This is a genomic window from Saccharopolyspora endophytica (assembly GCF_018070075.1).
GTDB classification, from domain to species: Bacteria; Actinomycetota; Actinomycetes; order Mycobacteriales; family Pseudonocardiaceae; genus Saccharopolyspora; species Saccharopolyspora endophytica.
In genome coordinates, this window is sequence record NZ_JAGPXE010000004.1 from 571067 (window position 1) to 626931 (window position 55865).

At 68.7% G+C, this 55865-nt stretch carries 57 protein-coding genes and 1 tRNA gene (1 of these 58 cut by a window edge); 36 read left to right on the plus strand and 22 right to left on the minus strand.

Features of this window, described 5'->3' with window-relative positions:
* The 15 genes from KBO27_RS13240 to KBO27_RS33655 form a co-directional block, all read left to right on the plus strand.
* Positions 1 to 159: the end of a PucR family transcriptional regulator gene (locus KBO27_RS13240; RefSeq protein ID WP_210970254.1), read on the plus strand. It extends 1359 nt beyond the left edge of the window; the window shows 159 of its 1518 coding nt (coding positions 1360–1518); the start codon falls outside the window, past its left edge; its stop codon occupies positions 157 to 159.
* Between the two features lie 100 nt (positions 160 to 259).
* On the plus strand, positions 260 to 1504 hold the full coding sequence (locus KBO27_RS13245; RefSeq protein WP_210970255.1) for an NAD(P)/FAD-dependent oxidoreductase: 1245 nt from the start codon (positions 260 to 262) through the stop codon (positions 1502 to 1504).
* Positions 1501 to 1662 carry a hypothetical protein gene (locus KBO27_RS13250; RefSeq protein ID WP_210970256.1) on the plus strand — a complete coding sequence of 54 codons (162 nt, stop codon included), beginning with the start codon at positions 1501 to 1503 and terminating at the stop codon, positions 1660 to 1662. Before KBO27_RS13245 ends, KBO27_RS13250 begins: the two co-directional genes overlap by 4 nt.
* Positions 1663 to 1684: 22 nt before the next feature.
* Complete coding sequence (locus KBO27_RS34235; protein ID WP_281420738.1) at positions 1685 to 1819, plus strand: hypothetical protein; 135 nt, start codon at positions 1685 to 1687, stop codon at positions 1817 to 1819.
* 210 nt (positions 1820 to 2029) lie between these two features.
* Positions 2030 to 2845: a flavin-containing monooxygenase gene (locus KBO27_RS33645; protein ID WP_246536935.1), complete on the plus strand. Its 816-nt coding sequence runs from the start codon at positions 2030 to 2032 to the stop codon at positions 2843 to 2845.
* 18 nt (positions 2846 to 2863) lie between these two features.
* A complete protein-coding gene (locus KBO27_RS33650; RefSeq protein WP_246536937.1) occupies positions 2864 to 3832 on the plus strand; it encodes an NAD(P)/FAD-dependent oxidoreductase in 969 nt (322 codons plus the stop codon).
* A gap of 297 nt (positions 3833 to 4129) precedes the next feature.
* The gene (locus KBO27_RS13260; protein WP_132686096.1) at positions 4130 to 4609 is read left to right on the plus strand and encodes an Lrp/AsnC family transcriptional regulator; all 480 of its coding nucleotides are present in this window, start codon (positions 4130 to 4132) and stop codon (positions 4607 to 4609) included.
* Positions 4610 to 4928: 319 nt separating this feature from the next.
* Complete coding sequence (locus KBO27_RS13265) at positions 4929 to 8372, plus strand: indolepyruvate ferredoxin oxidoreductase family protein (protein ID WP_246536939.1); 3444 nt, start codon at positions 4929 to 4931, stop codon at positions 8370 to 8372.
* Positions 8373 to 8471: 99 nt separating this feature from the next.
* A complete protein-coding gene (locus KBO27_RS13270; RefSeq protein ID WP_210970257.1) occupies positions 8472 to 9128 on the plus strand; it encodes an SDR family NAD(P)-dependent oxidoreductase in 657 nt (218 codons plus the stop codon).
* Positions 9129 to 9206: 78 nt separating this feature from the next.
* Positions 9207 to 9581 (plus strand): cupin domain-containing protein, encoded by a 375-nt coding sequence (locus KBO27_RS13275; protein ID WP_235876522.1) that lies wholly within the window; start codon positions 9207 to 9209, stop codon positions 9579 to 9581.
* A 171-nt stretch (positions 9582 to 9752) separates the two neighbouring features.
* Complete coding sequence (locus tag KBO27_RS13280) at positions 9753 to 10784, plus strand: aldo/keto reductase (protein WP_210970258.1); 1032 nt, start codon at positions 9753 to 9755, stop codon at positions 10782 to 10784.
* A gap of 440 nt (positions 10785 to 11224) precedes the next feature.
* Complete coding sequence (locus KBO27_RS13285) at positions 11225 to 12223, plus strand: zinc-dependent alcohol dehydrogenase family protein (protein ID WP_210970259.1); 999 nt, start codon at positions 11225 to 11227, stop codon at positions 12221 to 12223.
* Between the two features lie 262 nt (positions 12224 to 12485).
* Positions 12486 to 13895 carry a sugar porter family MFS transporter gene (locus KBO27_RS13290; protein WP_210970260.1) on the plus strand — a complete coding sequence of 470 codons (1410 nt, stop codon included), beginning with the start codon at positions 12486 to 12488 and terminating at the stop codon, positions 13893 to 13895.
* 68 nt (positions 13896 to 13963) lie between these two features.
* The gene (locus tag KBO27_RS13295) at positions 13964 to 14629 is read left to right on the plus strand and encodes a LysE family translocator (RefSeq protein ID WP_307870390.1); all 666 of its coding nucleotides are present in this window, start codon (positions 13964 to 13966) and stop codon (positions 14627 to 14629) included.
* A 306-nt stretch (positions 14630 to 14935) separates the two neighbouring features.
* Positions 14936 to 15178, plus strand: coding sequence for a tannase/feruloyl esterase family alpha/beta hydrolase (locus KBO27_RS33655; protein WP_503454123.1), 243 nt, complete (start codon positions 14936 to 14938; stop codon positions 15176 to 15178).
* On the opposite strand, the gene KBO27_RS13305 is transcribed toward KBO27_RS33655, so the two are convergent.
* The 3 genes from KBO27_RS13305 to KBO27_RS13315 form a co-directional block, all read right to left on the minus strand.
* Positions 15160 to 16185, minus strand: a complete 1026-nt coding sequence (locus KBO27_RS13305; protein WP_210970261.1) for an esterase/lipase family protein — start codon at positions 16183 to 16185, stop codon at positions 15160 to 15162. The genes KBO27_RS33655 and KBO27_RS13305 overlap by 19 nt on opposite strands.
* Positions 16186 to 16263: 78 nt before the next feature.
* Complete coding sequence (locus KBO27_RS13310; protein WP_307870391.1) at positions 16264 to 17109, minus strand: SAM-dependent methyltransferase; 846 nt, start codon at positions 17107 to 17109, stop codon at positions 16264 to 16266.
* Between the two features lie 150 nt (positions 17110 to 17259).
* Positions 17260 to 17901: a hypothetical protein gene (locus KBO27_RS13315; RefSeq protein WP_210970262.1), complete on the minus strand. Its 642-nt coding sequence runs from the start codon at positions 17899 to 17901 to the stop codon at positions 17260 to 17262.
* Here KBO27_RS13315 and KBO27_RS13320 point away from each other — a divergent pair.
* Together KBO27_RS13320 and KBO27_RS13325 are read left to right on the plus strand one after the other, a co-directional pair.
* Positions 17890 to 18255 carry a hypothetical protein gene (locus tag KBO27_RS13320; RefSeq protein WP_210970263.1) on the plus strand — a complete coding sequence of 122 codons (366 nt, stop codon included), beginning with the start codon at positions 17890 to 17892 and terminating at the stop codon, positions 18253 to 18255. The genes KBO27_RS13315 and KBO27_RS13320 overlap by 12 nt on opposite strands.
* A 103-nt stretch (positions 18256 to 18358) precedes the next feature.
* A tRNA-Pro gene (locus KBO27_RS13325) sits at positions 18359 to 18432 on the plus strand.
* 506 nt (positions 18433 to 18938) lie between these two features.
* Here the strand turns inward: KBO27_RS13325 and KBO27_RS13330 are convergent.
* The 4 genes from KBO27_RS13330 to KBO27_RS13345 all read right to left on the minus strand — a co-directional run bounded on the left by KBO27_RS13330 (position 18939) and on the right by KBO27_RS13345 (position 23661).
* Positions 18939 to 19985, minus strand: coding sequence for an Acg family FMN-binding oxidoreductase (locus tag KBO27_RS13330; RefSeq protein ID WP_307870392.1), 1047 nt, complete (start codon positions 19983 to 19985; stop codon positions 18939 to 18941).
* A gap of 290 nt (positions 19986 to 20275) precedes the next feature.
* Complete coding sequence (locus tag KBO27_RS13335) at positions 20276 to 20737, minus strand: universal stress protein (protein ID WP_210970264.1); 462 nt, start codon at positions 20735 to 20737, stop codon at positions 20276 to 20278.
* Positions 20738 to 20800: 63 nt separating this feature from the next.
* Positions 20801 to 23224: a glycoside hydrolase family 65 protein gene (locus KBO27_RS13340; RefSeq protein ID WP_210970265.1), complete on the minus strand. Its 2424-nt coding sequence runs from the start codon at positions 23222 to 23224 to the stop codon at positions 20801 to 20803.
* A complete protein-coding gene (locus KBO27_RS13345; protein ID WP_210970266.1) occupies positions 23221 to 23661 on the minus strand; it encodes a universal stress protein in 441 nt (146 codons plus the stop codon). Before KBO27_RS13345 ends, KBO27_RS13340 begins: the two co-directional genes overlap by 4 nt.
* A gap of 334 nt (positions 23662 to 23995) precedes the next feature.
* Here KBO27_RS13345 and KBO27_RS13350 point away from each other — a divergent pair, with 334 nt between their 5' ends.
* Positions 23996 to 24550, plus strand: a complete 555-nt coding sequence (locus tag KBO27_RS13350; protein WP_443706183.1) for an Rv1733c family protein — start codon at positions 23996 to 23998, stop codon at positions 24548 to 24550.
* 111 nt (positions 24551 to 24661) lie between these two features.
* Positions 24662 to 25654 (plus strand): Acg family FMN-binding oxidoreductase, encoded by a 993-nt coding sequence (locus KBO27_RS13355; RefSeq protein WP_210970268.1) that lies wholly within the window; start codon positions 24662 to 24664, stop codon positions 25652 to 25654.
* Positions 25655 to 25666: 12 nt separating this feature from the next.
* On the opposite strand, the gene KBO27_RS13360 is transcribed toward KBO27_RS13355, so the two are convergent.
* Positions 25667 to 26479, minus strand: coding sequence for a universal stress protein (locus tag KBO27_RS13360; RefSeq protein ID WP_210970269.1), 813 nt, complete (start codon positions 26477 to 26479; stop codon positions 25667 to 25669).
* A gap of 137 nt (positions 26480 to 26616) precedes the next feature.
* Positions 26617 to 27492 carry a universal stress protein gene (locus KBO27_RS13365; RefSeq protein ID WP_210970270.1) on the minus strand — a complete coding sequence of 292 codons (876 nt, stop codon included), beginning with the start codon at positions 27490 to 27492 and terminating at the stop codon, positions 26617 to 26619.
* Between the two features lie 330 nt (positions 27493 to 27822).
* On the opposite strand from KBO27_RS13365, the gene KBO27_RS13370 reads away from it, so the two are divergent.
* From KBO27_RS13370 to KBO27_RS13375, 3 genes are all read left to right on the plus strand, one after another.
* Entirely contained in the window at positions 27823 to 28266 is a 444-nt protein-coding gene (locus KBO27_RS13370; protein WP_210970376.1) for an FHA domain-containing protein, read from the plus strand.
* A 185-nt stretch (positions 28267 to 28451) separates the two neighbouring features.
* The gene (locus KBO27_RS34240; RefSeq protein ID WP_281420742.1) at positions 28452 to 28577 is read left to right on the plus strand and encodes a hypothetical protein; all 126 of its coding nucleotides are present in this window, start codon (positions 28452 to 28454) and stop codon (positions 28575 to 28577) included.
* Positions 28578 to 28810: 233 nt separating this feature from the next.
* Positions 28811 to 29314, plus strand: coding sequence for a universal stress protein (locus KBO27_RS13375; protein ID WP_307870393.1), 504 nt, complete (start codon positions 28811 to 28813; stop codon positions 29312 to 29314).
* 111 nt (positions 29315 to 29425) lie between these two features.
* On the opposite strand, the gene otsB is transcribed toward KBO27_RS13375, so the two are convergent.
* Positions 29426 to 31006, minus strand: coding sequence for a trehalose-phosphatase (otsB, locus tag KBO27_RS13380; RefSeq protein WP_210970272.1), 1581 nt, complete (start codon positions 31004 to 31006; stop codon positions 29426 to 29428).
* Positions 31007 to 31387: 381 nt separating this feature from the next.
* On the opposite strand from otsB, the gene KBO27_RS13385 reads away from it, so the two are divergent.
* Positions 31388 to 31828, plus strand: a complete 441-nt coding sequence (locus tag KBO27_RS13385) for a universal stress protein (protein WP_210970273.1) — start codon at positions 31388 to 31390, stop codon at positions 31826 to 31828.
* 115 nt (positions 31829 to 31943) lie between these two features.
* On the opposite strand, the gene KBO27_RS13390 is transcribed toward KBO27_RS13385, so the two are convergent.
* Complete coding sequence (locus tag KBO27_RS13390; RefSeq protein WP_210970274.1) at positions 31944 to 32843, minus strand: universal stress protein; 900 nt, start codon at positions 32841 to 32843, stop codon at positions 31944 to 31946.
* A 766-nt stretch (positions 32844 to 33609) separates the two neighbouring features.
* On the opposite strand from KBO27_RS13390, the gene KBO27_RS13395 reads away from it, so the two are divergent.
* The 6 genes from KBO27_RS13395 (at position 33610) to KBO27_RS13420 (ending at position 39120) form a co-directional block, all read left to right on the plus strand.
* The gene (locus KBO27_RS13395; RefSeq protein ID WP_210970275.1) at positions 33610 to 34488 is read left to right on the plus strand and encodes a universal stress protein; all 879 of its coding nucleotides are present in this window, start codon (positions 33610 to 33612) and stop codon (positions 34486 to 34488) included.
* 108 nt (positions 34489 to 34596) lie between these two features.
* Positions 34597 to 36048: a bifunctional aminoglycoside phosphotransferase/ATP-binding protein gene (locus KBO27_RS13400; protein WP_307870394.1), complete on the plus strand. Its 1452-nt coding sequence runs from the start codon at positions 34597 to 34599 to the stop codon at positions 36046 to 36048.
* Between the two features lie 208 nt (positions 36049 to 36256).
* Positions 36257 to 36724 carry a DUF7144 family membrane protein gene (locus tag KBO27_RS13405; RefSeq protein WP_210970276.1) on the plus strand — a complete coding sequence of 156 codons (468 nt, stop codon included), beginning with the start codon at positions 36257 to 36259 and terminating at the stop codon, positions 36722 to 36724.
* A gap of 123 nt (positions 36725 to 36847) precedes the next feature.
* Positions 36848 to 37750: an AI-2E family transporter gene (locus KBO27_RS13410; RefSeq protein ID WP_210970277.1), complete on the plus strand. Its 903-nt coding sequence runs from the start codon at positions 36848 to 36850 to the stop codon at positions 37748 to 37750.
* Entirely contained in the window at positions 37695 to 38075 is a 381-nt protein-coding gene (locus KBO27_RS13415) for a potassium channel family protein (RefSeq protein ID WP_210970278.1), read from the plus strand. Before KBO27_RS13410 ends, KBO27_RS13415 begins: the two co-directional genes overlap by 56 nt.
* A gap of 196 nt (positions 38076 to 38271) precedes the next feature.
* Positions 38272 to 39120, plus strand: coding sequence for a universal stress protein (locus tag KBO27_RS13420; protein WP_210970279.1), 849 nt, complete (start codon positions 38272 to 38274; stop codon positions 39118 to 39120).
* Between the two features lie 44 nt (positions 39121 to 39164).
* Here the strand turns inward: KBO27_RS13420 and KBO27_RS13425 are convergent, their stop codons facing one another.
* Entirely contained in the window at positions 39165 to 39443 is a 279-nt protein-coding gene (locus tag KBO27_RS13425; RefSeq protein WP_210970280.1) for a DUF3040 domain-containing protein, read from the minus strand.
* Positions 39444 to 39831: 388 nt separating this feature from the next.
* Between KBO27_RS13425 and KBO27_RS13430 the strand changes: the two genes are divergently transcribed.
* A complete protein-coding gene (locus tag KBO27_RS13430; RefSeq protein WP_210970281.1) occupies positions 39832 to 40824 on the plus strand; it encodes a magnesium transporter in 993 nt (330 codons plus the stop codon).
* A gap of 109 nt (positions 40825 to 40933) precedes the next feature.
* Positions 40934 to 41911 carry an Acg family FMN-binding oxidoreductase gene (locus KBO27_RS13435; protein WP_210970282.1) on the plus strand — a complete coding sequence of 326 codons (978 nt, stop codon included), beginning with the start codon at positions 40934 to 40936 and terminating at the stop codon, positions 41909 to 41911.
* A 96-nt stretch (positions 41912 to 42007) separates the two neighbouring features.
* Here KBO27_RS13435 and KBO27_RS13440 read toward each other — a convergent pair whose 3' ends face one another.
* The 3 genes from KBO27_RS13440 to KBO27_RS13450 form a co-directional block, all read right to left on the minus strand.
* A complete protein-coding gene (locus KBO27_RS13440; RefSeq protein ID WP_210970283.1) occupies positions 42008 to 43279 on the minus strand; it encodes an MgtC/SapB family protein in 1272 nt (423 codons plus the stop codon).
* 203 nt (positions 43280 to 43482) lie between these two features.
* Complete coding sequence (locus tag KBO27_RS13445; protein WP_210970284.1) at positions 43483 to 43734, minus strand: DUF1918 domain-containing protein; 252 nt, start codon at positions 43732 to 43734, stop codon at positions 43483 to 43485.
* A 121-nt stretch (positions 43735 to 43855) separates the two neighbouring features.
* The gene (locus tag KBO27_RS13450) at positions 43856 to 44260 is read right to left on the minus strand and encodes an Hsp20/alpha crystallin family protein (RefSeq protein ID WP_125092428.1); all 405 of its coding nucleotides are present in this window, start codon (positions 44258 to 44260) and stop codon (positions 43856 to 43858) included.
* 317 nt (positions 44261 to 44577) lie between these two features.
* Between KBO27_RS13450 and KBO27_RS13455 the strand changes: the two genes are divergently transcribed.
* Both KBO27_RS13455 and ppk2 read left to right on the plus strand, forming a co-directional pair.
* Positions 44578 to 45015 (plus strand): universal stress protein, encoded by a 438-nt coding sequence (locus tag KBO27_RS13455; protein ID WP_210970285.1) that lies wholly within the window; start codon positions 44578 to 44580, stop codon positions 45013 to 45015.
* A 42-nt stretch (positions 45016 to 45057) separates the two neighbouring features.
* A complete protein-coding gene (gene ppk2 / locus KBO27_RS13460) occupies positions 45058 to 45894 on the plus strand; it encodes a polyphosphate kinase 2 (protein WP_307870395.1) in 837 nt (278 codons plus the stop codon).
* A gap of 235 nt (positions 45895 to 46129) precedes the next feature.
* On the opposite strand, the gene KBO27_RS13465 is transcribed toward ppk2, so the two are convergent.
* From KBO27_RS13465 to KBO27_RS13495, 7 genes are all read right to left on the minus strand, one after another.
* A complete protein-coding gene (locus KBO27_RS13465) occupies positions 46130 to 46912 on the minus strand; it encodes a sulfite exporter TauE/SafE family protein (RefSeq protein WP_210970286.1) in 783 nt (260 codons plus the stop codon).
* A gap of 85 nt (positions 46913 to 46997) precedes the next feature.
* Positions 46998 to 47594 carry a rhodanese-like domain-containing protein gene (locus KBO27_RS13470; protein WP_210970287.1) on the minus strand — a complete coding sequence of 199 codons (597 nt, stop codon included), beginning with the start codon at positions 47592 to 47594 and terminating at the stop codon, positions 46998 to 47000.
* Between the two features lie 40 nt (positions 47595 to 47634).
* Entirely contained in the window at positions 47635 to 49053 is a 1419-nt protein-coding gene (locus KBO27_RS13475; protein WP_210970378.1) for an MBL fold metallo-hydrolase, read from the minus strand.
* Positions 49054 to 49058: 5 nt separating this feature from the next.
* A complete protein-coding gene (locus KBO27_RS13480) occupies positions 49059 to 49382 on the minus strand; it encodes a rhodanese-like domain-containing protein (protein ID WP_210970288.1) in 324 nt (107 codons plus the stop codon).
* A gap of 77 nt (positions 49383 to 49459) precedes the next feature.
* Entirely contained in the window at positions 49460 to 49729 is a 270-nt protein-coding gene (locus tag KBO27_RS13485) for a metal-sensitive transcriptional regulator (RefSeq protein ID WP_443706184.1), read from the minus strand.
* Positions 49730 to 49925: 196 nt separating this feature from the next.
* The gene (locus KBO27_RS13490) at positions 49926 to 51209 is read right to left on the minus strand and encodes an MFS transporter (RefSeq protein WP_210970289.1); all 1284 of its coding nucleotides are present in this window, start codon (positions 51207 to 51209) and stop codon (positions 49926 to 49928) included.
* Positions 51206 to 52567, minus strand: coding sequence for an MBL fold metallo-hydrolase (locus tag KBO27_RS13495; protein WP_210970290.1), 1362 nt, complete (start codon positions 52565 to 52567; stop codon positions 51206 to 51208). Before KBO27_RS13495 ends, KBO27_RS13490 begins: the two co-directional genes overlap by 4 nt.
* A gap of 76 nt (positions 52568 to 52643) precedes the next feature.
* Here KBO27_RS13495 and KBO27_RS13500 point away from each other — a divergent pair, with 76 nt between their 5' ends.
* The 3 genes from KBO27_RS13500 to KBO27_RS13510 all read left to right on the plus strand — a co-directional run bounded on the left by KBO27_RS13500 (position 52644) and on the right by KBO27_RS13510 (position 55344).
* On the plus strand, positions 52644 to 53303 hold the full coding sequence (locus KBO27_RS13500; protein ID WP_210970291.1) for an ArsR/SmtB family transcription factor: 660 nt from the start codon (positions 52644 to 52646) through the stop codon (positions 53301 to 53303).
* Between the two features lie 54 nt (positions 53304 to 53357).
* On the plus strand, positions 53358 to 54014 hold the full coding sequence (locus KBO27_RS13505; protein ID WP_210970292.1) for a class I SAM-dependent methyltransferase: 657 nt from the start codon (positions 53358 to 53360) through the stop codon (positions 54012 to 54014).
* Between the two features lie 124 nt (positions 54015 to 54138).
* Positions 54139 to 55344: an MFS transporter gene (locus tag KBO27_RS13510; RefSeq protein ID WP_210970380.1), complete on the plus strand. Its 1206-nt coding sequence runs from the start codon at positions 54139 to 54141 to the stop codon at positions 55342 to 55344.
* The last annotated feature ends 521 nt before the right edge of the window (positions 55345 to 55865 follow it).

A 55865-nucleotide genomic window follows, 5' to 3' on the forward strand; every position in this document is an offset into this window, starting at 1 on the left:
GAGGTGCAGGGCGACCTCGGCGCCGCGGCCGCTCGCCTGGAGATCCACCCGAACACGGTGCGCAACCGGATGCGCAAGGTGACGCAGGTGGGAGCCCTCGACCTGGAGGACCCGGACACCCGGCTCGCGTTGGTCATCGCTCTCGCCGCCGAGCAGTAGTGGAACCCGCACAACGGGTTGCTGATTGGTTGTGCGGAATCCACAGTGCCCTCCTCGTCGTGGTCGAGCATGCTTCGTGGCGACGAGAAGGAGTGTGGTCATGGGGTCTGCAGTGGGCGGCGCGCCGAGCACGGCCGTCGTCGTGGGCGCCGGTGTGGTCGGGCTGTCGACCGCGTGGTTCCTGCAGGAGCACGGCGTCGAGGTGACGGTCGTGGATCGCAGCGGAGTCGCCGCTGGAGCGTCGTGGGGCAACGCGGGCTACGTCGCCCCCGCGTTCAGCGTTCCGCTGCCCGAACCCGCCGTGCTGCGCTACGGCCTGCGCTCGCTGTTCGACCCCAACGCCCCGCTGTACGTGCCCCGGGCCGTGGACCCGGGCCTGTGGGCGTTCCTGGCGGACTTCGCGCGCCACTGCACCCACCGGACCTGGCAGCGGTCCATGCGCTCGCTGGCGGGCCTCAACGAGGACTGCCTCGACGCCTTCGACGAGCTCGCCAAGGGCGGGGTCGGCGCGCCCGCCAAGACCGCCCCGGTCATGGCCGCGTTCGAAAAGCCCGAGCAGGCGCGAGAACTGCGCGAGGAGTTCGAGCGGGCTCGCCTCAGCGGCCAGGAGACCTGGTTCGCCGACGCGGCCGCGTCCGAGGTTCCGCAGCTGTCGTCGCGGGTGAGCACGGTGCTGCGGATCGAGGACCAGCGCTACATCGACCCGGGCGAGTTCACCCGGGCGCTCGCCGAGGCCGTCGAGGGCCGGGGAGGGCGGATCCACACCGGCTTCACCGTGCGCGACGTCGTCCGCGACGGCGGCAGGCTGCTCGTGAAGTCCACGCAGAACGACTACGTCTCAGCGGATTCGGTCGTGCTGGCCACGGGTTCGTGGCTGCCGGAGCTCGCCGTGAAGACCGGCGTCAAGCGGCAAGTGCGCGCCGGGCGCGGGTATTCGTTCACCCTGCCCGTCGAAGAACCCGTGCCCGGCCCGATCTACCTGCCCGCGGTGCGGGTCGCCTGCACGCCGTACCAGGGCGGTCTGCGCGTGGCGGGCACCATGGAGTTCCGCTCGCCCGACGCGGCGCTCGACGGTCGCCGCATCGAGGCGATCGTGCAGTCCGCCCGGCCGTTCTTGAGCGGCGTGGACTGGGACGGCCGCCACGACGAGTGGGTCGGCCCCCGGCCGGTCACCGCCGACGGCCTGCCGCTGATCGGCGCGTCGAAGATGCCCGGCGTCCACATCGCCGGAGGGCACGGCATGTGGGGGCTCACGCTCGGACCGATCACCGGGCGCCTGCTGTCCGATCAGATCGTGACCGGCGAACGTCCGGCCGCGCTGCGGCCTTTCGACCCGTTGCGATGACGACCGGCGAGTTGTCCGCGACCGAACGTCGCGAGCTCGAATGGCTGCGCAAGGAGAACAGGCTCCTGCGCACGGAGAAGGAGATGCTGCTCCGGATCGCCACCGAGTACGCACTGGAACACCGCAACCCCGGACCGCCGCGCGGGAACGACGGCTGACCGGACGCTCATGGAGGTCACCTTGCCGGAGTGGACTCAATTCGGCCTCGCCCTGCTCGCCTTCTTCCTGCTGGCCCTGAACCACTGGTTGACCCGGCGCGCCCACGGCCTGCGCGAGCGCAGGTCGGAGAGTGAAGCTGCCCCGCCGATGCGCTGATCCCGCATCCGCCGACGGCGGCCGTCGAGCATCCCACGGGGTGCTCCGGCCGCCGCCGGTGTCTTTTCGCCGCCTGGGCCGCGGGGCCGGGTGCGTCGGCTCTGCTTCGAATCGCCGAGGCGTGACGTGCTAGCTTGGGAATAAGTCACCTGACTTAAACCCAAGGTCGTCGCGCCCCGTGGACGCAGGCGCGCAGCGAGAAAGGCCGCGATGTCGACGCTCCCTCCCTCGATCCCCGAGTTCTCCGACGCCGAGGTCGACGCGCTGCGTCAGCGGTACCGCGCGGAGCGTGAACGCCGGGTGCGACCCGACGGCAGCGCGCAGTACGCGCGGGCCGAGGGCGGCTTCGGCTACTACGCCGAGGACCCGCACGCCGAGGAGCTCGACAGGGAGCCGCTGCACGACCGGGTCGACGCGATCGTGCTCGGCGGCGGGTTCGGCGGCCTCTGCGCGGGTGCGCGACTGCGCCAGGCCGGGCTGGAGCGCATCCGGATCATCGAGAAGGGCGGCGACTTCGGCGGGACCTGGTACTGGAACCGCTACCCGGGCATCCACTGCGACATCGAGTCCTACGTCTACCTCCCGCTGCTGGAGGAGGTGGGGTTCGTGCCGAAGTGGAAGTACTCGCCGGGGGAGGAGATCCGGCAGCACGCGATGGCCATCGGCCGCACCTTCGACCTCTACCGCGACGCGTGCTTCCAGACCGGTGTCATCGAGCTCCGCTGGGACGACGGCGAGTGGCTCGTGCGCACCGACCGGGGCGACGAGATGCGGGCCACCTACGTGGTCGTCTCCAACGGCACGCTCGACCACCCGAAGCTGCCGGGCATCCCGGGCATCGAGTCCTTCCGCGGGCACACCTTCCACACCAGCCGCTGGGACTACGGCTACACCGGAGGTGGTCCGGACGGCGGGCTGGACGGGCTGGCCGACAAGCGGGTCGCGATCATCGGCACCGGGGCGACCGCGATCCAGGTCGTGCCGCACGTCGCCCGGGACGCGGCGCAGCTCCACGTCTTCCAGTGAACCCCGTCCTCCGTGGACGTGCGCGACAACCGCCCGACCGATCCGGAGTGGGCGGCCTCGCTGGAACCCGGTTGGCACGCGCGGCGGCGGGAGAACTTCCAGGCCGTCGTGACCGGGCAGCCGGCGGAGGTGGACCTCGTCGACGACGCCTGGACGGCGAGCGCGAACGTGCTCGGCAAGATCATCTCCACCGATGCGCGCGCGGACTGGGACGCCGACGAGTGGGAGCGGGTCGAGGAATTGCTCGACTTCGAGAAGATGAACCGGCTGCGCGCGAGGGTGGAGGAGGTCGTGGACGACCCGGCCACGGCCGAGCTGCTCAAGCCCTGGTACCGGTACGGCTGCAAGCGGCCCACCTTCAGCGACGAGTACCTCGCGGCGTTCAACCGCCCCAACGTCGCGCTGGTCGACACCGCCGACCACGGCGGGGTGGAGCGGTTCACCGAGAACTCCGTGGTCGTCGGCGGTCAGGAGTACGAAGTGGACTGCGTGATCTTCGCGACCGGCTTCGAGGTCGGCAAGTCCGACGTCATGACCGGCCGCCTCGCGGTCCACGGCAGGGACGGCACGCGGCTGCTGGACGCCTGGCGCGAGACCGGCGTCCGGACGCTGCACGGCTTCTGCAGCAACGGCTTTCCGAACCTGTTCCACCTGGGAGCGCTGCAGAACGCCCCCTCAGTGAACTTCGTCCACGTGCTCGACGAGCAGGCGATCCACGTCGCGGAGGTCATCGCCGCGGCCCGCGAGCGCGGGGTGAAGTGCGTCGAACCCGCGGTGGAGGCCGAGATCGACTGGGTCGCCACGATCGAGGCCACCTCGCCCGAGCGGGCCTGGTTCGACGCCGAGTGCACGCCGGGGTACTACAACAACGAGGGCTCGGCCCGCCCGCGCCGCACCTTCGGCCCCGGCCCGGCGGTGTTCCAGCGGTTGCTCCGGGACTGGCGCAGCGGCGACGGCATCGACGAAGTCCTCGGCGACGCGAACTGACGCGCTCGCGCGGAAAGACGCCACCCCGGACGGGGAACCGGGGTGGCGTCCAGGTGAGGTGCTAGCAGTTCGGCTCGGCCGGCTTGCCCTCGAGGCCAGGAACCGCCCGGCATCGGCGTTGCCCGCGAAGATCCCCGAGAGGTGGTCGGAGACGTAGGTCTTCCAGGTCACCGGGATGTCGTGGCCGGTGACTTCCGGGTCAGTCCACGACCTCATGGGTGAACATCTGGTACAACGGATCGACCGTGCTGGATACCGGCGTTCGGTGGCCGGACCACTCGCCCAGGAGGAGCCCGCATGTCCCCCTTCGAGCCGCTGGACATGGCCGTGCTCCGGCTGATCGCCGACGAGCCCCGGGCCGGTGTGCGCGAGTACGCCCGCCGGCTCGGCGTGGCCAGGGCGACGGTGCAGTCCAGAGTGGACAAGTTGCAGCGGCTCGGCGTCCTGATCAGCTGGCAACCGCAGTTCGACCCCGCCGCGATGGGCTACCAGGGACTGGCCTACGTCCGGCTCAACCTCGCCCAGGGCAAGCTGGACCACGCGCTCGACGGCCTCAGCCGGATCCCCGAGGTCGTCGAGGCGAACGCGGTCGCCGGTGACGCCGACCTGCTGTGCCGGGTGGTCGCCAAGGACAACGCGGGGCTGGAGGAGGTCCTGCAGCAGATCATCGCCGTGGACGGCGTCGAGCGGATCTCCACCGAAGTGGTCTTGAGCCGTCGCATCAAACCGAGGATCTCGCCGCTCATCCGCAAGTTGCACGACGAGCTCGGTCGCTGAGCAGCAGCACCGCGACGACTGGCGCGAACGAGCGCCCCGTTGTCCCATGCGCACGTGCCGAAGGCCATCTCTGGACCAGTGGTCCACTCCGATCACGTTTCGGCGCGCTACGGCGTACCAGCTGATCAGTGCATCGCGACTCGACGTCCGGTTGTGCACCAGAAGTTCATCTGGGGCGACCGTTGGCACAGGTCTGGGATGGCGCGGTACCGCAGAATCTGGCCGTTGGCCTAGAAAGTGCCGGATCAGTTGAACAACCGGGTTTACCAGGCTTAACGTGACCCGCGTCTCGTCTCGACGCGCTGGAAGAGGTGCCGGCTTGAGCACGACCATCGACACGCCGACCCGCGGTTCGTTCTCGCTCGACGCCCGCTACCTGGCCGAGGACGGTGCGGTGTACCTGACCGGTGTCCAGGCGCTCGTGCGAGTCCTGCTCGACCGGAGCCGGCACGACCGGCGGGAGGGGCACCGAGGTTCGTTGTACGTCACCGGCTACGAGGGGTCGCCGCTGGCCGGTTACGACCTGGAGATCCAGCGCCGCGCCCGGCTGATGGCCGACCACGGCGTGGTGCACGCGCCCGCGCTCAACGAGGAGCTCGCCGCGACCGCGCTGGTCGGCACCCAGATCGCCGGGCAGGTCGCCGAGCTGACCACCGACGGGGTCACCGGCTTCTGGTACGGCAAGGCCCCGGGACTGGACCGGGCCACCGACGCGATCCGGCACGCCGCCCTGATCGGCACGTCCCCGAAGGGCGGCGTCGTCGCGCTCGTCGGCGACGACCCGAGCGCGAAGTCCTCCAGCGTGCCCTGCTCGTCCGAACCCGCTCTCGCGGACCTGCAGATGCCGACCTTCTACCCGGCGGATTCCCAGGAGGTCATCGACCTCGGTTTGCACGCGGTCGAGCTGTCCCGCGCCAGCGGGATGTGGACGGCGATGAAGGTCGCCACCAACATCGCCGACGGCGCCACCACCGCCCACGTCGATCCGCGGTGGACCGCGCCCGACATGGACGGGCTTCCCGGCGGCCTGCGCGCCTACTCGCACGTGCCGCACGCGCGACTGCTCGGCCCCGACCTCGCGGAGCTGGAGCGCAGCCTGCACCAGGTCAGGATGCCGATCGCGCTGGAGTACCTGCGGCGCAGCGGCGTCAACCGGATCCTGGGCGCGACCGGCCCGGCCCGGATCGGGATCGTCGCGGCCGGCAAGACCTACCTCGACGTGCGGCAGGCGCTGGACGAGCTCGGGCTCGACGAACCCGCCTGCGAGAACCTGGGAGTGCGGCTCCTGAAGCTGGGTGCGGTGGTCCCGGTCGAACCGGAGATCGTGCGCGAGTTCGCCCGCGGGCTCGACGAGGTCGTGGTGGTGGAGGACAAGCGGGCCTTCCTGGAGGTCGCGGTCAAGGAGATCCTCTACGGGACTCCGGGTGCTCCGCGCGTGACAGGGAAGCGGGACCCGCACGGCGCCCGGTTGTTCAGCGACGTCGGCGAGCTCGACCCGAGCGCAGCCGCAGCCGGGCTGCGACGACGCCTGCGCGACAACGGGTTCCCCGTCCAGTCCACGCAGGACGCGAAGCGGCCCGAGCGGATCATGCTGCCGCTGGCCGCCCGCACCCCCTACTTCTGCTCCGGCTGCCCGCACAACTCCTCGACGAAACCGCCGGAAGGAGCGCTGGTCGGCGGTGGCATCGGCTGCCACGCGATGGTCCTGCTGATGCCGGAGGAGCAGGTCGGCACCGTCACCGGGCTCACGCAGATGGGCGGGGAAGGCGCGCACTGGATCGGCATGGCGCCGTTCGTCAGCACCACCCACTACCTGCAGAACCTCGGCGACGGGACCTTCGCCCACTCGGGCAGCCTCGCCATCCGGGCGGCGGTGGCCGCCGGGTCGCCGATGACGTTCAAGATCCTGTTCAACTCGACGGTCGCCATGACCGGCGGGCAGGACGCGGTCGGCGCTCGCGGTGGCCTGCCGCAGCTGGTGGAAACCGTGCTGGCAGAAGGGGTGTCCCGCATCGTCGTGACCGGCGACGGTCCGGAACGCGTGCGGAAGGCGTTGCGCCGAGCAGGGGTGCTCCGCGACCGGGTGAGCGTGCGTCACCGGGACGAGCTCGTCGAGGTCCAGACCGAGCTGTCCGGCGAGCCGGGCGTGACGGTCCTCGTGCACGACCAGGAGTGCGCGGCCGAGAAGCGGCGCAAGCGCAAGCGCGGGTCGCAGCCGACCCCGGTGACCAAGGTCGTGATCAACGAGCGGGTGTGCGAGGGGTGCGGCGACTGCGGGCAGAAGTCGAACTGCCTGTCGGTCCGCCCGGTCGACACCGAGTTCGGCCGCAAGACGCAGATCCACCAGTCCTCCTGCAACCTCGACTACTCGTGCCTGGACGGCGACTGCCCGTCGTTCGTCACCGTCGTCCCCGACGCCGGGAAGCGGTCCGCGACACCGGTCGTGCCGCCGGTGGGGCCCTTGCCCGAGGCGGAGCCGCAGGTCCCGGTCGACGACTTCACCCTGCGCATCACCGGAGTCGGCGGCACCGGTGTGGTGACCGTGGCCCAGGTGCTGGCCACCGCCGCGGCCATCGACGGCAGGCACGTCCGCGCCCTCGACCAGACCGGTCTGGCGCAGAAGGGCGGCGCGGTCGTCTCCGACGTCAAGATCAGCACCACCCCGATCGCACGGGCCGCCAAGATCACCGACGGCGAGTGCGACCTCTACCTGGGGTGCGACTCCCTCGTGGCCACCGACCCCGGCCAGCTCAAGGCCACCAGCCAGGACCGGACGATAGCGGTCGTGTCCACCGCGGAGGTCCCCACCGGACGCATGGTCGTGGACCCCAGCGCGACCTTCCCCGACCAGGGCAGCATCCGCTCGGCCGTCGACGAGCACGTGGCGCGGGCGCACCACCTCGCCGCCGACCGGCTCTCGCTGGAGCTGTTCGGCGACGAGCAGTTCGCCAACATGCTGCTGGTCGGGGCGGCGTTCCAGGCCGGTGCGCTCCCGCTGCCGGCCGAGGCGGTCGAACAGGCGATCCGCCTCAACGGGGTGCGCGTCGAGGAGAACCTGCTGGCCTTCGGCCACGGCCGCCGCGCCCTCGTGGGCAACGCCGCGCCCGAGCCCGAGCCGATGACCCTCGACGAGCTGATCGCGCACCGCACCGACGAGCTCACCGACTACCAGCACGCCCGCTACGCCGCCGACTACCGGCGCTTCGTAGACCACGTCCGCGCCCGCGAGACCGAGGCGGTCCCGGGCAGCGCCGCGCTGACCGAGGCGGTGGCCCGCCACCTGTTCAAGCTCATGGCCTACAAGGACGAGTACGAGGTCGCCCGGCTCTCGCTCGACCCGGCGCTGGACGAGGACGTGCGCGCCCAGTGGGGACCGGGCGCCAAGGTGAGCTACCGGCTGCACCCGCCCGTGCTCCGGGCCCTGGGCATGCGGCGCAAGATCGCGCTGGGCCCGTGGTTCCGCCCCGCGTTCCGCGTGCTGCGCGGACTCCGGCGGGTGCGCGGCAGCGCCCTCGACCCGTTCGGCCACGCCCACGTCCGCAAGGTCGAACGCGCCTTGATCGCCGAATACCGCACGGCCGTCGAGGAAGCGCTGCCCGCCCTCAGCGCCACCACCCTGCCCGCGGCGGTGGAACTCGCCGAACTGCCCGACATGATCCGCGGCTACGAGCAGATCAAGCTCGATGCGGTCGCCGAGTACCGCGAGCGGATGGCCGCGATCCGCGAGACCCTGGCCGAACTCTCGACGGAGGTACTTGCCTGACGGCCTCGCCGGAGCGGCCTCGGAGGTGTTGTATGGAGGCCCGGCGCACCCGAGGAGCAGGCACGACGTGCCGGACGTTCTTCCGATGAAAGGGGAGCCATGACCACCATCGCGATCATCGGTGCCGGTCCGGGATTGGGCGCCGCCGCGGCGCGCAGGTTCGGGCGGGAGGGCTTCTCCGCAGCCTTGATCTCGCGCACCCAGGACAACGTCGACCGCCTCGCCGCCGAACTCGGCGACGGCGGGGTCCGCGCTCGCGGGTACGCCGCCGACGTGCAGGACCGGGAACGCGTGGTGGAGGCGCTGAAATCCGCCGCCGACGATCTCGGACCCATCGAGGTGCTGCAGTACAGCCCGGCACCGCGCCGGGAGTTCCTGCGACCCGTGCTCGACACCGGCGTCGACGACTTCGCCGCCGCCGTCGAGTTCTCGCTGCACGGATCGGTCACCGCCGTGCAGCAGGTGCTGCCCGGGATGACCGAGCTGGGCAAGGGCACGATCCTGCTGGTCAACGGCGGTAGCGCGGCGACGCCCAACGGCAACGTCGCGGGCACCTCCGTCGCGTTCGCCGGGGAGTCCGCCTACGGCACGATGCTGCACGACGCCCTCGCACCCCGGATCCACGTCGGGCAGCTCGTCGTTCCCGGGACCATCGGCGGGGGAGACCCGATGTTCGCCCCGGACGCGCTGGCCGAGAAGCTCTGGACGATGCACGTGCAGCGCGGCAACTTCCGCGTCACCGTCGGGCCGGCGTGAGGAGCGGGGCAGAAAGCCCCTGGCTCCCGGTTCGCGGCGGGCTCACGCTGGTCGGGTAGCGCTCGGAAGGAGCGGATCATGACCATGCACAGCACGCAAGCGGTCGAATGCCGCGGCTTCGACCGGCCTGATGACGTGCGCGAGTTCGAGCACGGCCGCGCAGAGGTGCTCGAGATGGCGGGCGGCACGATCGGTCGTCTCGTGCTGCACCCCGGGTGGCAGTGGAGCAAGGACGTCAAACCCATCGCCGGCACCGACTGGTGCGAGGCACCCCACTTCCAGTACCACGTGTCGGGGACGCTGCACGTGAAGATGTCCGACGGCAACGAGTTCGACGTCGGCCCGGGCTGGGTCAGCTCCCTGCCGCAGGGCCACGACGCCTGGGTGGTGGGCGACGAGGACGTCGTCCTCGTCGACTGGTACGGCGCCAGCGAGTACGCGAAGCGGAGCTGAGCACCGGCGGCCGGCGGGTTCGGGGCGAACCCGCCGGCCGCGTCCTGCCCTGTGAGACCCGAGACGATCGAGCTGCTCCCGGGCGTCCGAAGTGGTTGCATGACGGGTCGTGACCTGGACCGAGCGCGGTCCGGGGGAAGTTGAACCCGACAGACCGGAGGAAGACGACCGATGGGCCACGGGGCTTACGAGAAGACCTACGCGGCGAGCGAGGACCGCTACGAGAAGATGGAGTACCGGCGCGCCGGGGCGTCCGGATTGGACCTGCCCGCGTTCTCCTTCGGCCTGTGGCAGAAGTTCGGCACCGACTACCCGTACGAGACGCAGCGCGAGATCGTGCTGCACGCCTTCGACCTGGGCATCACGCACTTCGACAACGCCGACCGGTACGGCCCGCCGCACCGCGCCGCGCAGAAGTTCTTCGGGAAGGTGCTGGCCAAGGACCTCGCGCCCCACCGCGACGAGCTGATCCTGTCGACCAAGGCGGGCAACCCCATCGGGCCCGGCCCGTACCAGAAGGGCGGCTCCCGGAAGTCGCTGCTGTCCTCGCTGGAGCACAGCCTGCGCGATCTGGGCACCGACCACGTCGACATCTTCTACAGCCACAGCCCGGACGAGAGCACCCCGCTGGAGGAGACGGTGGGTGCGCTGGTCAGCGCGGTGCAGCAGGGCAAGGCGCTCTACGTCGCCCTCTCCAACTACCAGCCGGACCGCGCCCACCGCGCCGCCGAGCTGCTGCGCGAGGCGGGCGTGCCGCTGCTGGTCCACCAGCCGCGCTACTCGATCTTCGACCGCACGCCGGAGAACAACGGCCTGCTGGATCTCGCCGCCGACGACGGTTTCGGCCTCGTCGTGTACTCGCCGCTGGCGCAGGGCCTGCTCACCGACAAGTACCTCACGGGCGTCCCCTCCGGGGCGCGCGCGGAGAACAGCGCGTTCCTGTCGCCCGACGTCATCGACGAGACCTACCGCGAGCGCGCGGCGGCGCTCAACGAGCTCGCCCAGCAGCGCGGCCAGTCGCTGGCCCAGCTCGCGTTGCAGTGGGTCCTGCGGCGGCCGGAGGTGACCTCCGCGCTCATCGGTGCCAGCTCGGTCTGGCAGCTCGACCACAACGTCCAGGCCCTGGAGTTCCCGCCGCTGACGGAGGAGGAGCTCGCCGTCGTCGAGAAGCACGGAATCCACGGCACCGGACTCAAGCAGTAACCCCGTTCGGCACGAGCCGTTGCCAGGGGGCGGTTCTGGTCCGAACCGTCCACGGATGACGTCCGAAATGCCCGGACAATTCCGGCCAGAACTGCCCCCGTCCATTCCTCGCAGCGCGCGAGTCGCGAATCTCCATCTGACCTGGACCCGTTGTCGCTCGGTCCTTTTCAGCTTCTCCGGCGCGCTCGCCGGGTGTCGTCGAGTCGCGGTGGCGCCGACTCCGACGCGCGCCCGAAATCTCCGATCTCCGCCTCGTGAAGATCCCTCGTTCCCGGTTTCGGGCTGGGAATTTAACATGGAGTTAAGCGCTTGCCTAAGCGCTTAACTCGAAGCTAGCTTGTGCGGCACATCGCGATGGAGCGGTCGGATTCCGCGGCCCTCCGGTCGGGTGTGCACCAGCGTGCGTGCGCCGAGGGCACGCGGAATCGGAATGAGTGATCTTGCAAGCCGTAGTGATCGAAGGACCAGGTCAGGCCGTCGTCAAGGACGTCGCGGACCCAACACCGGCCGGCGGGCAGGTGGTCGTGCGGGTGCACGCCTGCGGACTGTGCGGAACCGATCTGCACCTGGTCGACGGCGTTCTGCCCACCGACTACCCGCTGACTCCCGGGCACGAGTTCGCCGGCGAGGTCGTCGCACTCGGCGAGGGCGTGACCGGCCTCGCGGTCGGCGACCGCGTCGCGGTCGACCCGAACCTGCCGTGCGGCACGTGCCGCTGGTGCCGGGCGGGGCGCGGAAACCTCTGCCAGGTCTGGGACGCCATCGGCGTGAGCCGGTCGGGCGCGGCGGCGGAACTGGTCGCCGTTCCCGCCGACATCTGCTTCGCGCTGCCCTCGACGGTCTCCTACACGGCCGCGGCGATGGTCGAGCCGCTGTCCTGCGCGGTCCACGGGGTGAGCCGGTTGCCGAGGCTGCCCGGCTCGCACTACCTGATCTACGGCGCGGGCACGATGGGCCTGCTCATGGCGGCGTTGGTGCGCCGGTCCGGGGCCGCGTCGGTGTCGATGGTCGACCTCAACGCCTCGCGTCTCGACTTCGCGCAGTCCTTCGCCGCCCACCGCGCGGCCACCTCCGCCGACGAGTGGGAGCAGCCCGACGGCTACGACGTGGTCATCGACGCCACCGGCGCGGTGGCCGCGATCGAGGACGGTCTCGGCAGGGTCCGCAAGGGCGGCACCTTCCTGCAGTTCGGCGTCTCGGACCCGAACGCGACCGCGAGCTTCTCGCCGTTCCGCGTCTACCACGAGGAGATCGACATCCTCGGTTCGATGGCCGTGCACAACGGTTTTCAGCCGGCGATCGAGCTGATCGCCTCCGGAGCGATCGACGTCGAGCAGCTGGTGTCCGCGACGTTGCCGCTGGCGGACTACGCCGAGGCGATCACGAAGTTCCGCGCCGGAGAGGGCCACAAGATCCACGTTTCCCCGACCGCGCTCTAGAAGCTGTTGAGGAATTGCTTTGCGTGGCGGTGCGGGTAGCGGAACCTGAGCGCCTCCGTGGTCTCCGTGCGCCACTCCTGATGTATGCCAAACACGGCGTCGCGGCGTACTCGCCACGAAGGCACTCAGAACCCGCGGCGGTGCGGGCTGAGTCCCACACCTGGAACACCGGCTCCGCCGCATTCCTCAACAGCTCCTAGACGCCTCCGCCGCGGCGCGCGGCGAGACGTCCTCCTGTGAATTCGACGAAGGGTTTCGTGCAATGACGCCAACCACCCCCGCACCGGCGCGTTCGCGCACGCGCAACGCGCTGATCTGGATATTCGGGGCGCTGGGCGGGATCTTGTGGGGTTATGACACGGGAGTGATCTCCGGTGCCATGCTGTTCATCAAGCAGGACATCCCGTTGACCCCGTTCCAGCAGGGACTCGTGGTCAGCGGGTTGCTGGTCGGTGCGATGGCTGGTGCCGGTGCGTCCGGGCGCCTCGCCGACGTGTGGGGCCGGCGCCGGCTGATCCTGTGGGCCGCAGTGGTGTTCACCGCCGGAACGGTGGGCGCGATGCTCGCCACCACGGCGTGGATGCTGGTCGCCTTCCGGTTCGTCATCGGCATCGGTGTCGGCATCGCCTCGGTGGTGGTGCCGCTGTACCTGACCGAGCTCGCGCCGAAGCAGTCGCGCGGCGGGCTCACGTCGCTGATGCAGCTGCTGGTCACCGTCGGCATCCTCGTGGCCTACGTGACCGACTACGCGCTGGCCGACACCGGTTCGTGGCGCTGGATGCTCGGTCTCGGCGCGGTCCCGGCGGTCCTGCTGGGAATCGGCATCTACTTCCAGCCGGAGAGCCCGCGCTGGCTGGTCAAGCACGGTCGAGCCGACCAGGCCCGCGCGGTGCTGACGAGCCTGCGCGGCTCCAACGCCGAGGAGGTCGAGCAGGAGCTCGACGAGATCCAGGCCGCTGATCGCGAGAAGGAAGCCGAGAACGCCGTCGGCGTCCGGGAACTGCTCACCCCGAGGCTGCGCCGGGTCGTGCTCCTGGGCCTGGGACTGGTGTTCTTCCAGAACTTCATCGGGATCAACACCATCATCTACTACGCCCCGACGCTGCTGACGACACTGGGCTTCGGCACGTCCGGGGCGATCCTGGCCAACGTCGGCATCGGCGTGGTCAACGTGCTGATGACGCTGCCCGCACTGCGGATGATCGACCGAGTCGGCCGCAAGTCGCTGCTGGCGGTGGGCAGCATCGGCATGCTCGTGTCGATGCTGGTCCTCGGCGTGGCCAACGTCGTCGGCGTCTCCTACGGTCCGCTGCTGGTGGCGATCACGCTGGGCAGCATCCTGGTCTACATCGCCTCGTTCGCGGTGTCGTGGGGGCCGGTGCAGTGGGTGATGCTCCCCGAGCTGTTCCCGCTGCGCATGCGCGGTTCCGCCGTGGGCATCTGCCTGGTGTTCAACTGGTTGTTCAACATGGCCGTCGCCCTGGTCTTCCCGGTCCTGCTGGACATCACCGGCCCGGGCGCGATGTTCCTGTTCTTCGCGCTGATGGCGGTGCTGTCCTTCTGGTTCGTCCAACGTGGACTGATCGAGACCAAGGGCAAGAGCCTGGAGGCCATCGAGCACGAGGTCCTGGGAACCCCGGATCCGGAACCGGCGGTCAAGCAACCGGCCTGACCGGCCCCGCGAGTGCGGCCCCGCCTGCCCGAGGCGAGGCCGCACTCGTCGTTGCTAGGCTGCCGTCCGTGACCGGGGGAGTGATTCCTGATCAGCTGCTTCCGTTCCTCGTCCTGGTGGTCGTGCTGACCGTGGTCCCCGGGCCGGACACGGCACTGGGACTGCGCAACAGCCTGCGCGGCGGCAGCAGCGCCATGTGGTGGACGGGCTTGGGCGTGTGCAGCGGGATGTTCGTGCACGCCGCGGCCTCGGTGGTGGGCCTGTCCGCGGTGCTGGCGGCATCGGCGGAGGCGTACGCGGTGGTCAAGCTCGCCGGAGCGGCCTACCTGCTGTGGCTCGGCGCCAGCACGCTGTGGAAGACCTGGCGCGACCGCCACCAGCCCGCGAGCGCCCTCGGCGCAGGCTCGGGCGATGAAGTCGGCATCGACCGCAGGACGGCGTTCCGGCAGGGCTTCGTCAGCGACCTGCTCAACCCCAAGATCGCGCTGCTGTTCCTGACCCTTCTGCCGCAGTTCATCGGCCCGGCCGAACCGAGAGCGCTCACCTCGGCGGTGCTGACCCTGGTCTTCGTCGCAGTGGCCCTGCTCTGGTGGCGCGTCACGTCCTGGCTGGTCGGCGCGATCCGCACCGCCCTGGCCCGGGACACCGTCCGCCGCACCCTCGAAACCACCACCGGCGCAGCGATGCTCCTCCTCGGAACCCGAACAGCCCTGGAAACCACCCCCAATCCCTGACCCCAACACCCTCCGAAACCCCCAGCCACTCACCGAACACCCACCCCCAACCCGGCCCGACCACCGCCAGAGTCCGCACACGGAATACCGCAGTAATCAGGACACGGATTACGGCCGCAATCAGGACGCGGACCACGGCCAGACCCGTCGACGCCGAAGAGCCGCTGGTCCTGTCCAGAGCGCCGGATCACGGCGGCGATCACGTCCCCGATCACAGGGGCAGTCGGCGGGTCCGACGGGACCGTCCAGACGCGTGGTGGTCACCCCGCTTCCCGATCTCAGTGGAAATCCGGTTTCCGATTTCCACTGAGATCCGACAGATACGCCAACGCGGGCGCGCCGGCGTTGGCGGCCGCGTGGGATTCGCTGACCGCATTGGAGCAGTGGGTCGAGGCCGGCCGACCGCCGGTGAACCCGACGGTGGCCGACCTCAACCACGCCCGCACCAGACCGCTCTGCGAGCACCCCTCCCGGCCCAGGTACGTCGCCGGAAACCCCGATGACGCGGCCAGTGTCACCTGCGCGTCGGCTCAGCAGCCCGCCGCGTAGACGTAGCAGCGGAGCTGCGGTTCCCGGTCGACCGAGGGCGCGCCCACCAGGTTCACCCCCGGCAGAGCGGTGCTGAGCAGACCCGGGATCGCCGACAGCGGGCGCAGGTAGGTGTCCACCGACGCGGGGTCGATGTGCGGCATCAGCGGCTGGCCGCAGACCGAGGCGTCGACCCGAGCCGGATCGGCCGGGCCCGGGTGGTCCAGCGCGTCGACGACCAGCGCGTACGTCACCGGATCGATCGTGCCGACCAGCAGGTGGGTGGAGGTGTTCGCCGCGCACAGGTCCTGCGTAGTGACGTTCGTGATCACGCCCTCGCCGGTGTTGAGCTCGGAGGACTCCGGCGGGGTCACGACCTCGTCGTGGCGGGTGTAGACGACGGTGTAGCTGATGCCCTCGAAGGTCTCGGCGCGGCTGTTGAGCGCCCGCATGAACTCCGAACCGGCCAGCTGCTGCCACACCGCCGGCTCGCACGAGGTCGCACCAGGTCCGCAGCCCTTGAGCGCCTCGGTGCCGTGGTTGGACGGCGCCATGCCGATGATGTCGTCGACCACGGGACGCACATCAGGCCAGAACCGCAGCGCCCAGCGCATGCTCATGCCGCCCTGGGAGTGACCGAGGACCGCGATGCGCTTGCCGGTCAGCCGGTGCATCTCGCGGATCGAGTGCACCAGGTGCTCCCCGGCGACCTGGATGTCGCCCATCGTGTGGTCGGGCATCGTCACCGCGCACCAGAAGCGGTCCTGCTCGGTGAAGGCCTTGGCGTAGGTCCAGGAGTAGTTCTCCTCCGGAGTGACGCTCGTGGCCGGGCTGAGCAGGACCGGCTGCTGCTCGCTGCCCGGATCGCCATGACATGACAAGGCCGCCTTCAGCTGGTCCTGCGGAACGCTCAGCGCAGGTCCCGGCCGGTCGACGGGAGCGAATCCCGAGTCGGCCTGCGCGGGAACCGGCGCGATGACGAGCACCAGAGCGGCGAGCACGGCGCTGTGCACCCAACGACTGATCATGTCGCTCTCAACGACGTACGACGCCGAAGGATGCGCCGATCAGCGGATCACGTGTTCACGCCACGACGAGGGAGGCGGTCAGGCCTTCTCGCTGATGCCGAACCACGCGTAGGGGCGCATCGCCTCGGCTTCCGCGGCGGCCTTCGGGTCGGTGATCAGGTCCGGACGCCAGTCCGGCAGCTGAGCGACGCCCGGGGGCAGCACGCTCCACCGGTCGCCGAGCCCTTCGAGCCACTCGGTGATGGTGACCCGGTCGCGCAGCCACAGCGGGTTGGGCGTGACGTCGCACTCGGTCCGGAACCGCTCCATCGAGGCGCGCGCGTCGTGATCGGGGACGTCGGAGGCGAAGTGCGTGACGGCCACCCGGGAACCGGCCGCGAGCTTCCCGGCGTAGCGCCGCAGCACCTCCGGGATGTCGCCGTCCGGGCCGATGAACTGCAGAACGGACACCGCCAGCAGGCACACCGGCTGGTTCAGGTCGAGCAGGCGCTTGGTGACGTCGTCGGCGAAGATCTCGCGCCAGTTCAGCAGGTCCGCCTGGACGACCCCGGCCCAGTCCGTTTCCTGCAGGTTGACCCGGGTGTGAGCGGTCGCGACCGGCTCGCAGTCGACGTAGACCACGCGAACCGGCTCGTCGGTGTGCTCCTGCAGGATCTCGTGCACGTTGCCCATGGTCGGGATGCCTGATCCCAGGTCGAGGAACTGGCGGATCCCGGAGTCGAAGGCGTCCACGACGGCGCGCTGCATGAACGAGCGGTTCTGCCGCGCCACGCCCGCGATCTGCGGCCACATGCCGAGCAGCCGCTCGCCGAAGACGCGATCGATCGCCCAGTTGGCGTTCCCACCGAGGAACCAGTCGTAGATCCGTCCCGGGTTGGGGCGCGAGACGTCCAGGTCCGCAGCATCGCGGGACTGCTCGACCACAGGCGTCCTCCTCAGTTCGAAAGCGTTGGGCACATGATCGCATCTCGATCGCAGAAGTCAGAGGTGGGACAGGCCATGAGAAAGAATTGACCACAATTGGACGGACATCTGGACGGGCGCGATCCAGTTCAGGCCCATTGGTGCGCCGGGTCACACTCGACCGGGTGATTGGTCTGTTCGCGGGTATCGATTCCGCTCTCGACCGGCACGCGTTCGCGCCTCGCTCATCTTCACCGCGGCGGTACCGCGGGCGAACCCGGAGGTGGCATCGGTGGCGAGGCGTCGCGTGGTTGCGGGCAGGCGCAGTGCGGGACGATCCGCCACGCCCGGGGGTGTGCGCGGCCGGAAGGGGCCGCTGCCGAAGCTGTGGCTCGGCCTCGGTGGAACGGCGGGGCTCCTGGCGATCATCGTCGTGGTCGTCGCCGTCTTCGCTCGCCCCATCGAAAGCTCCTGGGACGACGCGAAGCTGAGCGGACCAGCGCTGCTGGTCGAGACGTCAGGCGCGTCGCCGCCAACGGACCCGACGGCTGGGTCTGGTAGTTCCCGCAGCGGCTGTCCGACGAGCAGGTGAAGGCCCTGGCCGCCGAGGTCCGCGCGCGGCAGCGTGCTGAACTCCAACGGGCTCAACCGAACCGATCCGGTCCGCATCAACGACATGCGGGTGAAGGTGGTCGAGCGCAAACCACCGCCGACCGACGGCACCCTGATCTCGATCCTGAGCCAGGTCGCGGAGGGGTCACCGTCGAGGTCGTCGCCGGCCTCGACGGCCAGGACAACCGGGTGTGCACGCACACGCCCACCACCGGCGAACCGGAGAAGGACTCGCCGTTCCTCGACGAGCACAGCCGCTACGCCGTGACCGGCGAACCCCTGCCGTTCGAGGTCGCGGCGACCACGACCAGCTGCTGGTGCACCTGGGAGATCGAAGTCGACGTCACCTCCGGCGACCAGAAGGAGACGATGCGGATCAGCGAGGACGCCTCCGGAGCCCCGCTGCAGACGATCTACTCAGGAGCGGACCTGCACTACGACTCGGAGTACCAGATCAGTCTCGTCAACGGCGAGTTCATCAACTGCGCGCTGGTGGCAGCGGGCGACCCCGCCGAGATCGCCCGCGCCGCCGGCGGCGTCTACTGCAAGTCCTGATCAGACTCGCATGCGCCGTGACCTGCGACAACGCCCTCAAGGAGGGGGTCATGATCGCCGCGAGAACCGTGGGGTAAGCTATGTGCACACCCCACGGGGTGGCCGGGACGTAGCGCAGCTTGGTAGCGCACTTGACTGGGGGTCAAGGGGTCGTGGGTTCGAATCCCGCCGTCCCGACGGCCGAAACAGCCCGCTGGCTATGCGCGTAAGCGCAGGTCAGCGGGCTGTTTTGCATTCGGGTGTGGATCTTGCGGTGATCAGCTTCGCAAGATCGTTTCGGCCGATCTGGAGCGAAACTGGAGCGAGCTGGCTCCTACTTTGACTGATCATGCAAATGGAGTCGCGTTGCCTGGTCGCCCTATGTAGTGATCTTTCAATGTTCGTCAACGGTCGCCAACTGTGTCGGAGTCCTGCCAACGGCCTTGCTTCCGTTCGGTGACGGTTGCTGGGTATTCGACACGTCTGATGCGTGTTGCGGGCGGTTTGTGGTCACGAGGTGATCTTGGTGTCTGCACGACACGGTTAGTTACCGGTCGCGGCGCGAGGAATTCAACGGGACACGGTGCGGGTCGGTTGTGTGACGAGGGACGAAGTACTGAGTACTGCTGTGTTGACTGACGGTTCCCGCAATTCGTCTTGTCGCCTGTGATGCGAATGCGTCGGCAGAGTCAGGTGGTTGTTTCCTACTCGAGGATCAGATCGTCGATGGCTCGGCGCGGAGCGGGAACGGTGGGGCCTCCGTAGCCGATCCGCAACAATGCCTGGGGTTGCAGCGTCCCGCCCAGCAGGTGGCATAGTTCGTCGCGGGTGTCCGGTACCTCGATGACCTCCGAGATCATCGAGGCGGCCAGGCCGTGGGCGGTCGCCGTCAACCAGACGTTCTGAACAGCCTGCCCGGCTTGTAGTTCGGCATATGGGCTCTCCTGGTGCGTGCACAGCACGACCAGCAACGGGTGGGTCTCGTATTCGACTCCTTCTGGGCGTGGTGATACCCCTGCCGAGAAGTCCCGGTGCACCCACTGGTCTTGCGGCCCTGGTCGGGGGCCTGCGGCAGAGGTGGGCACTCCTTCCAACGCGTCACCGGGCCGGCCCGTCCACGCTGCTAGCTCGGTGCGGAACCGCGAATCGGCCTCCTGCATCCGGTGCGCCCGGTGGACCAAGCCCTCCAGCGTCCCGAGCTCTCCCGGTGTGACGAGGTGCAGCCAGCACTGCTCGGCTTGCGCGGCGTGGAGCATGTCGTTTCGCTCCGTGGTCGGCACCGGTACGTTGCGGAACGGGGCGCGGTGGCTGTGCCGCTGAGGAATCGCGGCGTGCAGGCGTAGCGTATCCGGTCGAGGGTCGGTGTGGCCGCCGCTGCGGATCTCCGCGAGCGCGGTGGGCCCGGCCAAGTGCGGGAGCAAGGTGACGTTCGGTCGGATTCCGGCGCTTTCCAGCGCGAGCCGCAGGTTGAACAACGCGGCGCCGCAGGCCAGGCGGAGCTCGCGTCCTGCCGGGTCTGCGACCGGCAGGCGGCGTGCCGGGTCGTAGTGCAGTTCGATCTTCTGCGGCAGGATTCGGAACCGCCACGGCTGCGTGTTGTGCAGCGACGGAGCCAGTCCCGCTCGCCTGATGACCTGCTCGATCTCGGCAGGCGTCAGATCGAGTGCGTTGGAGATCCTGTGCACGGCCACCTCCTGGTCGGGCGTGCAGTTCGATGGGATGTTGTGACCGTGGCGGAGCTCGATCTGCACCGCCAGGGTCCAACGTCCGTAACGTCGGTGGCTCGCCGTGGGGACTTGGCACGAGTCGTGACGGCGTTCGGAGCCGACTCGGTCCACCGTCCGGCACAGCGGTTGTCGAGCAACTGGTCTCAGGTCAAGACGGCCTCGGTCGGTGAAGCCTTCGAGGTTCCCCGCAGGCGGAGACCGGTGCGGGGAGAGGCCCTCGGAGATTCGGGGCGTCGCAGCTGGTTGTTCGCGTCGGCCGGCCGACCGCGGACGAGAAGCCTCGGAAGAGTGCACGCCGGGAGGTCGACGAGGTGCTATCCCGGGAGAGTTGAGTGCGTCGAACCTGTTTGGGGATCGCGCACGACGACGACGGGGCAGGTGGCGTGGTCGACGCAGTATCGGGCGGTGGAGCCGAGAAGTGCTTGGGTGAACGTGCCTGTGCCGCGGTGGCCGACGACGAGCAGCTCGGCTGCCCGGGCGTGGTCGAGGAGCACCTCGGCAGGATGGCCGCCGGCGGCGCGCAGGTGGATGCGCGGGAGTTCGTCTTCGGGCACCGCGGCTCGGACGATGTCGTGAAGCCAGTTCCTGGTCGCGAGGTCGAGTTGTGCGGCCGTGGGCATCGGCCAGTCGTAGAGCTCGGGCACCGTCCAGGCCATCACGGCGGTGACGGTGGCTTCGGTTCTTCTCGCTTGGTCGAGGGCCCAGCGCAGCGCCTGCAGAGAAGCGGGTGAGCCGTCGACTCCCACGACGATCGGGCGTTGAGGCGGGGTGTTCATGTCCTCTCCGCGAGGTCTCAGGGCGCGGGACGCGCGCCGTTGGGTGTGGGCAGGCTGGCCGGATCACAGCGGTTCACCGGCGGAGTCCGTCGCGGGGGTGGCGTCCATCGAGAAGCGGGCGGTTTCGCCTGGCCTGAGGTGGGTGCGCTGCGGTCCGCAGACGCAGGTGATGGTCGGTGCTGGTGGTCCTGGGGCTGTGCGCACGGCGACCGCGCGTCCGGTGACGCGGATGGTCAGTGGTAGGCCGTGGTAGCGCACTGTCAGTTCCAGGGGACCGAGGTCGGTCGGCCACTGGGGGTTGAGGTGCAGGCCGTCGGGGCGGATCTCGATTCCGGTGAAGCAGCGTTGCACCAGATCGAGCGTTCCGGTCATAGCTGCCAGGTGGATGCCTTCGGCCATGGTGCCGTGCTGGGTGTCGTGCAGGTCGCTGAACAGTGCCTTGTCGAAGAACTCCAGCGCGCGGGGCCGGTCGCCGCGCGCGAGCACCCACGCGTGGACGACGGCGCTGAGCGTTGAGCCGTGGCTGGTGCGCGCGAGGTAGTGCTCGACGTTGCCCGGGATGTCGACCATGGGATAGCCGAGGCGGCCGAGGAGCTCCTCGAGTTCTTCGGCGGAGAGCAGGTAGAACAGCATGAGCACGTCGGCCTGCTTGCTGACCTGATATCGGTTGGGGTCGTCGCCTTCGGCTTCGAGGATGCGATCCAGGCGTTGGATGTCGCCGTAGCGTCGGCGGTAGGCATCCCAGTCGAGCTCGGCGAGCCGGTGGTATCCCTCGAACTGGCTGAGCAAGCCCTGGTCGTGGAAGGGGACGAACATGCGGTGCGCGAGCCGGTCCCACCGGTCCATCTCATGGCGCCGCAGGTCGATCTGGTCGATGAGTTCACGTCGTCGCTGGTCGGGAAGTTCCCGCAGGACTTGGGTCGCCGTCGCGCACAGCCAGGCGGCCATGATGTTGGTGTAGGCGTTGTTGTTGATCCCGGGCTCGTCGTTGCCCGGGTAGGCCGTGTGGTACTCGTCGGGACCGACGACGCCGCGGATCACGTACCGGTCCCTGCTGCGGTCGTAGGTGGCCAGCGCGGAGAAGAAGCGCGCGATCTCGCATATGAGTTCGGCGCCCTCGCTGCTGAGGTAGTCGTCGTCTCCGGTGGCGAGGTGGTGGTGGCGTGCGCTGTGGGCGATGGCGAGACCGACGTGGCGCTGCAGGTGGGTGTGGTCGGGCAGCCAGTGGCCCGAGCGCGGGTTGAGGTGCCAGGAGGGGCTCTCCTCGCGGCCGTTGCTGCCGCTCTGCCACGGGAACATGGCTCCGGTCAGCCCGGCTTGTCGGGCGGCTCGGCGTGCGCGGGGAAGTCGCCGGTATCGGTAGCGCAGCAGCGCGCGCGACAGGCGTGGTAGCCGCAGGTCGAGCACGGGCAGTACGAACAGCTCGTCCCAGAAGACGTGTCCCCGGTATGCCTCGCCGTGTAACCCGCGTGCGGGTAGGCCGACGTCGAGGTCGGTGATGGTGGGTGAGGCGGTTTGCAAAAGGTGGAACCTGTGCAGTAGCAGCGTTCTTCGAGCTGGTTCGCTCAGCGAGGTGGTGGTGGAGAACTGGTGGTGGAGCCGGGACCACGCGATGGCCTGGGTGCGGCACAGCTCGTCGAATCCGGGTGCGTCACGAGCGCTGTCGATGGCTTCGGACACGGGTTCGGTGCTCGCCGGGTCGCGTGAGGTGTGCAGGGAGACGACCTTCTCCAGCTGGATCTGCATGTCAGGGGTGGCCTCGGCGGCGAATTCGTGGTCTACCCGCCCCTCACCGAGGTCCGTGACTCGCGTCGGCTGAAGGGAATCATCGGCGAGGAGCCGATTGCGTTGGGCCAGGGCGAGGCGCACGTGAGATTGGGAGGTCAGCGCGTCCAGCACCGCCAGCTCCGGGCTTGCCTCGGTGATGTGGTGGTCGATGAGGTGGTGCGCGGCGAGGTCGCGGTAGCGGGCCACGCCGGAGTTGGCGACGGTGCCATCGAGGCCGCTGCGGACCGTGACGGTTCCCGACCAATCCTCGGGCTGCAGGGTGGTGTGCAGTCCGGCGAGGTGCGGGTGAGCGAGGTGCACCAGGCGGTGCTGCACCAGGCGGGTGGTGCGCCGCCGGTGATCGCGGAATCGGAGTCTTCGGATCAGAATCCCGCGCTGGAGATCCAGTTCCTGCTCGGCTTCGACGATCTCGGCGCGTTCCAGTGTGAACCAGGGGTCGTGGTCGATGCGGAAGGTCACAGGGAGCCAGTTGGGTGCGTTGACGATCGATTCATCTTCGAGCCGGTGGCCAGCGAGGTCGGTGGTGAGCCGGTTGAAGCATCCGGCGACGTAGGTGCCGGGGTAGTGCACTCCGTCGGCGACGGACTCGGGCGCAGCACCCCGGGTCGCGAAGTACCCGTTTCCCAGGGTGCACAACGCTTCCCGGCGCCCCTCGTCGTCGGGATCGAAGCCCTGGAACACCATTCGCCACACGGTCATCGGGAGTCGTCGCGCACCACGACCACCGGGCAGCGCGCATGGTGCACGACGTGCTGACTCACCGAACCCAGGAGGGCTTCGGTGAACCCGCCGTGCCCTCGGTTGCCGACCGCGATCAGGTCGGCGTCCAGCTCCTCGGCCAGGTCCAGCAGAGCACGTGCCGGGTGACCGTTGGCGACGTTCTTGCCGACCGCGAGGTCGGAGTCCGGGTCGAGGACTTCGGCGATGGTCTCGTCCAGGCTGGCAGCGGTGCGCCGGGCGATGTCGTCGCTGTCGGGGACCTCCCAGTTGTAGATCAGCGGGACGTCCCAGGTCATGAGAGTGGCGAGAGTGCCGCCGAGCTGTTCGGCATGCCAAGCCGCCCAGCGCAGCGCCGACTTCGACGCGGGCGAGCCGTCCACGCCGACCACGATCGTGTACTGGTGACGTTGCTCCATCGCAGCCTCCCAGGTGTGTCGGATACCCGGCCCGTGTGTCGACGAACCGCAGTTCGACCCGACGTGCCGGTCTGGGGCCGATACAGGCGCGCCTGGGTTTGCTCGCACGGCGGCCCCACTGTGATGGTGGGGCTTCGCGGACTACGTGGCATGGTCGAAAGTAATCAATTTCCAGTATGTTTCGTGATCACGGTAGCGAAAGGGCAGAAATGCCCTGTTGGTGATCGACGCGAGTGCGCACGGTGAGTCCGGGTCGGAGTTCGTCGTGGGGAGCGGGTGAATGAAGCAGCGTTGCCGATCTGCGGGTATCAGCTGGCTCGTCCGGGCCTTGGGGATGAGGCCCAACCCGGTGCGACGTCCGGTCGACCGCGGGGTGGCCGTGGCGGTGCTCGGACTGCTCGTCGTCGCTCTGACCGTCGTGCCAGCGCTGGCCTTGTCGACCGGGAAGGCCGAGTACCTTGCCCAACGACGCGAAGCCGCCGCCGCGCTGAGCAGTCACCACGTGGTCGACGCCGTCGTGCTCACCACCCCTGAGATGGTCGGCTCCGAACCGGGCGGAGGCGCGAGCGTACGCGCTGATGTCGGGTGGACGGGTCATGACGGTCACCCGCGCGCTGAACGCGCGGAGGTGCCCTCCAGCAGCCGCGCCGGTAATCGCGTGCCGGTGTGGGTCGACGCTGCCGACCGCGTGACACCGCCCCCACCGACTGAGGTCGTCAGCCGTGCGTCGGCGACGGGCACCGCGGTCGGTGTGCTCGCATTGGGTCTCCTCGGCTGTGGCGCGCTCACGAAGACCGTTCGCGCGGTGGCCGACGGTTGGGCCCGACGCCGCTGGGAGTGGGAGTGGGCGCGCGTCGAGCCGGAGTGGTCCCGGCAGGGGCCCGGATGACATCTCCAGGGGCAGCACCGAAACCGGGGCTGTGGTGCGGGCCCCTCGACCGGGTACTCCAAGGCCTCGGGTCATGGGAGACGTCGAGCGGGAAGGATGTGAGCGAGCGACATGGACGAAAATGAGGGCACCGACGACCGACCGTGGTCGCCGGAAGAAGCCGCGACCATCGCCCGCGCTGTGAACCGCGCACCGTCGGTGCACAACACGCAACCGTGGTCGCTGTCGATGCGCGATCGGGTGGTTGAGTTGCACGAGCAGCACGACGCCGCACCGTCCCGGCACGACCCGCAGGGCAGGGACCGAGTGATCTCATGCGGAGCTGCGCTGACCAACCTCGTCCTCGCGGTGCGCAACCTGGGGTGGCGAGCGGAACTCGCGTTCGGCGGCGACGTCGGACCGCTGGTCTCGGTCACGGGCAGCAGCCGGCTGCCGCCCACCGATGCCGAGCTCCGCCGGTACGAGGCGATCGCACACCGCGCCAGTCATCGTCGGCCTTTCGACCCGCACCCGATATCCGAAGCTGACGAGCGAGCACTGCTGAACGCTGCGAACAGCGTTCCCTCGGTGCGAGCCCAGTGGATCAGCGGAAGCGAGGAAGCGCTGCACGTCGCGCGGTTGCTGACCTACGCAGCCCGCGTCCAGCACGCTGACGCGTCCTATCAACGGGAATTGGCGAGCTGGATCGTTCAACACAATGAATCGGAGCGCAGGGGAGTTCCCTCCGAGGCGCTGGGCGCGCAGGGACTCGGTGCGGTCGGATTGGTCAGCGGAGCGACCCACCTGCCGGACGAAACCTGGCTGGCAGCGCGTGTCGAGGCGGAATCGGTGCTGGTACTGAGCACGCCCGATGACGGAGTCCGTGCCCAGCTCAACGCAGGTGCCGGCTTGGAGAGCGCATGGCTGGAGGGCACCCATCGCGCGCTGGGGGCCTCAGTGATGACGCAATGCCTGCAGCTCAGCGAGATCCGAGAAGGGCTCGCGCAGCGTGGACACGGGGCCGACGCGGTTCAGGCGCTGATGCGCTTCGGGCATCCGGTCGCGAGCGTGCCGCGCAGCGCGCGGCGTCCATTGGAGGGAATCTTCCACGACGACCCGCGGTGAGGTCCGCGTCACCTAGTGGACCACGACCACTGGGCACGGGGCATGGTGCAGGATCCCGGATGCAACGGAACCCAGGAAGAGGCCATCGAACCCGCCGCCACCTCGATGCCCTACGACGACCAGACGGGCTTCGCGCGCGGCATCGACCAGTCCAGCCACCGGGTGACCTCGGTGGACGACCTCCTGGATGCGGACTTCCGGGTGTTCCTCCCGCAGCGGCTTCGTCTGCGTCGTGAGCGAGCGTTCGACTTCGTGCTGCACCCGCTCACGGTCGGGTGGGGTGAGCGGCAGGGCCAGCAGCCCCTCTTCGTGCCACGCGCGCAGCACCACCAGATCCGCACCCGCGCGGGACGCTGTCGCGAGGGCGAAGCGAACGGCGTCCTGCCCGCACTGGGAGTCATCGGAACCGACCACCACCGGGCCGGAGTCAGGAATGCTGTTGCGCACGACGGCGACCGGGCACCGGGCGTGGACGGCCACACTCGAACTCACGCCACCCAGCAAGGCGTCGGTGAAGACACCGTGCCCGCGCGCTCCCAGGACCAGGAGCTGAGCCGTCTCGCTCCGGCGCAGCAGCTCCTGGACGGGATGGCCGGCCGCGGTCTCCGAGGTCACCGCTATCCCCGGGGTGCGTGCACGGCACTGCTCGGCGATCTCGTGCACGGCTCGCTCGCCCTGTGCTGCGCGTGCCGGATCGTCGTTGACGAAGACCAGGTGAAGCGCGGCGCCTCGGCGACCAGCCTCCGCGGACGCCCAATGAGCGGCCCTGACGGACCCCTCCGAACCGTCCACTCCGACCGTCACCGGCTGGTTCGGTACCGTCATGTCGATCTCCTCGACCCTTGCAAGGACACGCCTGTGCTGAGGATTTCTTCGCTCGGGTCTTCCCGAGACGAACGATCACCAAACACACCCGCAACCAACTGGGTTCAACTTCACGCCGGCGTGCGGAAGACAGTCGTTTACGCGGTGCGGTGGCGGGTACGCACGACGAGGACCGGGCTCCTGGCGTGGTGCAGGAGCGCCTGGCTCGTCGAGCCGAGCAGCATGCCGCGGAATCCGCCTCTCCCGCGGGTTCCCACCACGACGAGCTGAGCGCGGTCGCTCCAGTCGAGTAGGACGCTCGGTGGACGGCCCTCGACCGCGACGCGCTCGACGTCGACATCGGGGTGGTTCTCCGCACGGCCCGCGAGGCTTTCGGCCAAGACTCGCTCCCCATCGCCGCGTTGCTCGTGCGCTTTGCCGATACCGACCTCCCGGATCGAAGGGGCCTCGCTTACGTGCACGGTCACCAGGCGTGCCTTCCGCCACGATGCCTCGTCGAAGGCAGCGTCGAGCGCGGCCGTGCTGGTCTCGCTGCCATCGACGCCAACGACCACCGGGCCGTCAGCGATGTTGGGAGTGCGCACGACGGCCACCGGGCTGGAGGCGTGCGCGGCGACGGAGTGGGCCGTCGAGCCCAGCAGCATCCCGCTGAAACCACCGCGTCCGGAGGCGCCGAGGGCGATCATGCGAGCGGTCTTCGACATCTCCAGCATGTACGAGATCGGTGGTTCGCGTACGAATTCGGTGTGCACGGAGACCTGGGGGTCGATGGTGCCGACGCGGTGCAGTCCATCGCGCAGTTGCGCTTGGGCGAGCTGGTCGATCTCCTCGAACACTTCGGGCAGGTACGGCAGCCCAGGTCCGTAGAAGCCCTGGATGTAGGGCGCGGTGGACGAGACCAGCCGCAGTGCGAGATTGCGTGACGACGCTTCCTGCGCCGACCAGACGACTGCGTGGAGCGCCTGCTCGGAGCCGTCGACACCGACGACGATCGTGTTGCCCAGATCGGTCATCCGCATTCCCCTCCGGGTCGTGCTGCGTAGCGCCTCACGGTCCGCGTTGCCTGCTCCGCTGTCCCAAGACGTGATGAGTCTTCTCGAACACGGGATCGGCGGTTGGAAGGAGTTGAGCCACCTGTGTCTTCCCCGCGCGCGGAGCGCCGCAAACTCGAACGCGCCCGATAGTTGTTCTCAGCAAGAGAAGACCACCAGCGCTCGCCGTGGCGTACCGCACTCGTCGGACGGGACGAAATACCTGGTCGTGGAACGGCCCGGAGCCCCCATGATGAGGGGGTCGGTGGGGGAGTCACAGCACCTCGCGGTGCGGAGGAGATCGGAGTGGCCATGGCTGTCGTGCGGAAGACCACACAGAGCGGGACAGATGCGATTCGTTGGGGAACGGCTTTGTCCGCCATGATCCCGGAGCCGCGCCAAGAGGTGGAACCGGCGCGACTGGTGGTCGACCGCGGTACTGACGTGGGTGCCGAATTCGCCCTCACCGCAGAGCGAACGCGCCTCGGGCGGCGCCGCGACTGCGACATCGTGATCGACGACCCGACGGTATCCCGTCATCACGCCGAGCTGGTCGTGCGCGACGACCAGTGGTTCGTCGTGGACGGTGGATCGCTCAACGGAACGTACGTCAACCGTGCTCCGGTGGAAACCGCACCGCTGCGCGACGGGGACGAGATCTGGATCGGGAAGATGCGGTTCACGTTCCGCACCGGCGATCGTGAGATTCGACCGGACCGAGTCGAGGACCGAACCGCCGTGGTGCGCTTGTCCTAGTTGTGCGGCGGCCCGCTCCTCGGCAGTGCGGCTCGCCGCGTGGCGGTCGAGGCAGAGGGTGATCAGTGAGACACGGGACTTTCGGCACGTGTGGACGTCGTGTCCGGTGGATTCACTACTGATAGCTCTCCGGCAATTCCGGCTGGGGGCCTCAGCGACGACTCAGGGGTGAGGGGGACGCGGCGATGACCGCTTCGCGGTACAGCGCAGAAGCCAGGGCCACGATCGACTGGACTGTGCTCAGCATCGGGCTCGTCATGCTGCTGGTCCTCGGAACGGTCGTGCTGTCCCTGTTCGTCGTCGGTGCCTAGTGCGGATGCGTCCGACGCGGTGGATGCGGCCGGTGGCGTTCTGCCCCGACGCGACTCTGTCCACCTGAGGCGGGCTGTGGCGCAGCTGGATGAGGTGGAGGCGCGGTCCCGAGGTCCAGGCGGTTGAGCACGAAGTGCTCGACCCTGATCCCGGGTGTGTCGCGAGATCCGTTCTCGAGTTGCGGGAGGGCGGCATGTCGGTGGGACGGGAGTTTGGAGGCGAGGAGATCGCTGTGACCGCGAGCAAGTTGTTCGTCGTGGGCGTCGATGGCTCGGAGGCGAGTCGTCGTGCGCTGAAGTGGGCTTTGGCGGAGGCACGCGTGCGTGGAGGCTCGGTCTCGGCTGTCATGGTGTGGCAATCGCGCTCGGTTCTGGCCGGACCGGCTCCGTTGATGATGAATCCGAGGCTGGCTCCGCACGAGGTTCGCGATCAGCACTGGAAGGAGCTGAAGCGCATCGTCGCGGAGTGCCTGGCGGGAGCCTCCACGCCCGAGTTGCAGGAATCGCTCGTGGAAGGGCACCCAGAAGAGGTGTTGGCCGAGAAGGCGGCAGGCGCTGCCATGCTGGTCCTGGGCGACCGAGGTCACGGTGGTCATGCGCGGTTGGGGAGCACGACGTTGCGCTGCATCCACAACGCGCGGTGCCCGGTCCTGATCATCCCCGCCGGCTTTGAGATCGGGAAATTCGGTCCGGATACGGCACGGGCTTCTGAGGTCGTGGATCCGGTTCTGGGATGACCCGAACCGAATGAGGGCTGCTGTCCGCGATCTAGCTCGTTGGGCGGGTTCGCGCGAAATCACGTGATCGGGACTTCTGCTCTGACGTGGATCGTCGCGTCAAAGCTCACCTCAGGGGTAGCCGGGGCGCGCCTGCCCCGCGAGCGACGAGAGGCGGGACAGCAAGGCGGTGAGCGAGCTCGAGCCGTCGACCCCGTAGTGAGCCCAGGTCAGGCGGTCGCCGTGCTCGCGGCTGCGCACGACGATGCCGATGCCATCGTCGTGGATCTCGTGCAGGGCGTCCTCGTCGGCGTAGTCGTCCCCGGCGTACACGGGCACCGCACCGGGGGCGGCCGATTCCATGCGTTGCAGCAGCCAGCGCAAGGCCCGCCCCTTGTTCCAGCCGACGTCCGGGAGCAGTTCGATCACCTGACGTCCGTGCGCGAGGCGGAGCATCGGGAGCGTACGACTGATGCGCTCGACCACGGACCGCACCTCGCCGGTAGAACCAGGGTGGACGTTGCGGAAGTGCACCGCGAGAGCGAACCGCTTGCGGTCGATGCGGGCGCCTGGGACGGTTTTCAGTTCCTCGCGGAGGAACTGCTCGGCTTCATTGAGGCCGCGCAGTGCTGGTTCACCGATGTCTTGGGCGAACACGGCACCATCGGGTCCGACCAGTTCGAACCCGTGGCTACCCGCGTACCAGAGGCCGTCGAGGTGGACTCGGTGGCGCACGTCCTGGAGATCCCGGCCGCTGAGAATGGATACTGGGCCGTGCCTGGAGAGCTGCTGCAGGACGTCTCGGGCCTGCGAGGACAGGACGACCTCGGTGGGGTCGGTACCTATCGGCGCCAGTGTTCCGTCGAAATCCAGCACCAGCACCAGGCGGCGATCGCGCAACCGCAGTGCGATCTCCTCCCACCTGCTGTGGGCATCGGGCACCTCGGACAGACGCCGATCGGACGAGTTCGTCACTGAGATCTCGTGGAGCGTGGACACGACCGCATCGGCACCCGCGTCCAGCAACCGGGTCGGCGAGCCGGTGCGTGCGACACCGATGACGCGGCCGAAGGACCCCGCTCTGCCCGCTTGGATCCCTGCCTTGGCATCTTCGACTACCACGCACGCCGACACTGGCGTGTCGAGGCGGCGCGCTGCTTCGAAGAAGACCGCGGGTTTCGGCTTGCCCGGCAGGCCGAGCCGGTCTGCGAGCACGCCGTCGACACGGACGTCGAACAGCTGAACCGCACCTGCCCGTCTGAGGACCTGACGGCAGTTCCGGCTGGCGGAGGTGATGGCGGTTCGAACACCGCGGTCGCGCAGGGTTTCGATCAGCGAGAGAGCGTCGTCGAACAAGAGCGCGTCAGCTGCTGTGAGAGTTTCGAGGAAGTAGCGATCTTTGAGCTTTCCGAGTCCGTGGGCCGTCTCGAACCCGGCGGGGTCATCAGCATCGCCGCGCGGCACCGAGATACCCCGTGATCCGAGGAAGTCCAGTACTCCGTCGATCCTCCGCTTGCCGTCGACGTAGTCGGAGTAATCGGCTTCGCCGAACGGCTGGTGGTCTTCGTTCGCGGTGGGCGGGCGCTCGGCCAGGTACTGGTCGAACAAGCGCCTCCACGCCTCGGAGTGCACGGCAGCCGTATCGGTGATCACCCCGTCCATGTCGAAGACCACGCCCCGGTAACGTCGAGGATCGATGTTCGTGACGACCATGTCGGCTCCTCCACGCCTTCGGAGTGAGGCCTGGTTCAGGCCTACCCGGCGTGGCACAGGGGCATTCACGTGCCGGGACTGTTCGGCTGGTCGGGAGCAAAGAGGCCTGTCTCGCTAGGTCCAGCCTGCGTCGAGTCGGTCGGTGTCGTTGGTGTTGAACTCGACGCGGTCTCCGACCAGTCAGGTCTCCGTCCGTCTGCGTGTATAGACCACTCGTGGTGGTGGTACCCGAGGCTCGGAGCGCGCGGTGACGTCTCCGGAACGCCGAACGCTTTGGCGAGGAGGAGACCTGATGGCGTCGGGCTTCGGCCGGTGGTGGCAGGTGGGCTCGTGGTCAGGCGGTAGACCGTAATCCGAGCAGTTCGAGCAATGGGCGGGATCATGAGTGAATCGCGAATCGTCGTCGGTGTGGACGGCTCGCCGGGTTCGCGAGCCGCACTGCGGTGGGCACTGCGCTACGCCGAACAGTTCGGCGGGGAGGTCATCGGTGTGCTGGCGTGGGCACCGCCGAACTTCACCGAGCCCGCGCCCATGCCACCGCTGATCTCCGATGATGAGTTGAGAACCCGTGCGGAGAAATCTCTTCGGGAGATCGTCGACGAGGTCACGGCGGTGTTGACACCGTCGGTGCGCATCCGCCGAGAGGTCGTCCGCGGGCACGCGGCGCGCGCCCTGCTGGACCAGGCGGAGAACGCGGAGCTGCTGGTCGTCGGCAGTCGTGGGCACGGTGGATTCGTGGGAGCGCTGCTGGGATCGGTGAGTCGGCACTGCGTCACCCACGCATCTTGCACCGTCGTCGTCGTTCGTCCGCCATCTGAATGACGGTGGCCGCTCGTTCCCCGACTCCGCGACGGGTGTTGACGGAGTCAAAGCGCGTCGACGCGGACCTGTTGTGCTCGGCGCTGCTTGTGGTCCGGGTGACGTGCCGCTGCGTGGTTCACCGGATGACTGCTACGGGGCAGGCGGCGTAGTGCGCCACGGCGTGGCTGACCGAACCGAGCAAGGTCGAGCGGAGGGTGCCGCGTCCGCGGGTGCCGACCACGAGGAGGTCGGCATCGACCGCAGCGGTGAGCAGCGCATCGGTCGGGCCTTCGGTGGTGATCAGCTCTGGGTGTGCGACGACGTCCGGGTACCGCTCGGAGCATCCCGCCAGCGACTCGGCCAGGACGCGGCGCTGAGCGTCGATGGCATCGGAGTCGAGCCTCCATCCGCGGTTCGGTGGCATCGGGTCCGGTTGTTGCTCGGCGATGGCCAGTAGTGCGGTGAGCTCCGCGTCGTGGCGGAACGCGACGTCGTAGGCGAACTCCGCTGCCCGGGCACTGGAGGAGGAGCCATCGACGCCCACGACCACGCGTTCGATTCCTGAGCCGGGTTCGGTGGAGCCGGTCCAGCGCTGGCCGCGCACGATGATGACCGGAGCGTGTGCCGAGCGCACCAGTTCGCCGGCGGTCGAGCCGAGCAGGAGGTGATGCGCCCGGCTGGTTCTGGGTGGGCCGAGCACGAGGACGCACGCGTGCGCAGCGGCGTCGCGCAGGATGTTCGCCGGGTCGCCTATGCGTGCTCGCGTCCGCACCTTCAGTCCGGGGTGTTCGTGACGGCATTCGGCGGCGATGTCGGCCAGCACGCGCTGAGCTGCGCTGCGCAGCGGTTCGAACGAGACCGCCTCGCTGGGCAGGTGAATGCGCGTCAGCTCCTCGAGCGGGATCGGGATGACGTGGACGATCTCTAGCGGCTGTCCACGTGTGGTGGCTTCGCGAGCAGCCCACCGCACAGCCTTCCGCGACTGCGCGGAAGCATCGAATCCGGCGACAACTCGATCGTCGTGGAGCGTCGTCATCGCGATCAACCTCCGGCATGCGGACTCCCGCAAGCGTCGCTCAGGCGTTGCTGCTCCGCAGCTCGCGAGCCGCGTGGGTGAGGTTTCGGGCGAACTCGGCAAGCGGTTCGCCAGGGCGGGTCTGCCCACGGCGGTGCGGTCTCACGCTGGAAAGGCATCGGGGGATGAGCGGTGTGCGCTTGTCTCGCGTGTGCAGGGGTACCCACGGGCGTGGACGGTCGATGTGCCAAACGCGCCTGAGCGAGTTTGACGGGAAGCACGTGGTTGAGGAGCCCGTCATGATGTTCAGAAAGGGGGGTATCGGTTTGTGGGGGTTCGCGTTCATGACCGCGAGCACGGTCCTGCTCTGAGTGGTGATCGTTCTCTGCATCATCGCCCTGGTCCGCTATCTGGTCCGGACCTGAGGCCACGTTGAGGGACCGCAGGCGTCGGGCGAAAGTGCGGAGCGCTTGCCGGCCGATCGGTTCGCGCGTGGCGAGATTGACGAGGAAAAGTACCAACGTCGACTTCGGGTGCTGCGCGAAGGCGCGCGCGGCGGGTAGCGCTCGGGTCGCATCCGCAGCCACCTCATTGCTTCAACAAGATTCAGACGACGATGGTCGGTAGGCGCGTTCCAGATCCTGGTTCGGGACACTGGGGGAACACTTGTTTGGTTCGCGAGGGAGCCGCAATTGGGCAGCGTGCACTCGTCGCTAATGGCACCAATCCCGGTGCTACCGGGGAGGTCGAAGCAGCGCATTTACCGTCGCCACCCGGAGGTGTGGGCATGAGCAATCCGAGTCTCAAGCCGGTGATCGTGGGCGTGGATGGCTCGTCGTCGGCCGTCCACGCCGTCCGGTGGGCTGCGACCGAGGCCCATCGCAGGAATACGCGGCTGCGAATCATGTACGCCGATGTGCTCTCGTTGGTCTATCTTCCCGATCTGCCGGGCTACCCGCTTCCTGTGCCCTACATCCAGGCCGCGCAGCGCCAGGGCAAGGAGTGGCTCCGCCGTGCAGCCGACGTCGCCAAGTCGGAGGTGGCCGAGCTCGAGGTGGAAACCGAGATATGTGTGGGACAGGCGGGTGCCGTGCTGGTCAACCAGTCGCACGGGGCGCAATTGGTCGTGGTGGGCAGTCGGGGTTTGGGTGGGTTCACCGGGCTGGTGGTCGGGTCGGTGGCGGTGGCGCTCAGCGTTCATGGCCACTGCCCGGTCGGGGTGGTGCGCGGCCCTGGGACAGCGTTGCCCGAGGCTCCGGTCGTCGTCGGGGTGGACGGTTCGGCCACCGGCGAAGCGGCGTTGACCACGGCGTTCGAATGCGCGGCGCGGCGCGGTGTGGGGTTGCGAGCAGTGCACACCTGGAACTCCATCGATGCGGACGCTGCGCGGTGGACCGAGGGGCAGGGCTGGGACGTCGCGCAGACCGACCAGGAGCGGTGGCTGGCCGAGCACCTGGCGGGCTGGAACGAGAAGTTCCCCGATGTCGAGGTGCATCGTTACGTGTCCCACGACAAACCCGCACGAGCACTTCTCCAGCACGCCCAGCAAGCGCAACTCGTGGTGGTGGGTGCACGCGGTCGTGGCGGGTTCACCGGCTTGCTGCTTGGTTCGACGAGCCAGCAGCTGCTGCAGCATGCGACCTGTCCGGTGATCGTCGCGCGCTGAAAGCCGTCGGGGCGAGCGAGTGCGTGGCCAACTGCTGGGTCGAAGGAGGGGGCGTCATGGACGTGACCAGTGCGTCGCGGGTGGTGGAGGGCGTTTCGGTAGCCAGACGTGAACCGCCTGAGGCTGCGGCCGTGGCGGAAAGCCATACGGGCCGTGGTCGTGTTCATCGGTGACCAGGCGTACAAGGTCAAGAAGCCGGTGGACTTCGGGTTCCTGAACTTCACCAGCGTTGAGTCGCGCAAACTGGCGTGCGCGCGGGAGGTGGAGCTCAACCGGCGCCTGGCACCCGATGTGTACCTCGACCTGTCCGAGGTGCTCGATGGTGAGGGCCGGAGTTGTGACTGGATCGTGGTCATGCGACGAATGCCTCCGGACCGCCGGCTGGCGACGTTGGTGGAACGCGGGGTCGACGTGCGCTCGGACCTCCAGCAGCTCGCCCGGAAGTTGGTGTCGTTTCACAGCACCGCGAAGCGGGGCCCGGATGTCGAATCAGCCGGCGAGCCAGCGGCGTTGCGCAGGCGATGGGTCGACAACTTCACCGGGGCAGAGCCGTTCGTAGGGAGCATCTTCGACCGCGAAACGTTCGAGGACATCGTCTGGCGAGCGCTGGACTACGTCGATGGCCGTGCGCGGCTGCTGGGCGACCGCGTGCGCCGCGGGTACGTGGTGGACGGCCACGGCGATCTTCAAGCGGAGGACGTGTTCTGCTTGCCCGACGGACCACGTGCGCTGGACTGCCTGGAGTTCGACGACGCGTTGCGCTACGTGGATGGTCTCGACGACGCGGCGTTTCTGGCGATGGACCTGGAACGTCTCGGTGCGGCGGAGCTGGGACGGGAGTTTCTCGGCTGGTATGCGGACCTGTCGGGTGCTCAGGTCGCCCACTCGCTCGCCGACCACTACATCGCCTACCGCGCCTTCGTGCGGTGCAAGGTCGCGTGCCTGCGTCACGAGCAGGGTGTGGAATCTGCGGCCGACCAGGCTCGGAAGCTCGCGGGTATGGCACTGGACCATCTGCGCTCAGGTCAGGTTCGGCTGGTCGTCGTAGGCGGCCTGCCGGGCGTGGGCAAGTCCACGGTGGCGGGCGCGCTCGCGGACCGGATGGGCGGGGTGCTGCTGAGGACGGACCAGATCCGCAGGGAGATGCCGCACGCGGCCGACCTCGACCCAGGAGCGGGCTACGGCAGTGGCTTGTACGACAGAGCGCAGGTCCACGACACCTACGGTGAGATGTTCTCGCGGTGCCGCCGGCTGATGGAGTACGGCGAGAGCGTCGTCCTGGACGCGAGCTGGAGCAACGCCGACGAACGAGAGACGGCTCGAGCACTCGCGCGCGAAGGACGCGCGATGATCACAGAGCTCAGGTGCGACGCGCCGCGGGACGTGGCAGTGGCTCGCCTGGCCGCCCGCGTGGATGACGTCTCCGACGCCACCGGCGCTGTTGCCGAGGAGATGGCGGGCCGATTCGCCGCGTGGCCGGAAGCGGTCGAGGTGGACACCGCAGGAGAAGCGGAGTCGGCCGTGGCCACGGCCTGGAGGATCCTGCAAGCCCGCCGGTGAACTGCGGGCACGGGCGGGCCGAGCAGGAGCGCAGTCAGGCCAGGTTCGCCGGAGTCCGCGGGTAGGGCGTTCGGGAAGCTGGTCGCGGGGCCGGGGTGGCCTTCTGGCTGGGGACTTCTGGCACTGGCCGCTCTCATCGTCCGAGCGCACATTAACCGGGTGCGGTTCCGCGATGGAGACGGACCGTCGGGGACAACTGGAGGTATCGATGACCGAGCAGCAGACACGGACTGCGGAGGGCCGCAGGTCCGTGCCCAAGCCGCGCTCGCAGTACGGTGGGGCGATTCAGGGCTCGGGCGCAGGAATGGACTGGGTGCGCTTCGGCGGCGTGATGATGGCGGTGCTCGGCGGGTTCGGTGTGATCGAAGGTCTGGCCGCGTTGTTCTCCCCGACCTACTTCGTCACCGTCGGAGGTGCGGTCCTGGCCCTCGACCTCACCGCGTGGGGATTCCTGCACATCATCATCGGCGCCCTCGTGCTGGCGACGGGGTTGTCCTTGCTGGTCAATGCCCCGGGTTGGGCGCGCGCTGTCGGGGTCGGCCTGGTGGCGATCAACATGATCGTGCAGCTGGCCTGGCTTCCAGCTTTCCCGATCTGGTCGATCCTTTTGCTCGTGATCGACGTCCTCATCATCTACGCGCTGATCGCCACCTGGAACGCCCAGACCGAGCGGTGACGCCCCTAGTAGCGGCAGGTGGCAGCTCACGAGATCCCGAACCGGACCGTTCCGCTGCCGCCCCGCTGCCCTGTGGTCGCGATTGGCCGCCCAGACCCGAGTTCGGTGTGTCGCCTGAGTCGCGTGGCCCCGAGGCTCGAGGAGTGGAGGAGCGAGCAGATGATGGGCAGCGGCGGCCGACCCGGCGTCGGCGGGCAGGGCTCGGCGGGGCACACCGCGAGTCCCGGCGAGGCTCCGGGAGGTGCCGCTTTGTCGCGGGGTGTGGTGATCCTGCTGGGGGCGGCCGCGGCGGTGATCACCGTGGCCGGGATGTACCGGGTGTCGTGGCTGGCGGGTCCACTTCTTCTAGCGCTGGTGATCGTGATCGCGGTGTACCCGATCAAGACCTGGCTGGAGGGCAAGGGGTGGCCGATGTGGGCGGCCGTCTTGTCACTGCTCGTGGTCATCTTCGGGTCGTTGCTGGCGCTCACGGCCTTTCTGGCCGCCTCGGTGAGCCAGCTCGGCGCGCTGCTGGCGGAGAACTCCGGGAAGGCCCATCAGCTGGTGGACTCGCTGTCGGCCCAGCTGACCAAGCTGGGTATCGATCCCGCCCAATCCCGGGCCACGGCCGGCTCAGCGGATCTGAGCAAGTTCGCCGACCAGATCGGCACCGTGTTCTCCAGCGTTGGCTCGATCCTGAGCGGCCTGGTGTTCATCCTGGCCCTGCTGCTGTTCATGACCGCGGAGTCCGGCGGCACCGCCCGCCGAATAGGCATCCTCGCGAAGGATCGCCCGCACATGGTCACCGCACTGGCCGGGTTCGTCCACGGCACCCGCAGCTACCTGGGGGTCACAGCGGTGTTCGGGCTGATCGTCGCGGTGCTCGACACCACCGCGCTGGCGATCATGGGAATTCCGCTGGCCGTGCTGTGGGGCGTGCTCGCCTTCATCACCAACTTCATCCGGGCTGGCGGCGATCACCGGGCTGATCGTGTGGCAGATCCGCGCGATCGTGCGCTCCCGCAATCCCGGGCTGCGGGCTCTTGAGACGCTGAGCCTGGTGATCCCGGCCTTCCTGCTGATCTTCTCCGCCGGCTACTTCCTGACCTCGCAGACGAACCCGATGGCGTTCTCCGAACCGCTGACCCGCAGCGACGCCCTCTACTTCACCATCACCGTGTTCGCCACCGTGGGTTTCGGCGACATCCACCCCGTCGCTGAGCCTCTACGCCTCGTCGTCGCCATCCAGATGCTCGCCGACCTGCTCCTCCTCGGACTCGTCCTGCAAGCCGTCCTCAACGCCATGCGCAGAGGACAAGAAAGAACCGCAGCAGCCGGTCCCGGCGCGAACAGCCGCGCGGACAAGACGTAAGAGCGGATGAGCGTCAGTCCGTCGAAGCGGGTCCGCCAAGAGTTGGGCGCCGAGTACGGGACCAATGGCACACGGCGCTCGACACATTGGACTGCCACCCGGCAGCGCGGCGTGAGGCATGTCGCCCGCACCCGGTTGCGGAGTCTGCGTGCCGCCGTACGGTCGGCGTGTACGCGCGCGGGGACGAGGTGTCGGCATGCGGGAAGTCGTGGGAGTGGATGGCTCCGAGCCTGCGCTGGAAGCCGTGCGCTGGGCGGCTGTGGATGCCCGGCTGCACCGGCGTTCGCTGCGGCTGGTCTGCGCTGTTCCCCAGGCTCCGGAAGCTGGACCGGGCCTGGACGAGATCAAGGCCGAGCGACCCCGTTGGCTCTCGGAGGCGGTGACCGCTGCGCGCGCCGCTGCCGAAGGTGTGGAGTTCGAGCAGATGCTTCGGCATGGAATGCCGGGAGAGGTGCTACTCGACGAGTCTCAAGAGGCTGAGCGGCTCGTCGTCGGTACGCGAGGGCTCAACGAGGTCACCGGGGTGCGGTTGGCGCTGGGGTCGACGGCGGAGCTGGTCGCGATGCGGTCTCGCTGTCCGGTGGTGGTCGTCCCCGACTCGCCCGGTCGAGAGGACGCGCGCACCGGGCCGGTCATCGTGGGTGTTGACGGGTCGAGGGTGGGGGAACCCGCGCTCGGAGCGGCCTGCGAGGAGGCGTCGTTGCGTGGAGCGCCGCTCGTCGCCGTGCACGTGTGGAGCGATGTGGCCACCGATGAGTGGTTCGGCCCTGGTTCTGCTGACTGGGAAGCAATCAGGGTTGACCAGGAGCGCGTGCTGGCGGAGCGGTTGGCGGGATGGGAAGCGAAGTACCCGGACGTCTCGGTGGAACGTGTCGTTGCGCGCGATCGACCGGTTCGCTTCCTAGTTGAGCACGGTGCGCGGGCGCAGTTGATCGTGGTGGGCAGCCGCGGGCGCGGCGGGATCACCGGGATGCTGATCGGGTCCACCAGCCGTGCCCTCCTGCACTGCGCCCCGTGTCCCGTGCTCGTGGTGCGTGCCCCCTGACTACGCGAAGACTCTTTCCCGGCCTCACGGACTGTGGCTCGCGGTTAGGGTCTCAGCTGCCGGTTGCGTTCGTGCCACGACGCGTAGATCAGCAGCAAGGCAGCGGTGAGGCCCGCGACGAAGAATTCCGTCGCCTGGCCAAGTATCAGGCACAGAACGGCGAACAGCACCGCCAGGACGCCCAGTGCCCGCCACAAGGTCATCCACCGCATCAGCTTCGTGATCGTGCGAGGTGTTGTCATCCTGTGGGCGAATTCTGGATCATCGGAAGTGAGCTGGCGTTCGATCTTCTTGAGGCGACGGCGTTCACGGCCGCGGGACATGATTTCCCCCTGTCGGAAAGCGAAACCATCGACCGTTCTTTCGGCTCGTGGATCGGACGTTCCGTTTGTGCCTTACCGGTTCTTCTGCTGACCAGGGCGGAGGCTCGCGAGAGACGCGGCAAGCGGCGGACGGCCTGATGTGTGGGTTGGCCGCCGGCAGCTCTTCCAGTCTACCGTGGCGGGAGCTCTCGGGTGCCGTGACGAGCGGCGTTCATGAGTTCACGAACACTGTGGAGTCGGTGGTGCTGTCGTCGTGCTGCTTTCAGTGGCGCGAGCGGCGGAGAGCCGGAAGACGGTCGTGCGTTGCGGGCGGGGAGCCGCCGCGGGGCACCCGGCGAGCGCAGCGGCGGTCGGGTTGAGCCCGGGCTGGTCATGCAGGGGGTGAACGATGGCCGATGTGGAACCGGAGCCGCTGACCGCGAGCCGCGATTCCCTGGGGATCGCGGTGCAGCACGCCTCGATCAACATTCCGATCGCGGCTCCTGGCGACTCCGTTGACGAGCTGTTCGCCAGCCTGCGCCTCCGAAGGTTCGACAGCGCGGCCGTCGTAGCGGTGTGCGAGAACGACCGGCTGCTGGGGTTGTTGACCGTGGAGAGGTTGCTGGCGGCACGGATGGGTGCGCGCGTCACCGAGGTGATGGACGGGCATCCGCCGGTCGTTGCTCCGGGGACCGACCAAGAGCGAGCGGCATGGGAAGCGGTGCGACACGGGGAGCCGGGTTTGGCGGTCGTCGGACCGTTGGGCCGGTTCGTCGGGGTGATTCCACCGCAGCGCCTGCTGTCCGTGCTGTTGGAGGAACATGATCAGGACATGGCGCGGCTGGGCGGGTTCCTGGACTCGTCGGCCTCGGCCCGCAGCGCCTCCACCGAAGGCGTCGGACGCCGGCTGTGGCACCGCTTGCCCTGGCTGCTGCTCGGCCTGGCCGGTGCCTTGTTCGCGGCGCTGATCGTGGGTGCTTTCGAACGCCAGATGGAGCGCCAGGTGCTGATCGCGTTCTTCGTCCCGGGGGTGGTCTACCTCGCCGATGCCATCGGGACTCAGACCGAGGCCCTGATCGTCCGCGGCTTGTCCGTCGGTGTCAGCATTTCCCGGGTCGCGCTTCGCGAAATCGTTACCGGTGGCATGCTCGGGCTGCTGCTGGCCGTCTTGGCGCTGCCACTCGTGGCACTGATATGGAACAACGTCGAGGTGGCGCTGGCGGTCTCGGTGGCCTTGTTTGCCGCGGCGTCGGTGTCCACGTTCGTCGCGATGGCCTTGCCGTGGCTGTTCCACCGCCTGGACAAGGACCCGGCCTTCGGTTCTGGCCCGCTTGCCACCGTGGTGCAGGACCTTCTCTCGGTGAGCATCTACTTCGTAGTGGCGACCGCGGTCGTCACCTGAACCCGCTTCCCGGACAGCCGGCGGTGGCGCGTGAATGGCGTCGGGCAGGCCCGCAGACCCTGGCAGCGACCCGAGGACGAGATGACGGTAGTAGTAGGGGAGGAGGGCCATGTCGTACTCGCCGCTCAGCGCGCAGGATGCGCGCGAAGTGCGTGGGCTGGCAGGTCGCGCACCTTCGCTGTTCAACCTCCAACCGTGGCGGTTCCGCGAAGCCGCAGGCGCGCTGGAGTTGTTGCTGGACGGGACGGTGGCGCTGCCGGCGACGGACCCGGACCGCCGCGAGTTGGTGATCAGCTGCGGAGCTGCGCTGCACCTCGCGCTGTTGTCCCTGCGCGCGCGGGGATGGCGGCCTCGGGTGCAGCGACTGCCGAGCGAGCATGATGCCGATCTGCTGGCGCGGATAGACGTGTTGGATGGCAAGGAGGACCCCGCGCCGTCCGATCGCGCGCTCGTCCGTGCCGCGCAGCGACGCCACGTCGATCGCCGCCAGTACGCCCCGACCGCGGTGCCGCAGGAAGTGCTCCTCGACCTCGTCTCGGAGGACGCGGTCGCGAGCGTGTCGGTGCTTACGGGTGATCAGCGGTATGCGGTCGCACAAGCGTTCACCAAGGCAGCGATGATCCATGCCGGGTCCGATGCCTACCGCGCCGAGTTGGCGGCCTGGTCAGGGCTGACGCCGCCCGCCGCGAGAGGCGTCCTGGATGAGAGCGCACCGTGGCACGGCCAGCGTTACGGAGACGTTGTCGTGCGGGACTTCGGCTACGCGGAGACGGTGGTGCGCGAGGCCGGTTCGGCGCTGACGGCGGGAAGTCTGCTGCTGATCAGCACCGGCACCGACGATCGCGACGCCCATCTGCGTGCGGGGGAAGCGCTGGGCGCGGTGTTGTGCCAGGCGGAGCTCGGCGGATTGTCGAGCTGCCCGCTCAGCGAGGCGTTCGAGGTTCCGCGCACGCGGGCGGATGTCCGGCACCAGGTGCTGGGGGACGAGGGGCATCCGCAGATGGTTGTCCGCGTCGGCTGGCCGCAGTCGGCCGACCTGCCCGCGGGGACAGCGCCGATAGCGCCTGAGCTCGGCCGCGAGGCGTGACTTCGGTGAAGCACCGGGAGGGCGCGGCCGAAGGCGAAACTTCTTGCCAGCCGTGCGGCGATCGCGGATGGGCGCGGTGCTACTACCGGTGGACCGTCACATCACCAGCACGATCCCGCCCGCGACCGCGGCGGCCGGCAGGACGAGCAGCACCGCAAGTCGTGTCGCGAAGCGCAGGCCACCTGCGACGGCAGCCAGCACGATCTTGATCAGGGTATTGCTCAGCAGCGCCATCCCCACGCCCAGCAACGCCACGCTGATCGGAACGACGGTGCCGCCCAGCGAGGACGCGGCCACTGATGCGGAGTGCGCGTCGGCGAGCCCTCCCACGAACGCGGCCGCGAGGACACCCCGCGCGCCGAGCAGCGCCGCAGCGGCGCGGGTAGCGGTCAGCAGCAGGATCAGCACCACCAACGTCAGCGAGATCGTGACGCGCAAGGACAGCGGGCGCTGAAACGCCGAAGGCGCATCGGGGGTGTCCGTCCTCTCCGAGCCGGAGTCACCTCCGGTGCGCCGGGTGTGCCAGGCGAGCCACCCGGCTTCGCCCAGCAGGACGGCCGCACCGGCGGCCGATGCCGGAAGCAGCCGGACCGCGATGGCCGGATTTACGACGGCGGTCAGCGCGATGAGCTGCACCAAGGTCGCGACGCTGGCTGTGAGCACTGCGGGCAGGACCGCGTGCCGCACGTTCCCGCCCGTTCGGCGGGCGAGCACGACGGTGGTCGCCGAGGCGGATACGAATCCTCCGAGGAAGCCGACGAGCACCAGTCCCTGACGTTCGCCGAGCGCGCGCACGGCCACGTAGCCGGCCCAGCCGATGAGCGTGATCGCGATGACCAGCAACCAGATCCGGGACGGGTTGAGCACCCCGTAGGGGCCCAGGGGCCGGTCCGGCAGCAGTGGGAAGATCACGAACGCGACGACGAACAGTCTGATGGCGTCCGCGATGTCGTCGTCGGTGACCAAGCGCGTCGCGAAGCGGTGCAGTGGTCGCTTCGCGGCCAGCAGTGCCACCACGGCTACGGCGATGGGCACCGCCCACGTCGGGTGCGACCACGCCAGCGCCCCCAACAGCACGGCGACGATCGCCGCGACCTCGGTCGTCGCACCCAGGTCCGGTTCCGAGGAGATTTGCGCGCTGAGCACGTACCAGGCGATCACGAGAAGGCCGGCCGCTCCGACGACGATGAGCACCATTGCCGGGGCCAGGGCAGCGGCCACCGCGCCCACGAGGCTCAACAGCGAAAAGGTCCGAGAGCCTGCCGGGCGCACCGGTTGTCCGGCCGTGCTGTGCTCCCGTTCCAAGCCCAGTAGCAGCCCGATCGCCAGCGCGGTGGCGAAGTGAACGAGGGCCGTCGTGGTCTCCACTCGGATTCCTCAGCCTAGGACCTCGCACTCGGTGCGAACCGCATGGGATCCGCGCGTGCGCTTGCTGAGAGTCTTGGTCGGGAGGGCACCTACCGCATCTTCGGCCACCGAGATGACCTGTACCGCGCTAGCGTCCACGTGACTAGGGGCAGGGGTACTGAGGCGGGACAGCCGTGCCAGCTCACGGATAATGGGTGGTTACTTCACGACGGCCGCACCTCGGGATCGGTGTCGCGCTGGATCCGAGCGCCGATCTTGAGGTGGTGCGGGAGGCTGTGCTCGCGGTGCGCGTCCGGCCCCGGGTACAACAGGCTCACGTGGTCATCGTCGAGCCACCGCACGAGGTACGGCGGTTCGCCGTTCGGGCCGCGAACCTCGATGATCTGTCCCTTGTAGCGGTGGTCGCCGAGGTGGGCACCCTCGACGATCAGCCATTCGCCGACTTCCGCGCGCATGATCAAGCTCCCGTATCCGGCGCTGCTGTCTACCAGCTTCGCCGAGGCGCTGGGTACTCAGCAGAGTCGAAGGGCTCTCACCACGACTCCTCGACTGCCGCGCGGGTGTGGGATCGTGGCGCTACTTGCCTTTGCGTGCGACTGGTATTTCCTTGGTCTCCGGTGTTTCTCTGCGAGGCATGTGGATGGTCACGATGCCGTTGTCGTAGTCGGCCTTGATGCTCTCGACGTCGCAGCCCGAGGGCAGCAGCATCGTGCGGCTGTAGGAGCCGTAGTAGAACTCGCTGTGCGCTTCCGCTCGTTCTTCTTGCCTGCGCTCGGCTTCGACCCTGAGCTGGTCGCCCTCAACGTTGATGTGGATGTCGTCAGGATCGACGCCGGGAAGCTCGCAGCGAACCACGAAACTGCCTTCCTCGGTGAACGCTTCTATGCGCATCGCGTGCCGTTCGCCGAACGGCCATTCGCTCTCCAGCATGCGCAAGAGATCCGGCAGGCCCCGAGCGGGGCGAGGAATCAAGTTACTCATGGTGTCCCTCCTGGGTGACGACCGCTTTCTCGTCCAGCATGGGACAAGCCCTCGGCACCCGCAGAGGCTGAATCCGGCGGAGGAGTGACGAGATGGGGAGCGGCCAATGCCGCTTCACATCTTGGGCAACGCTCCGCACACGCGTGGGCAGCCTCGAGCAGTGTGGAAGCGACCGGTGCGGTGAGATCGGCTGGTCTGGGAACGTCTCACGGACCCCAAGGGACTCTCCGGTGGCGGACGGGAGGTGCCATGCTGCGATCAAGTCCCTCGACAGGTAGAGGGATAGCGGGACCCTGCTCTGAGGACTCGGGGGAGCTATGGAAGGCAGCAAGCAACGGATCGTCGTCGGCGTGGACGGATCGGCGGGTTCTCGGGCGGCGCTGCGGTGGGCGTTGGGCTATGCCGAGGGGTGCGGAGGACGTGTCGTGGCGGTGTTCGCGTGCGGGGTCCCTGCGCTGATCGACGTCGCGTTGATGATGCCGGAGGAGGAGCGCGTCCTCACAGTCGGGGAGCGGGAGTTGCGGAAAGCGGTCGATGAGACGTATGCGGAATCGGACACCGGAATTCCGGTGGAGCGGCGGGTCGTGCGGCAGGATGCCGTTCGGGCGCTGCTGGATGAGGCGAGGGATTCGGACCTGCTGGTGGTGGGGCGCCGTGGGCACGGGAGGTTCGCGCAGGTGCTGCTCGGATCGGTGAGCTGGCACTGCGTCAATCATGCGCCGTGCCCGGTGGTCGTCGTCAGCGGTCCGGGTTGAGTTCGTCTGGCGCCATTCTGGGGGGCACCGGGGGAGGAGGCGGTGACCGTGGTCGGCGGTGAGCAGGGCGGGGACGATGCGGGCGTCGGCCCGGAGCGGTTGGCACGTGGGGTCTATGAGAAGGAGCTGTTCCGCCTCCAGGCTGAGCTCGTCAAACTGCAGGAATGGGTTCGGCAGGAGGGGGCCCGGCTGGTCGTCGTGTTCGAAGGGCGCGACGCGGCCGGTAAGGGCAGCGCGATCAAGCGGTTCGCCGAGTACCTCAACCCGCGCGTGACGCGCATCGTGGCTCTGCCGGCTCCAACGGAGCGGGAGCGCGGGGAATGGTACTTCCAGCGCTACGTTGCGCAGCTGCCCGCTGCTGGTGAGATCGCGCTGTTCGACCGCAGTTGGTACAACCGCGCGGGGGTGGAGCGCGTCATGGGGTTCTGCACGGAAGAAGAGCATCGACGGTTCTTGCGGCAGTGCCCGGTGTTCGAGCGGTTGCTGATCGAGGACGGGTTTTTGCTCCGCAAGTACTGGTTCTCGGTGAGCAGGGTCGAACAGCGACGACGTCTGCGCAAGCGCAGCGAGGACCCGATGCGGCGATGGAAGTTGTCTCCGCTGGACTTGGAGTCGATGACGCGGTGGGAGCAGTACTCGGCTGCGCGCGATGAGATGTTGGACGCGACCGACACCCCGTTGTCCCCCTGGTACCTGGTGGAAAGCGATGACAAGCGTCGTGCGCGGATCAACCTGATCGCGCACCTGTTGTCGACGGTGCCGTACTACGAAACGCCCCGTCCCCGATTCGAGCTGCCCGCTACGCCGCCGTCGACCGAACACCGCCGACCACCTCGCGAGCGCTACAACTACGTGCCGGATCATTCCGCATCGCTCTGACGTTACGGAAGGGCCATTCGCGGGCGGACCATCACGAGCTCAGATGTCTACACCAACCCGCGAACGCACTTCGCGCCAAGAAAGTTCGACATGCTGTTCGTATCGGAGTTGTGCGGGCGAGGCCGTCCGTGCGTCTCCCAGCTTGGGTGCTGCTCGGTTTGAACGGGGCAGCGCCAGGTTCTGATGGTGGTTGTCGTGAGGGTCCGCTTTCAGAGAACGAACGGGCACCCGGGGGTCATCCCAGAGCCGAGGGGTTGATGAGGGCGGCCGCGGCGACGAAGACCGCGACGGCCAGGACGACGAAGGCGAACCAGCGGCGCACGGTGGACGAGTTCAGCTTCGCGGACCACCGCGCGGCCACGACCGAGACCACCAGCGCGGCGCCGGCGAAGAGCAGCAATACCCGGTAGTCGATGCTGTCGGCCGCCCCGGCATGGGCGGTCAACCCGGACACCGAGTTGACCAGAACCACCACCAGGGAGGTGGCGACGGCTTGCTGCGCCCCCAGACCGAGAAGCAGGCTCAGCGCGGGGACGATGATGAAACCGCCGCCGACGCCGAACAATCCGGTGAGCACGCCGACGGTCGCACCGGCGAGCACAGATTTGGGCAAGCAGGTGCGCCAGTTGATCCCGCCCTGCTGGGTGCGGCAGGCGCCGGTGTGGTTCTCGCCGCCGCGCAGCATGCGCACCGCGACGATGACCATGAGCGCGGCGAAGGCCAGCAGCAGCCAGCGCTGCGGGAAGAGCTTGCCGAGCGCGGCGCCGCCGAAGGCGGCGGGGATGCCGGCCGCGCCGAAGACCAGAGCGACCGGCCACCGCACCGTGCTGCGCCGCTCGCGGGGAAACAGGGCGCCCAGAGAGGACAGCGCGACCACGGCAAGCGAGGTGGGAATGGCGGTCTGCAACGGTTGCCCGACGCCGTAGACCAGCGCCGGCACGGCGAGGATGGAACCACCGGCGCCGAGCAGCCCCAGTGCCAACCCGATCACGGCGCCGAACACCACTGCCAACAACAACGAAACCACCTATCCCGGGAGCGGTGGACCCATCCACCGCCCCGCTGCCGTCGACGCCGTGCACGTGCTGGCCAGAGGTCAGACATCAAGCCCGGCACGCGGCGCCTGTTCCGCCGGTGAGGGCGTCGAGGAGTGCTCGGCCGTCGGTGCGGGAGGTGCGGTTGTGGGGCAGCAGTCCGAGGACGCGGGACATCGCGCAGGTGTTGCTCACCGCAGCGAAGGTCAGACCCGCGCCGACGAAGCCGGCGACCCACTTCAGCGGGTCGTAGGCGGTGCTGGCCACCACGCCGGTGAACACGAGCAGTCCGGCGACAAGCCGCACCTGCCGCTCCATGGCCCACGTCCCGCGTCCCTGATTGAGCTCGCCTCCTTGCTGCTGCCAGCCGGTAATGCCGCCGCGCAGCACGCTGAGCCGGTCCAAACCGGCGTTTTCCAACAGGGTGCGGGCCTGCTCGGCACGACCACCCGAGGCGCACACCAGCACCACCGGGTCGCCGTGCTGGGCGGTGAGCTCGTCGCGGTGTTCCCGCAGCAGGTCGAGGGGCACGTTGTAGGAGCCCGGGATGTGCGACGAAGCGAACTCCCCGGGCGCGCGCACGTCGATCAGCCGGATCTGGGGGTTGGCCTCGCGCAATGCGCGGACCTGGGCGGTGTCGACGGTCTTGGGAAGGGCCTGGGTCATTGTTCGGAATACCTCCGCGATCGTTTTTCGGGTTGTGGTCTCAGGTGGCGTCGGTCATCGGCACACCGGCGTCCGCGGTGGCGTCGAAAATGTCGTCGATGAGCACGACCGTGCGGCCGGCCGCTTCCAGCAGCGATGCCGCCGCCGTGGCGCGGTAACCGCTGCCGCAGTGCACCCACACCGCACCCGGGGGAACCTCGTTCACCCGGTCCTTGAGCTCGTAGAGCGGGATGTGGACCGCATGTTCCACGTGACGCGCGGCGAACTCGTTGTTGGTCCGCACGTCCAGCACCACCTCCGGCGCAGGACGACCACCGGAGTCGCCGCTCAGCGCCGAGGCCAGGTCGGCGAACGTGGCGGTCGGCGTGCTGCGCAGCTGATCCGAGTCGGCGGCCAGCTCGTCCGGGGTGCCCACGGCCGCCGCGGCGAACTTGTCGATGCCGATGCGGGCCAACTCGCGCTGGGCCTGGCCGACCTGCTCGCGGGACTCGCCCAGCAGCGTGATCGGGGCGCCCCAGTCGATCATCCACCCCAGCCAGGTCACCATCGGGCCGTCCAGCCCGAGGCTGACCGTTCCTGCCAGGTGGGAGACGACGTAGGCCTTGCGGGAGCGCAGATCCACCACCCACTCCCCGTGCTCCAAGCGGCGGCGCAACTCCGCCGGCTCCGCGCGGACCGGTTCGCGCAGGTCCAGCGGCTCGGGCCCCGCGGTGTTCTGCACACCCATGTGTGCGTAGTACGCCGGGTAGGCATCCAGCCCCGCCAAGGTCTGCTCGACGAAATCACCCTCGGCCAACGTCAGCGCCGGGTTGACACGCTTCTGCTCTCCCAACGTTGCTGAGTCGCCAGAAGCCTGTGTCGCCGAGCAGAAGCTGCCGAACCCGTGGGTCGGCCAGATCTGCGCACCGTCGGGCAGGATCGACGCCAGCTTCTGCGCGGACGCGTGCTGGTGACGGGCGAGGTCCTCACTGTGCTGCTCGCCCAGCAGATCGGTGCGCCCGGTCGTGCCGAACAGCAGCGAACCACCCGTGAACACGCCCACCGAGCCCTCGGTGCCCTCCAGCACGTAGGACAGGTGGCGGAAGGTGTGCCCCGGCGTGGCCACCGCCCGCACCTGCATCCGCCGCGAGAGCTCCACCGCCTCGCCGTCGACCAGCGCCCGCCGGTCGAACGGCACCTCGTCGGCAGCCGCCAGCCCGTACTCGGCGCCGGTCAACCGGGCCAGCTCCAAGCCACCGGAGACGTAGTCGTTGTGCACGTGCGTGTCCAGCACCAGAGCGATCCGAACGCCCAACCGCCCGGCGGCGGCGATCACCCGGTCCACGTCCCGCTGCGGGTCGACCACCACGGCGACCTCGCCGTCGGTGGCCAGGTAGCTGCGGTCCCCCAGCGAGGACGTCTCGATCACGTCGACCACCAGGTCACCCGCCAAGCGGTCCTCCTGCTTCACCACATCCATCGCTGTCACTGCTGCACACCCCTTTCAACCTCGTTGCCCGCTTCGATCCACCCCGAAGTGCCACCGGCAACCGAAACCGCTTGGCCACCGGCCGCGTTCATCGCTTCCGCAGCCTTCAGGCTGCGCCCTCCTGAACGGCAGATGACGTAGCACTCCTGCCCCGCAAAGCGCTGCGGCGAAGCCAGCACCTCCTCCAGTGGCACGTTCACCGCACCCGGCACGTGACCAGAGGCAAACTCCTCCGGCTCACGCACATCGACCAACCGAGTACCCCGCCGCCACGTCCCGGCGAAGACCTCCACACCGACTTCCGGCGTTTGCTCAGACAACGATCCTCCTAAACCCCTGGGGGTATCAACAGTCACATGTCCACGGGCGACCAAAGAGGGGCGCCTCGGAGTCGTGCTCAGGCGAGCGCGAGGAACAGGCGCTCCAGCTCCTGCTCGGTCATCGGCGGTTCGTCGCCGTCCTCGCGAGCCTGCTGGCAGTACCTCATTCCGCTGGCCACGATCTTGAACCCAGCGCGGTCCAGAGCACGCGAAACAGCCGCGAGCTGGGTCAAGACCTCAGCGCAGTCACGTCCCTCTTCCATGGCCTCGATCACGCCGTTCAACTGACCGCGCGCCCGGCGCAGGCGGGTCAAGGCGTCTCCCACCATCTCGGGCTTCATCTCCACCACGACCAACTCCCTTCGCTAATCCCAACGTAACAAACCCCCGGGGGTATTCCAATGAGGGAAGGTCGGACGACCGGGTGCTCCGTGGTTCAGGTGATGATGTGGTTGCCGAAGTCGCGGCGGACCGGAGCGGCGCCGCGGATGGCGAGGGGTGCTGGCCTCGGAGCCGCTGCCGTGGCTCAGTCCCTGGGAATGGTCATGACGTGTCCCCGATGTGGTCGATGGGGCGGCGGTCGGTGCGGGGGTGGGTTTCGTACATGCGGAGGGCGACGCTGATGCCGGAGGCGAGGCTGAGGGCGGCTGCGGCCCAGACGGCGGCGCGTAGGTCCCAGATGTCGGCGACGATGCCTCCGAGTACGGCGCCGGCGGCGTAGCCGCTGTCGCGCCAGAGTCGGTAGACGCCGACCGATCGGGCGCGCCAGCCGGGGTGGGCGACGTCGCCGATGGCGGCCAGCAGGGTGGGGTAGACCATCGCGGTGCCCGCGCCCAGCAGTGCGGTCGCGATCGCCCAGGCTGGGAAGGTGCCGACGATGGCTATGAGGGTGAGGGCGGTTGCTTGGACGAGCATTCCGGTGGTGATGAGGTGCTTGCGTCCCCATCGGTCGGAGAGGGCTCCGGTGGCGAGTTGTCCGATGCCCCAGACGGCGGGGTAGAGGGCGACGAGGATGCCGACCTGGTCCACCGCGAGCCCGGCGCTGGCGAACAGCAGTGGGAACAGGCCCCAGGACAGGCCGAAGTTGAGGTTGTTGATCAGACCGGCTTGGCTGGCCGAGGACAGCGCGGGGTCGGTGAAGGTCGTGCGGACAAGGACTTGCCGGTTGGTCAGATCGGTGTGCTGGCCGGTGAAGCTTCCGGACTGCGGCTGGCTCGCTTCGAGTCGAGCGTGTTCGCGTGTTTCGCGGACGGCCAGGGTGGACAGGACGAGGGCGAGCACGACGTAGGCCGCGCCGAGCAGGAACGGTGTGGGGCGCAGCCCGTACTGCTCGGCGAGGTAGCCGGCCAAGGCCGAGGTGATCGCGACGGCGCCGTACCCGGCGGCTTCGTTGAAGCCCATCGCGAGCCCGCGCTGCCGGGGGCCGACGAGATCGACCTTCATGATCACGGTCGTGGACCAGGTCAGGCCCTGGTTGATGCCGAGCAGGAGGTTGGCGGCCACGATCCAGCCCCAGTGATCAGCCCAGATCAGCATCACGGGCACGGGGATCGCGATGAGCCATCCCGCGATCAGGACGGGTTTGCGGCCGAAGCGGTCGGACCAGGTGCCGGCGAAGTAGTTCGTGGCGGCCTTGCTGAGCCCGAACACGAGCACGTAGGTCAGCAGAACGGTGTATCCGGCGAGGTGGAATTCCCGTTCGGCCAGCAGCGGCAGCACGGTCTGCTCCTGGCCGACCATGCCGCCGACCAGGGCGTTGACCACGACGAGCAGGCTGAACTGGGCGAGGTTGGCGCGCAGGCCCAACCTCACCCGGGTGGCACTCATTCCCCGTGCTCCAACGGGCGGCCGGTGGCCTGGGCCCAGTCGGCGGGGCCACCTTCGAGGACGGCGAGGTCGCGGTGCCCGGCTTGTTCGAGCAGGCTGGCGGCTCCCATCGCACGTTCGCCGTGCCCGCACATCACGACGGTCGGTGCGTGCGGCAGCGCTTCGGCACGGTCCGCGAGGGAGCCGAGCTCAACGTGAGTGGAGCCGGGAACGTGCCCGGCGGCGAACTCGGGAACTTGGCGGACGTCGAGAACGTTCTCCCGGTCGATCTCCTCGGCACGCACCAGCCGTGTAGCGGTGATCTCCTGCTCATCGCCGATCCAGGCGTCCATGCCGCCGTGGAGCTCTCCAGTGATGTTGGTGCAACCGATCTTGGCGGCCTGCCAGGCGATCTCGGCCGGGTCTTGCTCGTCTCCGCGCACGACGATCAGCGGTCGTTCCGGGTCGGCGAGCCAGCCCAGCCACGAGGCGAAGACCGGCCGCAGCGGGATCGACAGCGCCGCGGGAATGTGACCCGCGGCGAACTCGGGCACCGGCCGCGCGTCGACCACTTGAGCGCCTTCGGCCAGCAGCGACCGCACCCGTGCCACATCCAGTCCGGGTAGTCCCGGGTCGGTGTCGAGCACTGCGGGGCCTCGCCGGTTGACCTCGGCCAGGCGCAGGAAGTAGTCGGGGAAGCTGCCGAGCGATCCGGTCAGCGCTGCCACGAACGCGTCCTCGCCTTCGGCCCGCAGCAGCGGGTTGGTGGCCTTCTCCCCACCGATCGTGCTGGTGCGCTGCGCACCGGGCGGTGCCGAGCAGAACGATCCGGCGCCGTGGGTGGGCCAGACGGCGACCTCGTCAGGCAGGCCGGCGAGCCTGCGCAGTGAAGCGTACTGCTGGCGGGCCAGCGGTTCAGTCTGTTCGGGCGTGATCAGGTCGGTGCGCGCTGCCGAACCGACCAGCAACGAGCCCCCGGTGAACACACCTACCGGCCGGTCGCCGTCAAGCAGCAGGAACGACAGGTGCTCGTGGGTGTGTCCCGGAGTGGCCAGGGCGCGCAGTCGCAGCCCGCCGAGGTCGATCTCGTCTTCGTCGTGCAGTCCGGTGTGGCGGAATTCCCGGTGCCCGGCGGCCGAAGCCAGAACGCGGGTGCCTCCGGTCGCCGACAACTGGCGGGCGCCGGACACGAAGTCGGCGTGCAAGTGGGTGTCCGCAGCGAAGGCCACGGTCAACCCCCGTCGTCGCGCGGCCTGCTGAGCCGCCCGCAAGTCGAGGCTGACATCGACCACGAGCGCGCGCCCGTCTCCCAGATCGACCAGGTAAGCGGAATTGCCCAGGCCCTCGTCGATCAGCGGTACGAGGTCAACGGTGCTCATCGCGAGCGCTCCTTCCGGGCGTGTTCTCCGCGTGCACTTCTTGTTATACACTATTCCATGAAAGATTGGAGTACTGATGGGTGATCGAGACGCGAAGACTGCTCTGTTCGATCAGTTCGCCCGTGTCGGCAAGGCGCTGGGCAGCGGAAAGCGGCTTGAACTGCTGGACCTGCTCGCGCAGGGCGAACGCACGGTCGAGGCGTTGGCGCGTGCGGCGGAACTGGGTCTGACCACCGCGTCGGCGCATCTGCAGACGCTCAAGCAGGCCAACCTGGTCACCACTCGCCGCGAGGGCACCAAGGTCCACTACCGGCTGGCCGGCACCGACGTCGCCGCGCTCTACGCACTTACGCGCACGGTGGCCAGCGCCCACCTGCCCGACGTGGAAGCGGCCAGCAGCGCCTACCTCGGTCCCGACGACGCTGAGCGCGTCAGCCGGGACGAGCTCCTGCGCCGAGCCGAGAGCGGCGACGTCGTCGTGCTCGACGTGCGGCCCCGCGAGGAGTACGAGGCCGGCCACATCCCAGGTGCAGTGTCAGTCCCTGTGGAGGAGCTGGCCGACAAGCTCGGTGACATCCCCGCCGACCAGGAGGTCGTGGCCTACTGCCGCGGTGCCTACTGCGTGCTCGCGCACGACGCGGTGCGGCTGCTCACTGCACACGGCCGGACTGCGAGCCGACTCGCCGACGGAATGCTCGAATGGCGCCTCGCCGAGCTGCCGGTGGAAACCACCTGACCCCCGACCGCGCCGACGACCACCCTTCCACGCGGAACACCAAAGCGAGGCACGATGACAGCTGACCTGGGCCAGGCTCAACACACGCACTGGCAGTCGGTGTACCAGGCCAACCCGCACATGTACGGCGACCAGCCGTCCGAGCCTGCCCAGTATGCGGCCGAGGTGTTCGCCGCCGAGGGTGCCACTGGGGTGCTGGAACTGGGAGCAGGGCACGGCCGCGACAGCCTCTCTTTCGCCCGCCGAGGCTTCTCGGTGCGTGCCCTCGACTTCAGCCCTGAGGCCCTCGAGCAACTTCGAGTCCGAGCCCGCCAGGACGGCGTCAGCGACCACCTGACCACCACCGTCCACGACGTGCGCGCCCCGATCCCCCTTCCCGATGGCAGCGTGGACGGCGTGTTCGCGCACATGCTGCTGTGCATGGCCCTGTCCACGGCCGAGATTCACGCACTGGTCGCCGACGTTCGCCGCGTTCTGCGCCCGGGCGGCACGCTGATCTACACCGTCCGCTACACCGGCGATGCCCACTACGGCACCGGCATCGCCCACGGAGATGACATCTACGAGCACGGCGGCTTCGCCGTGCACTTCTTCGATTCCGCCTTGGTCGACGCCCTCGCGCAGCAGTGGGAGCTGCGCGAGGTCCACGCCTTCGAGGAAGGTGAGCTTCCTCGTCGCCTCTGGCGCGTCAGGCAAACCAAGCCGCGGTGACTGCGCCTCCGCAGTATGTAGTGCCCCCGCAGATGCACCCCAATGTCCTGTTCCGTTGGTTCCCGGCCCTGAAAGGCGACCCGTGCCTACTGCCGTTCACCCTGCCCAGAAACGCATCCTCGGAGTGCTCGTCGCCGCCCAGATCCTCAGCGGAGCCGGTCTCGCCGCCGGCATCACCGTTGGCGCCCTGCTAGCCCAGGACATGCTGGACAGCACCAGTTTGTCCGGACTGCCCAGCGCGTTGTTCACCGTCGGTTCCGCCGCCGCAGCGATCCTGGTCGGGCGCACATCACAGCGCCTAGGACGCCGCACCGGGCTCGCAGCCGGATACGCGGCCGGAGCTGTCGGAAGCCTCGGAGTCGTCATAGCCGCCGCCACGGGAAGCGTTCTTCTCTTATTCCTCGCACTCTTCATCTATGGCGCGGGAACGGCCACCAATCTCCAGGCCCGCTACGCGGGTGCCGATCTCGCATCGCCATCGCACCGAGGTCGGGCCGTGAGCACAGTCCTGGTGGCCACCACAGTGGGCGCGGTTGCCGGCCCGAACTTGGTCACCGCGACCGGCCAGTTAGCCGATGTACTCGACATCCCGCGTTTGGCCGGGCCGTTCATCCTGGCCGCGTTCGCCTACGCAGCGGCCGGAGCCGTGTTGTGGATCATGCTGCGGCCAGACCCCTTAACCACCGCACGAGCCCTCGCCGCAGACACGGCGGACTCCGGAAAGACAACCTCCGAACAGCGCGATAGCCACACCCGGGGTCACCACGCACACCTCATGCTGGGAACAGCTGTCATGGTGCTCACTCAGCTGATCATGGTCGGCATCATGACCATGACCCCGATCCACATGCAGCACCACGGCCACGACGTCAGCGCGGCGGGCCTGGTCATCGCCGTGCACGTGGCCGGGATGTACCTGCCCTCCCCGTTCAGCGGTCTGCTCGTCGACCGCTTCGGCAGGCTGACCGTGGCCGCCGCCTCCGGCCTTACCCTCCTCACGGCCGGCCTCGTCGCAGCCCTGGCACCGCCGCACTCCGTCGCCCTGCTGGCGCTCGCCCTCGCAATACTCGGGCTCGGCTGGAACTTCGGACTGGTCAGCGGCACCGCCATCATCACCGACATGGTCCCCCTGGCAACCCGCGCCAAAACCCAAGGCACCGTGGACGTGGCCATCGCTCTGGCCGGAGCCGGAGGCGGCATGGCCTCGGGGTTCGTCGTCGCCGCGAGCAGCTACACCACACTCGCCATGATCGGCGGTGCTCTCGCCCTGGCCATCATCCCCGCGGTCGCGTACACCGCCCGACCGGCACGTGAAAGGACTCGACCGTGACGGAAAACGCACGCCCCTGTTATCGGACGTAGTGCGGCTGCGCATTTCTCGTGCGTGCAGGGGACAAGCGGGGACCGCACGGTGAGCACGGTCCCCGCGTCAGGCTTGCGGAACCACGACCTTCGCGCGGAAATGAGGAGCAGGAGGCTGGGTACCGGGCAGGGACCACGCGTGGCTCACACTGCCCGCGTCGCGCCTGCGGAACCACAACCCTCGTACCCGTAGCGCACTCCTGACCTGAGAAAAGTCGGCGCGGGAGTACTGGGGGTCAAGGGGCCGTGGGTTCGAATCCCGCTGTCCCGACCGGTGGGAGGGTTTCCGCAGGTCAGAGCCAGCGGAAACCCTCTTTTTGTGTTCTTGGAACGTTTCCCGTAGTCAAGCATGCCGCTCATGGACACCTTGACTACGGAGATTTGGCATGGCAGTTTTTGATCTTGGTTGGCTCTTGGAGGGCGTGTCGACGGTCTGGTCCGGATACCTGCGCGACTGGGGCCGCAACCTGCGTTCTGTGAACCATCCCG

What these genes read in the sequence shown, in the direction of transcription:
- KBO27_RS13245 (WP_210970255.1), top strand. Translation starts at nt 260, where the DNA reads ATGGGGTCTGCAGTGGGCGGCGCGCCGAGCACGGCCGTCGTCGTGGGC.
- KBO27_RS13250 (WP_210970256.1), top strand. Translation starts at nt 1,501, where the DNA reads ATGACGACCGGCGAGTTGTCCGCGACCGAACGTCGCGAGCTCGAATGG.
- KBO27_RS33645 (WP_246536935.1), top strand. Translation starts at nt 2,030, where the DNA reads ATGTCGACGCTCCCTCCCTCGATCCCCGAGTTCTCCGACGCCGAGGTC.
- KBO27_RS13260 (WP_132686096.1), top strand. Translation starts at nt 4,130, where the DNA reads ATGTCCCCCTTCGAGCCGCTGGACATGGCCGTGCTCCGGCTGATCGCC.
- KBO27_RS13270 (WP_210970257.1), top strand. Translation starts at nt 8,472, where the DNA reads ATGACCACCATCGCGATCATCGGTGCCGGTCCGGGATTGGGCGCCGCC.
- KBO27_RS13275 (WP_235876522.1), top strand. Translation starts at nt 9,207, where the DNA reads ATGACCATGCACAGCACGCAAGCGGTCGAATGCCGCGGCTTCGACCGG.
- KBO27_RS13280 (WP_210970258.1), top strand. Translation starts at nt 9,753, where the DNA reads ATGGGCCACGGGGCTTACGAGAAGACCTACGCGGCGAGCGAGGACCGC.
- KBO27_RS13290 (WP_210970260.1), top strand. Translation starts at nt 12,486, where the DNA reads ATGACGCCAACCACCCCCGCACCGGCGCGTTCGCGCACGCGCAACGCG.
- KBO27_RS13305 (WP_210970261.1), bottom strand. Translation starts at nt 16,185, where the DNA reads ATGATCAGTCGTTGGGTGCACAGCGCCGTGCTCGCCGCTCTGGTGCTC.
- KBO27_RS13335 (WP_210970264.1), bottom strand. Translation starts at nt 20,737, where the DNA reads ATGAACACCCCGCCTCAACGCCCGATCGTCGTGGGAGTCGACGGCTCA.
- KBO27_RS13340 (WP_210970265.1), bottom strand. Translation starts at nt 23,224, where the DNA reads ATGACCGTGTGGCGAATGGTGTTCCAGGGCTTCGATCCCGACGACGAG.
- KBO27_RS13345 (WP_210970266.1), bottom strand. Translation starts at nt 23,661, where the DNA reads ATGGAGCAACGTCACCAGTACACGATCGTGGTCGGCGTGGACGGCTCG.
- KBO27_RS13350 (WP_443706183.1), top strand. Translation starts at nt 23,996, where the DNA reads ATGAGGCCCAACCCGGTGCGACGTCCGGTCGACCGCGGGGTGGCCGTG.
- KBO27_RS13355 (WP_210970268.1), top strand. Translation starts at nt 24,662, where the DNA reads ATGGACGAAAATGAGGGCACCGACGACCGACCGTGGTCGCCGGAAGAA.
- KBO27_RS13360 (WP_210970269.1), bottom strand. Translation starts at nt 26,479, where the DNA reads ATGACGGTACCGAACCAGCCGGTGACGGTCGGAGTGGACGGTTCGGAG.
- KBO27_RS13365 (WP_210970270.1), bottom strand. Translation starts at nt 27,492, where the DNA reads ATGACCGATCTGGGCAACACGATCGTCGTCGGTGTCGACGGCTCCGAG.
- KBO27_RS13370 (WP_210970376.1), top strand. Translation starts at nt 27,823, where the DNA reads ATGGCTGTCGTGCGGAAGACCACACAGAGCGGGACAGATGCGATTCGT.
- KBO27_RS34240 (WP_281420742.1), top strand. Translation starts at nt 28,452, where the DNA reads ATGACCGCTTCGCGGTACAGCGCAGAAGCCAGGGCCACGATCGACTGG.
- otsB (WP_210970272.1), bottom strand. Translation starts at nt 31,006, where the DNA reads ATGGTCGTCACGAACATCGATCCTCGACGTTACCGGGGCGTGGTCTTC.
- KBO27_RS13385 (WP_210970273.1), top strand. Translation starts at nt 31,388, where the DNA reads ATGAGTGAATCGCGAATCGTCGTCGGTGTGGACGGCTCGCCGGGTTCG.
- KBO27_RS13390 (WP_210970274.1), bottom strand. Translation starts at nt 32,843, where the DNA reads ATGACGACGCTCCACGACGATCGAGTTGTCGCCGGATTCGATGCTTCC.
- KBO27_RS13395 (WP_210970275.1), top strand. Translation starts at nt 33,610, where the DNA reads ATGAGCAATCCGAGTCTCAAGCCGGTGATCGTGGGCGTGGATGGCTCG.
- KBO27_RS13405 (WP_210970276.1), top strand. Translation starts at nt 36,257, where the DNA reads ATGACCGAGCAGCAGACACGGACTGCGGAGGGCCGCAGGTCCGTGCCC.
- KBO27_RS13420 (WP_210970279.1), top strand. Translation starts at nt 38,272, where the DNA reads ATGCGGGAAGTCGTGGGAGTGGATGGCTCCGAGCCTGCGCTGGAAGCC.
- KBO27_RS13425 (WP_210970280.1), bottom strand. Translation starts at nt 39,443, where the DNA reads ATGTCCCGCGGCCGTGAACGCCGTCGCCTCAAGAAGATCGAACGCCAG.
- KBO27_RS13430 (WP_210970281.1), top strand. Translation starts at nt 39,832, where the DNA reads ATGGCCGATGTGGAACCGGAGCCGCTGACCGCGAGCCGCGATTCCCTG.
- KBO27_RS13435 (WP_210970282.1), top strand. Translation starts at nt 40,934, where the DNA reads ATGTCGTACTCGCCGCTCAGCGCGCAGGATGCGCGCGAAGTGCGTGGG.
- KBO27_RS13445 (WP_210970284.1), bottom strand. Translation starts at nt 43,734, where the DNA reads ATGCGCGCGGAAGTCGGCGAATGGCTGATCGTCGAGGGTGCCCACCTC.
- KBO27_RS13450 (WP_125092428.1), bottom strand. Translation starts at nt 44,260, where the DNA reads ATGAGTAACTTGATTCCTCGCCCCGCTCGGGGCCTGCCGGATCTCTTG.
- KBO27_RS13455 (WP_210970285.1), top strand. Translation starts at nt 44,578, where the DNA reads ATGGAAGGCAGCAAGCAACGGATCGTCGTCGGCGTGGACGGATCGGCG.
- KBO27_RS13470 (WP_210970287.1), bottom strand. Translation starts at nt 47,594, where the DNA reads ATGACCCAGGCCCTTCCCAAGACCGTCGACACCGCCCAGGTCCGCGCA.
- KBO27_RS13475 (WP_210970378.1), bottom strand. Translation starts at nt 49,053, where the DNA reads ATGGATGTGGTGAAGCAGGAGGACCGCTTGGCGGGTGACCTGGTGGTC.
- KBO27_RS13490 (WP_210970289.1), bottom strand. Translation starts at nt 51,209, where the DNA reads ATGAGTGCCACCCGGGTGAGGTTGGGCCTGCGCGCCAACCTCGCCCAG.
- KBO27_RS13495 (WP_210970290.1), bottom strand. Translation starts at nt 52,567, where the DNA reads ATGAGCACCGTTGACCTCGTACCGCTGATCGACGAGGGCCTGGGCAAT.
- KBO27_RS13500 (WP_210970291.1), top strand. Translation starts at nt 52,644, where the DNA reads ATGGGTGATCGAGACGCGAAGACTGCTCTGTTCGATCAGTTCGCCCGT.
- KBO27_RS13505 (WP_210970292.1), top strand. Translation starts at nt 53,358, where the DNA reads ATGACAGCTGACCTGGGCCAGGCTCAACACACGCACTGGCAGTCGGTG.